This is a genomic window from Actinomadura flavalba DSM 45200 (assembly GCF_000374305.1).
In the GTDB taxonomy this organism is placed as follows: Bacteria; Actinomycetota; Actinomycetes; order Streptosporangiales; family Streptosporangiaceae; genus Spirillospora; species Spirillospora flavalba.
In genome coordinates this window covers 57,672-113,633 of sequence record NZ_KB894100.1, presented here as the reverse complement: position 1 = coordinate 113,633, position 55,962 = coordinate 57,672, and the positions used below count along the sequence as shown (strand labels likewise).

The window sequence follows — 55,962 nt, the reverse complement described above, 5'->3', positions numbered from 1 at the left end:
GAACGGGAAGATCATCCTGTCGCTGACCGGCGTGGTCGGAGACCGCGTCCCGACCGACCCGGAGGCTTTCACCGCCTACGCCCGGTCGCTGCCGGTGCCCGACGTCCACGACATCATCAGCGAGGGCGAGCCGATCGACGACCCGGTGCCGTTCCGCCACCCGACGAGCGTGTGGCGGCACTACGAGGACCTGGACCGCTTCCCCGAGGGGCTGCTGGTCGTCGGTGACGCCGTGTGCAGCCCCACGCCCGTGTACGCGCAGGGCATGACGATCGCCGCCGTGGAGGCGATCACGCTGCGCGACCACGCGCACGAGGGCGCCGACCCCCGGGCGGCGGCGTTCTTCACCGACATCGCCAAGACGGTCCGCGCGGCGTGGGAGAGCTCCACGACCGGCGACCTCGGCTTCGCCGGGGTGCCCGGCGACCGCCCGCTGAAGATCCGCGTCGGCAACGCCTACGTCCGGCGCCTGCACGCCGCCGCCGGGAAGGACGGGTCGCTGACCGCCGCGTTCATGCGCGTCGCCGGGATGGTCGACCCGCCCGAGGCGCTGATGCGCCCCGCCGTGATGCTGCGCGTGCTGCGCCACGGCCGCCGCTCCGCCGCCCCGTCCGACGCCCGCCGCTGAGAACCGCGAGGAGAACCATGCGCCCCTTCCGCATCGAGGTCCCCCAGGACGACCTGGACGATCTGAACCGGCGGCTCGCCGCGACCCGCTGGCCGGACGAGCTGCCCGGCGAGGGCTGGGCGCGCGGCGTCCCGGCCCGCCACCTGCGCGAGCTGGCCGACCACTGGCAGCACAAGTTCGACTGGCGGGCCGCCGAGGCCGAGCTGAACCGGTACCCGCAGTACCGCACCGAGATCGACGGCGCCACCGTGCACTTCCTGCACGTGCGCTCGGCCGAGCCGGGCGCGCTGCCGCTGCTGCTCACCCACGGCTGGCCCGGCTCGGTCGCCGAGTTCCTCGACGTCATCGGGCCGCTGACCGATCCGCGCGCGCACGGCGGCGACGCCGCCGACGCGTTCCACGTCGTGGTGCCGTCGATCCCCGGGTTCGGCTTCTCCACCCCGCTGCGCGACACCGGCTGGAACGCCCGCCGCGCCGGGCGGGCGTGGGCGGAGCTGATGCGGCGGCTCGGCTACGAGCGGTACGCGGCGCAGGGCACCGACGCGGGCGCCGTCGTGTCGCTGGAGCTGGGCCGGGCCGCGCCCGAGCAGGTCGCCGGCGTGCACGTGAACCTGCTGCTGACGTTCCCGTCCGGCGACCCGGCGGAGCTGGAGGGGCTGTCGGAGTCCGACCAGCGGGCGCTGGCGCGGCTGGGCCGGTTCGACGCCGAGCTGTCCGGCTACATGAAGCTCCAGTCGACCCGCCCGCACACGCTCGGCTACGCGCTCAACGACTCCCCCGTCGGCCAGCTCGCCTGGATCGTGGAGCGCTTCCACGACTGGACGGCGTCGCGGGACGAGCCCGGGCGGGACGAGACCGTCCGGCGCGACCGCGTCCTCACCACCGCCGCGCTCTACTGGTTCACCGGGACGGCCGCGTCGTCGGCGCAGCACTACTTCGAGGGCGCCGCCGACCTGAGCGCCGGGGCGGCGCCCGAGCCGCTGCGCGTCCCGGTCGGCGTGGCCGTGTTCCCCGACGACGCGATGCTGCCGCTGCGGCGGCTGGCCGAGCGCGACGTCCCGACGCTCGCCCGGTGGACCGAGTTCGACCGGGGCGGGCACTTCCCGGCCCTGGAACAGCCGGATCTGCTGGTGAACGATGTCCGTGCGTTCTTCCGTCCGCTGCGTGAGGAGACGAGCCCGTGAGAGCAGCCGTGATTCCCGAGGTCGGTGCCGCGTGGGAGCTGCGCGAGCTACCGACGCCCGAGCCCGCCCCCGGCGAGGTGCTGGTGCGCGTGCAGGCGTCCGGCGTCTGCCACAACGACGTGCTGGCGACGCGCGGCGTGATCCCGTTCCCGACGGCCGACCCGGCCGTGCCGGGGCACGAGCCGGTCGGTGAGGTCGTCGCCGTCGGCGAGGGGGTGACGTCGCGGCGCGTCGGCGACCGCGTCGGCGTGACGTGGGTGCGCGGCACCTGCGGGCGCTGCGACTACTGCTCGCTGGGGCTCCCGGTGACGGGCACCGCCGCGTTCCTGTGCGCGGCGCCCGTCACGACGGGGTTCAGCGTGCAGGGCGGGCACGCCGAGTACCTGACGGCCGCCGCCGACCAGACCGTGCCGATCCCGGCGGGCCTGGACCCGGAGGTCGCGGCGCCGCTGATGTGCGCCGGGTACACCGCCTGGTCCGCGCTGCGCGCCGCCGACCCCGCCCCGCACGCCCGCGTCGCGGTGCTCGGCATCGGCGGCGTCGGCCACCTGGCCCTCCAGTACGCCAAGGCGTGCGGGTTCGGCACCGTGGCGGTCACCCGGTCGGCCGACAAGCACGACGCGGCCCGCCGGCTGGGCGCCGACGAGGTCGTGTCCGACGGCGCCGGGCTGCGCGCCGCCGGGGGCGCGGACGTGCTGCTGGTCACCGGGCCGTCGCACGCCGCCGCCGGGGACGCGATGGCGGGGCTGCGGCCCGGCGGGACGATGGTGCTGTCGGGCATCGACGCCGCCGCGCCGCTCCAGCTCCCGCCCGCGGCGGTGTACCCGTTCTTCGGCCTCGGGCAGCGGATCGTCGGGTCGACGCACGACGGCCCGCACCTGCTGCGCGAGGCGCTGGCGGTGGCCGCGTCCGGCGCGGTGACCCCGGTGGTGGAGACCTTCCCGAAGGAGAAGGTCTCCGACGCGTTCACCCGGGTGGCGGACGGCGCGGCGCGCTTCCGCGCCGTCGTCACGTACTAGCGCTGCGATCCTTCGGGCCGGCCGCCCGCCGGGCGACACCGGCGGGCGGCCGGCGCACGGCGTGCCGGAGCACCCGCGCGACGGTCCGGGGCCGCATCAGCGCCGTGGGCGGGTCCATCAGCCCGGCGACGCGCATGAACGCCTCGGTCAGCCGGGCGTCCTTGGTCGCCGCGTACTGGAGCCGGGCCACGTAGGCGTTGCCGACGCGGATCTTGGTGGTGCGGTGGCCCTCGACGCCGGGGAAGTCCAGGTCGCCGCCCGCCGAGACCTCCCAGGGTGCGTCGATGACGCGGGCCACGTCGCTGAGGAACCCGGCGGGCTCGGCGTCGCCCTTGCGGAGCCGGTCGCGCAGCGCCGTCGCCTGGAGCGCGGCCACGCTCATGCCCTGCCCGTAGACGGGGTTGAAGCTGCACAGCGCGTCACCGATGACCAGCAGCCCCGAGGGGAAGCGGTCCAGGCGCTCGTAGCGGCGCCGCTGGCTGGCCGGGAAGGTGAAGCGGACCGGCTCGTCCAGCGCCTCGGCGTCGTGCATGGCCTCGTACACGTCCGGGACGGGCAGCGAGCGGGTGAACTCCAGGAACCCCTCGTGGTCGGTGGGCGGGTGGTCGCCGAGCAGGCCGGTGAGCGACAGGATGCAGGTGTCGGGGCCGACCTGGCCGAAGAACGCGCCGCGCGGGTGGTCGGGCGTGGCGACCGGGTTGATCGACTGGACGCCGTCGAACATGCCGGGCCGCGTCCGGTAGTGCCGCGTGGTGTAGGCCAGGCCGACGCGGACGCGCTCCTCCTCGGGCCGCTTGTACCCCATCGCCTCCAGCCACGCGGGGGTGCGCGAGCCGCGCCCGGTGGCGTCCACGACGACGTCGGCGTCGAGCGTGAACGCGTCGGCGCCCTCGGCGCGGGGCCGGACGGTCACGCCGCGCACGCTGCCGCCGCCGGGCGCGGCGACGGGGGCGAGCACGTCGTGCCGCTGGAGGACCTGGACGTTCGGCAGGTCCACGACCCGCGCCCGGACGTGCGCCTCCAGGACGGGGCGCGGCGCGGTGACCGAGAGCAGCCCGGTGTGGGCGGGCTGGATGCGGCGGGCGTTGAAGAACCAGCGCATCTCGCCGAGGTCGCCGGTGGGAATTCCGGCGTCCTGCAATTCCTTGGTGATCCCCGGAAAGAACTCCTCGACGGCCAGATGGCCGCGCGCGTGCAATCCGTGCGCGTGCACGGTGTGCGGTGCGCCCGAGCGCGGCCCGCGCACCCCGACGACCTCGTCGCGCTCCACGATGGTGACCTGGTCGTAGTGCTCGGCGAGCACGCGCGCGGCGAACAGTCCCGCCATGCTCCCGCCGAGCACGACCGCGTGCGCGCCATTCCTGCTGTTCACGATGGCTGCCTCCCGCGCCGACGACCGTCGCGTCGGCCTCACGCCAGCGTGGCGGCGGCGGTGCCCGTCGCGCATCTTTGCGCGTGCGTTTTCTCCGCGCTCGCGCAATCTGCGAGATGTCCCGTTCGCGTGGCGGCGGAAAAATGAATTCGGCAACCATCGAGGGAGGACGCGCGAAGTGGACGTCACCGAAAAGGCACCGGCCAGGTCCGAGCTTTCCCGGCGCGCCGCCGACATCGTCCCGCACCTGCGGGAGAAGTCGGCGTGGGCGGAGGAGAACCGGCGGCTGCACGACGAGACGATCGAGGCCCTTGCCGGAGCCGGCGTGTTCCGGCTGCGCGTTCCCCGCCGCTACGGCGGCTACGAGGCCGACACCCGCACGCTGGTCGAGGTGGCCGCGCAGCTCGGCCGGGGCGACGGCTCGGCCGCGTGGACCGCGTCGGTCTACTGGATTCCGACGTGGATGGCGTGCCAGTTCCCCGACGAGGTGCAGGACGAGGTCTTCTCCACCCCGGACGTGCGGATCTGCGGCACGCTCAGCCCGAGCGCCATGGCGGCCCCGGCCGACGGCGGCGTCGTGCTCAACGGCTCGTGGGGCTTCCAGAGCGGCGCGCACCACGCGCACTGGCAGGAGGTCATCGCGGTCATGCCGGGCGAGGACGGCTCGATGCAGCCGATCATGGCCCTGGTGCCGCTGTCGGACCTGACGATCGTCGACGACTGGCACACCGCCGGGATGCGCGGCAGCGGCAGCGTCACGACGGTCGCGCAGGACGTGTTCGTGCCCGGCATCCGGGTGCTGCCGCTCGGCGCCGTGCTCGCCCAGCAGGGCGCGTCGCGGGCGAACGCCGACACGCCGATCTACCGGCCGCCGCTGCTGCCGGTGGCGTCCGCGTCGTCGGTCGGCACCGTGCTGGGCCTGGCGGCGGCGGCCCGGGAGGCGTTCTTCGAGCGGCTGCCCGACCGCAAGATCACCTACACGGCGTACGAGAGCCAGCGGGAGGCGCCGGTCACGCACCTGGAGGCCGCCGAGGCCGTGCTGACGGCCGACGAGGCCGAGTTCCACGCCCACCGGCTCGCCGACCTGGTGGACGCCAAGGGCGTCTCCGGCGACCCGTGGACGCTGGAGGAGCGGGTGCGGGCGCGGGCGTCGCTCGGCCGCGTCGTGCAGCTCGGCAAGAAGTCCGTGGACATCCTCGCGGGCGCGAGCGGCGGCTCGTCCATCTACAACGCGCAGGTGATCCAGCGCGTCCAGCGGGACGCGCAGGCGATCAACCAGCACGCGCTCATGCACCCGAGCACGAACGCCGAGCTGTACGGCCGCGTGCTGTGCGGGCTCGACCCGAACACCCTCTACCTGTGACGGCCGGAGCGCAGGCGCCGGGGACCGGGACGCGTCCCGGCTACCCCGGCGAGCGCGCCTACGCCACGGCGACGCGCGTGTTCAACCTGGCCGCGCCCGCGCGGCCCGCCGCCGCGGTCACCGTCACGTCGGTGGCCGAGGTGCGGCGGGCGCTGGACCACGCGCGGGCCGAGGGGATGGGCGTGCGCGTGCACACCACCGGGCACGCGTCGGCGGCGGTCGCGCCGCCGACGGGCGCGCTGCTGCTGCGCACCCGGTTCGGCGATCCGGTGACGGTGGACGCCGCCGCCCGCGTCGCGCGCGTCCCGGCGGGCGCGACGTGGGGCGACGTGGTACCCGCCGCCGCCGAGCACGGTCTGGCGGCGGCGCACGGCTCCTCGGCCCTCGTCGGCGCCGTCGGCTACCTGCTCGGCGGCGGCGTCAGCTTCTACGGGCGCCGCGCCGGGCTGGCCGTGAACACGGTGCGGGCGGTGGAGCTGGTCACCGCCGACGGCGCGCACCGCCGCGTGGACGCGTCGAGCGAGCCGGAGCTGTTCTGGGCGCTGCGCGGCGGGGGCGGCGGCTTCGGCGTCGTCACCGCCGTGGAGATCGAGCTGTTCCCGGCGGCCGAGGTCGTCACCGGCGCGGCGTTCTGGCCCGCCGCGCAGGCCCCGGAGCTGCTGGCGCGCTGGCTCTCCTGGACGCGCGGCGCGCCGGAGGAGGCGGCCACGTCGCTGCGGATTCTGCACTTCCCGGCGGACGCGCCGCTGCCGCCGTCGCTGCGCGGCGGCCCGCTGGTGTGCGTGGACGGCGCGGTGCTGGCGGCGGAGAGCCGGGACGCGGGCCGCGCCCGGACGATCGCGGCCGACCTGCTGCGGCCGCTGCGCGCCGTCGCCGAACCGGTGCTCGACACCTGGCGTCCGGGCCCGGCGGCGGCCGTGCTGTCGGCGCACATGGACGCCCCGGAGCCGCTGCCGTTCCGGGGCGACCACCTGCTGCTGCGGGACGTGGACGGCGACGCCGCCGCCGCGTTCCTGCGGCTGGCGGGCGAGGGCTCGGGCTCGCCGCTGGTGCTGGCCGGGTTCCGCCAGCTCGGCGGCGCGTTCGCGCGCCCCGCCCCGGGCGGCGGCGCGCTCACCCACGTGGACGCCCGCTTCGCCTACCTCGGCTCGGGGGCGCCGTTCGGCGGCGTCACCGAGGACGACCTGCGCGACCACTGCACGGCGATGCGCGCGGCCCTCACGCCGTGGGACAGCGGCTGGACGATCCCGTCGCTGGTCGAGGACGCGGCCCGTCCCCAACGCCACCTGGACGTCCCGGCGGCCCGAGCGGTCCACCGCGTCCGCACGTCCACCGACCCCGACGGCCTCTTCACCGGAGACATCGCCAGAGGAGCCCGAACCCCCCTCTGACCCGGCACCCCGCCCGGCCCCTCGGCCCCCGCCGAGCGGGCCGCGCGGCATGCCCCCAGAACCCCGAACGACAATCTGACCCGAAAGCCGCCGGGTCCCCGCACCGGCCCCACCGCACTCCCGCCGAGCGGACCTGCGGCCCGCCGGGCCGTGAACGGCCCAGCGGCCTGTCCGCCGGGGACATTGCGAGAGGAGCCCGAACGGCGGTCTGCGCCGCAAGGCGCCGGGTTCTCGGCATTCCCGCTGGGCGGGCCGGGTGGTGGGTCGGAAAGGCGAACGGCCCCGGCGGCGGGCCGTCGGGGCCGTTCTCGGGTGGTCAGGGGGTGTGTTCGGGGGTCTGGGTCGGGCCCTGGCCTGCCAGCATGCGGGCGACGACCGAACGGACGACCTTGCAGTCCAGGACCAGGACGCCCCGGCGGCCGTCCGCGTGCCAGGCGCGGACGGGGGCCAGGTCCTCGACGGTGCGGACGGTCGCGGCGGTGGCGCCGAGGGCGCGGGCCGTCCCGGCGAAGTCGGTGTCGGTGAACACCGTCGTCGGGCTGGCCGCGCCCGCGTCGCCGTACATGTGGACCTCGGCTCCGTAGGCCGCGTCGTCGTAGATCACGACGAGCGCGGACGGGACGGTGCGGATCAGCGTCTCCAGCTCGGGCAGGCCCATCAGCGCGCCGCCGTCGCCGAGCGCGGCGACGACGGTGCGGTCCGGGCGCGCCACGGCGGCGCCGACGGCGCCCGCGAAGCCGAGCCCGATGGTCTGGAAGGCGGCGCCGGTGAAGACCAGCGCCGACGGGTCGGCGGACGGCCAGTACATCGCGGGCCAGGCGATGAAGTGCCCGCCGTCGGTGACGAGGGTGCGGTCGGCGGGCAGCAGGTCGGCGAGCGCGAGCGTCAGCGTGCGCGGGTCGATGCGGGTGCCTGTCCCGGCGTCGGTGTAGGGCTGGTCGCGCCAGCCGGAGCGGGCGACGAGCCCGGCGAGCCCGGCCCGCCGGCCGCTCGGCGCAACGCCGCGCGCCTCCACGCCCGCGAGGAGCGCGGCGGCGACACGCGCGGCGTCGCCCGGCACGGCGAGGTCCACCCGCCCCGTCGTCGGCGCGGCCAGATCGACCTGGACGAGCGTGGTCCCGGCCCCGAGCATGGCGCCGCCGTGCAGCGTCCAGTGCCCGAGCCCGGCCCCGAACGCGACGACGACGTCGGCTTCGGCGATCAGCTCGGCGGCCGGCGGCGCGGAGAACCCGCCGCAGATCCCGAGCGACCAGGGGTTGCCCGCGAAGATCCCGTCCGCCATGACGGTCGTCGCGAGCAACGCCCCGACCCGCTCCCCCAGCTTCTCCAGCAAGGCCCCGGCCCCGGCCCGCCACGCCCCCAGCCCCGCCAGCAGCAAGGGCCGCTCGGCCCTCACAAGAACCTCCACCACCGCGTCCACCGCGACGGCATCGACCTCCCCCGCCACCGCCGGAACGGAACCCGGCGTCGGCGGCGGGTGGGCGGTCCTGCGGGTGGAGGGCGTGGGAACGTCCCGGGGCGGGGTGGGGACGGGTTGTTCGAGGAGGTCGCCGGGGACGGCGAGGATGATCGGGCGGTTCTCCGCGCGGGCGCGGGTGAGGGCCGCGACGGCCGTCGTCGTGGCGGACGCCGGGTCCGTCACGACGACGGTCTCGGCGCCGAGGGCCGCCGCCAGAGCGGGCTGGTCGACGTCGATGCGGCGGCGGCCCGCCGTGGGCGCGTCGCCGCACACGACCAGGACGCCGCTGCCGTGCTTGGCGGCCTCGGCGAGCCCGGTCGCGGCGTTGGTGAACCCCGGCCCGTAGGTGGTGGTGCAGACCGCGACCTGACCGCTGACCCGGTGGTGGGCGTCCGCCATCGCGACGGCCCCGCCCTCGTGCCGCGCCGGGACGTACCGCGCCCCGGCGGCGGCCATGCCGTCGGCGATGTGGAAGTTGCCGTTGCCGACGACCCCGAAGACGTGCGACACCCCGTGCTCGACGAGCACGCGGGCAAGCTGCGTGGCCAGCACCGTCGTGTTCCCTTCTCAGCCCAGCTCGAAGATGGTCTCGCCGACGAGCATGTCGATGCGGTGGGTGCGCAGGTGCGTCCAGCCGCTGTCGGGGAACACCGACTCCCAGTCCGCGACGGTCGGGATGAAGGTGCCCATCAGGTCGTGGCCGACCTCGAAGCCGAGCGTGAAGACGGGCAGGTCGGTGTCGGGGCCGTCCGGCGTGCGGGTCGCGTCACCGATGACGAGCCTGCGCGCGGCGGGGAACGCCTCGCGCAGCCGGCGCAGGCTGCGCACGCACGACTCGCGGGGCCAGAAGTCGTGGCCCATCATGAAGCAGGTGACCAGTTCGACGTCCGCGAACTCGGGCCTCGGTTCGAGCCGGAGCGCGTCGTCGACGACGGCCGTCGCGCGGTTCCCGTGCCCGGCCTCGTCGAGGTTGGCCCGCGCCACCTCCACCGCCGGGGCGGCGATGTCCACGCCGATGCCGTGGGTGCCCGGGTAGCGGTCGAGCAGGCTCGCCAGCCGGGCGCCGCCGCCGCAGCCGAGGTCGGCCACCCCGGCGCCCGGGGCGACATCGATGCCGTCCAGGACGGCGCGGAACGCGGGCTCGTAGGTGATCTCGTTGATCTCGCGGCAGGCGTAGGCGATGGCGGCGGCGTCGCGGTGGTAGAACCGGCCGATCCGGTTCTCCAGCGGCATCACGTCGGCCATGGCGCGGAACAGGTCGGCGCTGCCCCGGCCGAGCCAGTGGAAGAACGACCGATAGTGCCGTACGTCGGTGAAGGCGGGCCCGACCGTGACGTCCAGGCCCTTGCGCTCGACGGCGCCGATGGCGGCGAGCGACCGGAACATGGCGAGGGTGGAGGTGCGGTCCAGGCCGCGCCGATCGGCGAATTCGTGCGCGTTGACCTTTCCGGTGTCGTGCAGTTCGTCCAGCGCTCCGAGTTCCCACGCGGCGCAGATCGCGAAGGCCGCGACGGCGGAATTGAACATGTCCTCGACGCGTAGCGGCGCGGTCGGCTGACGGGTTTCGATGACCATCGGTGGTGCCCCTTTCATCACCCCAATCGTCAGTTCGGCGCGGACGGGGGGGCATCTCCGGAATTGCCCTGCACGGGGTCGGCGGCGAGATCGGGAACCGTCCAGCCGTCCAGGTCGTACTCGCTCATGCACTGGTCGACCAGTGCTTTGTAACCGTCCATGCGGCCGTTGCCCAGTTGCGACATGAGCAGTTCGACGCGGGTGTTCTCATGGTTTCCCGCGTAGTTCCGCTCGTAGAGTTCGTGACGGCCGGCGAACTCGGTGCCGACCGCGTCCCAGAGCAGCTTCATGATTTTCACGCGATCGGTGGCGACGACGCCGTGCGATCCGCGCAGATACTGGTCGAGGTAGCCACGAATATCGGGATTGCGGAAGTCGGCGGCGCTGGAATTGACATAGATCAACCCGCTGGCCACGTCCTGCAACACGATTTCCCGCACGCGCGGATAACCGATCTGCATGAACCACCGGTAGGCCATTCCGTACCGGGCGTCGGGCAGCACGGCGCCGTCGCGCCACGGCACCGGGTTGCGGGCGGCGGCGTCCGACAGCGACTGGAACAGGTCGCGCCAGGCCAGCACCTCGCCCAGCCGCGCCTGGACGCCCCGGAAATCGGCGGTCCCGGTCACTTCGAGGGCCTTGGCGAGCAGCCCGGCGATGAACTCCAGCTTGACGACCAGGCGCGTGCAGCCCTGGAACGTGAACCGCTCCAGGAACCCCGACTGGCCGGTGAAGAGCTGCACCTTGCCGATGTCGCCGTAGATGAAGACGTTCTCCCACGGGATCAGCACTTCGTCCAGGACGAGGATGGAGTCGTTCTCGTCCAGCCGGGAGGACAGCGGATAGTCGAACGGGCTGCCGGTCGCCGCCGCCGTCGCCGTATAGGACGTGCGGCAGATCAGCTTCACGCCCCGCGCCCCGGTCGGGACGGTGGCGACCAGCGCGAACTCGCGCTTCTTGATCGGCAGCCCGTAGTGCGCGATGAAATTGTGGTGGGTGAGCGCCGATCCCGTCGCCACGACCTTCGCGCCGCTGACAATGAGCCCGGCGTCGGTCTCGCGCAGCACGCGGATGAAGACGTCACCGACCTCGTCCGGCGGCCGGTGCCGGTCGACGGGCGGGTGGACGATCGCGTGGTTCCAGTACAGGACCTTCTCCTGCGCCTCCCGGTACCAGCGGCGCGCGTTGTCCTGGAACGGCGCGTAGAACTCGGCGTTCGCGCCGAGGGTGCCGAGGAAGGACGCCTTGTAGTCCGGCCCGCGCCCCATCCAGCCGTAGCTCATCCGCGCCCACTCGGTGATCGCGCCCTGCGCGGCGACCAGGTCCTCGGCGCTGCGCGGCGTGGTGAAGAACCGGTGGGTGAACCCGGGTCCGCCGCCGGCGTCGGTGGGGGCGCACAGCACGTCCCGGCGGGCCGGGTCGTGCAGGGCGTCGTAGAGCCGCGCGGTCATCCGGACCGGGTTGCGGAAGGCGGCGTGCTCGGTGACGTCCTTGACGCGCTCGCCGTACAGATAGATCTCCCTGCCGTCCCGCAGGCTCTCGATGTACTCGTCGCCGGTGAGCGGCCGGGTCTCCGGGGCACTGTCTTCCACTGGTTCCTGCCTTCCTGCGTGGGCGGGCCGGTTCGTCACGCCTGGCCGAACCGCAGCCGGGCCAGGTCGCGGTTCGCGATGAGACTGAGGAAGACGCCGAGCCCGCCGTGCCCGTGCAGCATCGACAGGTCGCGCCAGACGCGGGCGAAGCGGGCGCCGTCGACGAGCGCGCTGGACCCGGCGGTCGGGACGAGCTGGCTCTCCACCGCCCGCCAGCACAGCCGGACGGCCTCGCGGGCGACCAGCGCCAGCCGCAGTTCCTCGTCCCGGGTGAAGGCGGCGGCGCCGCGCGCGCACGCCTCGTCCCACTCGCGCGCGGCGTGCAGGACGGCCGCCTCCGCGGTGTGGATCATCGCGGCGGCCTCGCCGTAGCGGAACTGGTAGTCGGGGTCCTCGGTGCGCGGCACGATCGGCGGGTACAGCGTGGTGCGGGTGCGCATCAGCTCGCTGTAGGCGTCCAGCGCGCCGTAGGCGATGCCGACGGCGAGCGCGCCCAGCTCCAGCAGCATGAAGCTCAGCGGGCCGCCGCCGTAGCCGGGGCCGTGCAGGCTGCGGCCGGGGGCGTCGTCGGTCACGCTGAGCTGGCTGAGGTGGCCGGGCAGCGTGTACCGGTCGGGGACGAACGCCCGTTCCAGCACGACGGTGTTCGAGCCGCTGCCGCGCAGGCCGAGCTGGCCGCCCCAGTCGTCCTCCAGCCGCCACCGGTCGCGCGGCGCGATGAACATCATCGGCACCGGCTCGTCGTCCGCGTCGCCGCCGGGCGGGGGGACGAGGACGTGCCCGAGGAAGTGCGTCGCGTACGGGGAGCCCGACGCGTACCGCCATGAACCGGTCAGCGTCCAGCCGCCGTCGGAGCGTTCGGCCGTGCCGCTCGGCGCGACCGTCGCGGGGCACAGGAAGTGCCCGTCACCGAACAGCTCGTCCTGCGCCTCGGGCGGGAACAGCGTGGCGACCGGCAGCGCGTGCGCGGAGGCGAACAGGTACATCCAGCCGGTCGACGGGCAGCCGCGCGCGATCGTCGCGGCGACCCGCAGGAAGGTGTGCGCGCCGAGCCCGTAGCCGCCGTACCGGGGCGGGACGAGGATGCGGTACAGGCCCGCCTCGGTGAACGCCTCGTGCACGTCGGGCGCGTACCGGGTGCGCCGCTCGGTCTCCGCCTGCCGCGCGACCAGCGCGTCCGCCAGCGTCCGCGCGCGCTCGATCACCTCGGCGGCGCCGGTGGCCTGCACCGTCCCCGTCATGACGCTCCCTCCAGGGCGGTCTCGATGACCGCGTCGAGTTCGGCGACCGTGGGGGCGTTGAACAGGTCCGCCACGGTCAGTTCCACGCCCAGTTCGGCCTCGATGCGGCTGACGAGCTTGAGCGCCAGCAGCGACTGGCCGTCCAGGTCGAAGAAGCTGTCGTCCAGGCCGACGGTGCCGATCTCCAGCACCTCGGCGAACAGTTCGCACAGCAGCGCCTGCCGTTCGGTGCCCGGCGCGCGGAACGGCGCCGCGCCGTCGTCGGCGGGGCTCGGCGGGTCGGGCAGGGCGCGGCGGTCCAGCTTGCCGTTGGCCGTCAGCGGCAGCGACGCCAGCGGGACGAGCGCGGACGGCACCGCGTAGCCGGGCAGCCGCGCCGCCGCGAGCCGCGCGACGGCGCCGAGGTCGGCGTCACCGACGACGTAGGCGACGAGCGACGGACCGGCCGCGCCCGCGTCGCGCACGACGACGGCGACGTCCACGACCCCCTCCCCCGCCGCGACGACGCTCTCCACCTCGCGCGGGTCCACCCGGTAGCCGCGGATCTTGACCTGGTCGCCGCGCCGCCCGCGCAGCTCCAGCGCGCCGCTCGCGTCGCGGCGGGCCAGGTCGCCGGTGCGGAACATGCGGGCGCCCGGCCCGCCGGACGGGTCGGGCAGGAAGCGGGCGGCGGTCTCGTCGGGGTCACCGAGGTAGCCGCGCGCGACGCGCGGGCCGCCGACGTACAGTTCGCCCTCGGCGCCGTCGGGCACCGGGCGCATCTGTTCGTCGAGCAGGTGGCAGCGCACGCCGTCCAGCGGGTGTCCGACCGGGACGACGGGGCCGTCCACCGGGGTGCGGATCGTGCCCATGGTGGCGAAGGCGGTCAGTTCCGTCGCGCCGTACAGGGTGCGGACGACGGTGCGGGGGCAGTGCTCCAGCACGCGCCGGACCGCGCCGGGCGCGATGACGTCGCCGCCGGTCAGCACCTCGGCGAGCGGGGCGAGCAGGTGCGGCGCGCTCTCGGCGACGACGCGGAACAGCCCGGCGGTCAGGTGCACGGCGGTGATGCGCTCGGCGGTGATGAGGCGGCCGAGCGCGGTGACGTCCACCGGACCGGGCGGCGCGATGACGATGTGCGCGCCCTGGAGCAGCGGCACCCAGTACTCGTAGGCCGAGACGCCGAACGCGTACGGCGCCAGCGACAGCACCCGCGTGTGCGACCCGTGCGCCCAGACGGGGTCCAGCGCGAAACTCAGCACCGACCCGTGCTCGACGGCCACCCCCTTGGGCCGCCCGGTAGACCCCGACGTGAACATCGCATACGCGAGATCGCTCGCCGCGACCTCCGGCCGCTCCCCGGCGTCGCGCGGCGGCGCCGACTCCGGCGGGGCGCTGTCGGCCGTCGCGTGCTCGGTGTCGGGCGGCGCTGACGCCGGGGTCGGTGCGGGGCTGGGCGACCCGCGCTCGGGGGCGCGGGGTGGCGTGGCCGGGTCCGGTCGGGCCGGGGGCGTGTCGGAGACGTCGATGATCGTGAGGCCGGGGACGTCGGGGAGGCCGCGGGCTCGCATCGTGGCGTCGGTGACCAGGACGGGGACGGCCGTGTCGGTGAGGATCGCGGCGTTGCGGTCGGGGGGCCAGGACTCGTGCAGCGGGACGTACCAGCCGCCCGTGCGCACGGCCGCGAGCAGCGCCACCGGGACGTCGGCCGAGCGGTCGAGCAGCAGCGCGACGGGGCGGCCCGGTCCGCCGCCTGCGGCCTCGATCCGGCGGGCGAGCCGGTCGGCGCGGCGGTCGAGTTCGGCGTAGGTCAGCCGTACCGCGCCGCAGGACACGGCGGGGGCCTGCGGGACGCGGTCGCGCTGCGCCCGGAAGGCCGCGTCCAGGGACGTGAAGGTCATGCGCTCGCCTCCGCACCGGCGGTGATGATCGTGGTCCGGTCCTCATCGTCGGCCGGTGCGGGGCCCCGCGCATCTCCCGGCGTGCCGCGCCCTGCGACCGTTCCATTGCGCAATATCGGAGATGCCGGATAACGGTGATCTCGTCATGCTGGCGCAAGTCCCCTGCGGCCGAAGGAGCCCGGTCATGACGTCCTCGCCTCTGGCGTCCCCTGTATCACCACCGAACCGGCACGGACGTCTCGGACGTCCGGTGCACGGGGCCGCCGTCGCGGGCATCGTCGTCGCGTGCGTCTGGTTCCTCAGCTATACGCTGCCGCTGTACATCCCGCGCATCTTCGACCCCGAGATCGCCGCGGTGCGCATCGCGCACGGCGGCAGCGGCATCCTGGCCCTGTTCACCGCCGTCGTCCAGATCCTCCCCGGCGTCCGGCGCCGCTTCCCGCGCGTCCACCGCTGGAACGGGCGCGTGTACGTGTTCGCGGGCGTCATCCCGAGCGGGCTGCTGCTGTTCGGGGCGCTGTTCGCCATCGGCAACCCCGCCGCGACGGCGTCGTTCTTCTGGGGCTCGGTCTGGATCTGGGTGACGGTCATCGCCTGGCGCGCCGTCCGCAACCGCGACTACGCCCGGCACCGCCGGTGGATGGCCTACAGCATCGCGATCACGCTCGTCGCCGCCACCAACGCGATCATCGCGGTGAACTCGGGACGGGTGCCGTTCGTCAGCCAGGCCGTCATGCTCGACACGCTCGACTGGCTTCCCTGGGTCGCGCACCTGGCCGTCGCGCACTGGTACGTCACGCGGTTCACCAGCGTCCCGTACCCGGCCAAGCGGCGCCGCGTCGTCGTGCCGCCGCCTCCGGAGGAGCCCCCCGCCGACGAACGCCGCCCGGAACTGAGCGGCGCGTGAAGGCCCTGGTCCTGGCGGGCGGTTCCGGTTCGCGGCTGCGGCCCTTCAGCCACTCCGCGCCCAAGCAGCTCCTGCCGATCGCGAACCGGCCGGTGCTGGAGTACGCGCTGGAGAACCTGCGGGCGGCCGGAATCCACGACGTGGGCGTCATCGTCGGTGACCGCGGCGACCAGATCCGGGACGCGCTCGGTGACGGGTCGCGGCTCGGGCTGCGCCTCACCTACCTGCGCCAGGACCGGCCGCTCGGCCTCGCCCACTGCGTGCGCGTCGCCCGCGACTTCCTCGCCGCGGACGACTTCGTCCTCTACCTCGGTGACGTCATGCTGCTCGACGGCGTCGGCGCGCTCGTCTCCGACTTCGGCGCGTCGCGCCCGGCGGCGCAGCTCGCGGTGCACCGCGTGGACGATCCACGGGCCTTCGGCGTCGTCGAACTCGACGCCGAGGGCCGCGTGGCCGCGCTGGTGGAGAAGCCCGAGGAGCCGCGCAGCGATCTGGTGCTCAGCGGCGCGTTCGCGTTCACGTCCGCGATCCACGCGGCCGTGGACGCGATCACCCCCAGCCGGCGCGGCGAGCTGGAGCTGACCGACGCCGTGCAGTGGCTCGTGACCGGGGGCGCGGCCGTGCGCGTCACCCGGCAGCCCGGGTTCGTCGCGGACACCGGCCGCCCCGAGGACGTCCTCGCCTGCCACCGGCGCGTGCTCGACGCGCTGCCCGTCGCGGCCGCGCCGGACGGCGCGGTGGAGGCGTCCGAGCTGACCGGCGCGGTGCGGATCGAGCCGGGCGCGCGCGTCACCGCGTCCCGCATCACCGGGCCCGTCGTCATCGGCGCGGGCGCGCGACTGCACGACTGCGTCGTCGGCCCGCACGTCTCGGTGGGCGGCGACTGCGCGCTGACCGGCGCCGGGATCACCGACTCGATCGTGCTGGACGGCGCGTCCGTCAGCGACGTGCGCGGCATCCGGGGTTCGATCATCGGCCGGTCGGTGCGGATCGCCGGCCGCGCCGACGCGGCCCATCGCCTGCTGGTGGGCGACCACGGCCACGTCGACGTCGGCTCGGGCGACGCGGTCTAGTCGGTCTCGGCGCCCGCCGTGATGTTGATCGAGGCGCCGGTGATCGAGCGGGCCAGGTCGGACGCGGCGAAGACCGCGACGTTGCCGACGTCGGTCAGGTCGGCGGCCCGGCCGAGCAGGGTGCCCTCGACGAGGCCCTCGGCTATCTCCTTCTCGTCGTCGGGCAGGCTCTCGGGCAGCCCGCCGCTGTGCAGCGTGACGACGCGGATGCCGTTCTTGCCGAGTTCGGCGGCGAGCTGGCGGCGCATCGCGTCCAGCGCGGCCATCGCCACGTAGAAGCCGCCGATGCTGTAGTCGTGGACGGGCTCGTTGTGCCCGCCGCCGCCGAACGTGAGGATGACGCCGGACCCCTGCGGGATCATGTGCCGGGACGCGGCGCGCGTGGTGAGGAACGTCGAGCGGGTGGCGTTGTGCACCGGCGCGAGGAAGTCCTCGACGTCCATCTCCGCGAGCGGGGTGCCCTGGATGTCACCGACCGAGATGACGTTGGCGGAGATGTCCAGGCTGCCGAACTCGCGCTGGACGGCGTCGGCGTGCGCGTCGACCTGCTCGGCGTCCAGCGCGTCGAGGACGACGGTCTCGGCGGCGCCACCGGCGGAGCGGATGTCCGAGGCGACCTTGTCGAGGGTGGCGGCCGTCCGTCCGGCCAGGTGGACGCGGGCGCCGGCGCCGGCGAAGCCACGGGCCATGGCGCCGCCGACGAGTCCGCCGCCTCCGTACACGATGGCGTTGCGACCTTGGAGAAGCACGGGTGACCTCCTGGGAGCGGTGGGGTTCCCAGCCAAGCGCACCCGTGCCCCTCCTGTCCGCTCACTCGCGCCGGAACTCCAGAAGTGTCAGGTCGAGGTGGAGGTTCCCGGCGTCGTCGGCGTGCGCGGCGAACGCGGGGTCGGTGCCCATCGCGGCGTGCGGCACCTCGGTGACGAGCTGTTCGGCGACCCGTCCGGCCAGTCCGGCGGCGTGCCCGAAGGACAGCAGCCGGTCCAGGTCGCCCACGGCGGTGCTGAAACCGAGGAACACGCGGCCGGTTTCGGTCAGCCGGGACGGGGCCTCGGCGAAGAACGCGCGGTGCATGGCGTAGCCGGGGTCGAAGACGGCGTACTCCTCGTACGACGCCGGCGTCCCCTCGGGGCCCTCGATGAACGGCGAGTTCCAGAAGATGAGGTCGAACGTCTCACCGGCCGGGACGGCGGCGAACAGGTCGCTCTCCAGCGCGCGGACGCGGTCACCGACGCCGTGCCGCTCGGCGTTGGCGGCGGCGTTGCGGGCCGCCGCCGGGTTGATGTCGCAGGCGGTCACCTCCGGCACGCCCGAGAGCGCCGCCATGACGGCGGTGACCCCGGCGCCGCAGCCCATCTCCAGGAAGCGGCGGCAGCCCTCGAAGGGCAGCAGCGAGGTGAACCAGCCGGTCGGCTCCAGGTAGTCGCCGCCGCCGAAGACCTCACCGAACTTCTCCCACTCGCGGTCGAGCAGGGTGAAGGTCTGCGGTTCGCGGTGGCCGAGCACGCCGAGGGTCTGGCGGCCGATCACGAGGCCGAGTTCGTTCATGACGGGCTCTCCTTCTCCAGTGCGGGTGCGGGTGCGGGGGCGTGCACGGGTTCGGCCGGAGGCCCGGCCTCCGGCGCGGACCCGACGGGCGGTTCGTGGCGCAGCCCGAGGGCCGCGACGGCGGCGCCCGCGAGGGCGAGCACGACGCAGATCACCGCGACGGCGGACAGGCTCGACGCCAGCGCCTCTCCGGCCCGCGCCATCAGGTCGGCGGCGGTCGCGGGGGGCAGCGTCGGCGCGGTCGTCGCCGCGCCCACGATGCCGTCGCGGGCCGCGGCGGCGGCCTCGGCGGGAACGCTCGCCGGCAGCACGTCCATGCCGCCACGGTAGACGGCCGTGCCGATCGTGCCGAGGACGGCGATCCCGGCGGCGATGCCGAGCTGCCCGGCGGTCTCGTTGAGCGAGGCGGCCGAGCCCGCCCGTTCGGCCGGGGCCGAGCGCAGCACCAGGTGCGCGGCCGACGCCGACAGCGGCCCGATGCCGAGGCCCGCGACGACGAGCCCGGCCATGAGCAGCGGCCGCTGCCCGGCGTCCTGGACCAGGACGATCAGCGCGTATCCGGCGGCCACGACGACCAGGCCCGCGCCGATCGTCGGCCCGGGCCGGAACCGGCGCGTCAGCGACGGGACGAACTGGAGCGCGATGACCGTCGCGAACGTGGACGGCAGCAGCCACACGGCCGTCCGGAACGGCGTCATGCCCTCGACGAGCTGGAGGTAGAGCTGCACGAAGATCTGGACGCCGACGAGCAGCCCGGCGACGGTCGTCAGCGAGATCGCGGCGCGCAGCGTCCGGTTCCGGAACAGCCGCAGGTCGAGCAGCGGCCGCTCCAGGCGCCGCTGGACGATCACGAACGCCGCCCCGCACGCCGCGCCCGCCACCAGGGCGAGCAGGGCGGGCGCCGTCGCGGCCTCCTCCCGGGCGATCTCCTTGAACCCGTAGACGAGCGGCAGCACGGTCGCCAGCGACAGCACGACGCTGGGCAGGTGCAGCCGCCGCGCGCCGTCCTCGCGCCGCTCGGGCAGCACGGTGAGGGCGAGCGGGACGAGCAGGGCGACGACCGGCACGTTGAGCAGGAACACCGATCCCCACCACAGGTGGTCCAGGACGGCGCCGCCCGCGACCGGGCCGAGGGAGGCGCCGAGCATGAAGCAGCCCATCCAGACCGCGATGGCGCGGGCGTGCCGCCGGGCGTCGGGGAACATGACGCGGATCAACCCCATGATCGACGGCAGCAGCGCCGCCGACGCCGCGCCGACCAGGGCGCGCGCGGCGATGAGCGTTTCGGGGCTGGGGGCGTAGGCGGCGAGCAGGGAGGCGCCCGCCAGGGCGATCGAGGCGCCGACGAGCAGGCGCCGCCGTCCGATGCGGTCCCCGAGCGCGCCCGCCGTGACGAGCAGGCCCGCCATGACGAACACGCTGATGTCGGCGATCCAGAGCTGCTGCACGCTCCCGGCGCGTAGGTCCACCGCGATGCGCGGCAGGGCGAGGTAGACGATGGAGCTGTCGAGTGCGATGAGCAGGGTGGGGAGTCCCAGCACCAGGAGTCCGGCGGTCTCGCGACGGCCGGAGCGGACGGGGGGTCCGCCGGTGCTCACTGCCTCCATGGAGGTTCCTTTCGCTGGCCGCGTGACGGCGGCAGTGAACGGTCAGTAGTCGACGGTGCGCCAGAAGTCGTACTGGTGGGCGCGGCCGATGTCGGCGGAGCGGATGCCGCCGTGGCCGGTGGCGAGGACCTGCGCGCGGTCGGGGTGCCGGTTGGCGGCGGGCCAGGCGGGCAGGCCGGGCGCGTTGGGGTTGCCGCGCGCGGCGAACCGGGTGAAGTAGCCGATCATCGACCGGGACAGCTTGAGCTGGGCCGGGTTCAGGACGCGGCCCTCGAAGAACTCGGTCGCGAAGAGGTACTGGAGTTCGGCGTCCTGGTAGGCGCCGGTGGAGAAGCTCGGCTCGTCGACGTTGGAGTACCAGGGCGCGGTGCGGTCGGCGAACTCGTACCCGTAGACGGGCAGGACCCGGGCGAGGGCGCGGGTGGTGTCGAGCATGGGCCGGACGAGCAGCGCGTCGGTCGTCAGCGCCGACCAGGCCACCGAGGGCGCCTCGTACTTGTCGAGCGGGTAGCGGCGCAGCACCTCGGCGGCGCGCTCGGGCCCGACGAAGTTGTGCACGCGCTCGACGTACTTCTCGGGGGTGAGCTTGCCGAAGCCCCACACCTCCAGGAACGCCTCGGAGGTGCGGTAGGCGTCGCGGTTGACGCCCATCAGCAGCGGGACGCGGTGGACGCGGCCCTCCCGGAACGCCTTGATCGGGTCGCCGGGCAGCACTCCCCCGCCGCCGTGCACCGGGTTGTACGTCAGCGGCTCGGCGGTGTCGAGGAGCAGCTTGGTCGGCTTGGCGCGCAGGCACGCGGCGACCTTGCGCGCGTCGGTGCAGCCGAGTTCGGCGGCCAGTTCCCTACCCTGCGCCTCGGCCTCGGCGCGGGGGCGCGGCATGCCGAGCGGGGTCGGGTCGTAGGAGCCGTCGGCCTCGGGCACCCGGTGCAGGAGGCACGGGTTGCTCATCGTGATGGCGCGCTGAAAGAGCCCGGCCGCCGACGGCGAGGTCATCTGCACGCAGACGCCCTTGCCGCCCGACCACTGCCCCGACAGCGTGACGTTCCCGGCGTCGCCGCCGAACGCGGCGGCGTTGCGGCGGACCCAGCGCAGCGCGTGCTGCTGGTCCTCCAGCCCGAAGTTGCCCGACCGCATCCGGGCGGCGCCGCCGTCCAGCGCGGGGTGGGCGAGGAAGCCGAAGACGCCGAGCCGGTAGTTGATCGTCACGACGACGGCCTGGCCGCGCGAGGCCAGCTCGGTCGCGCGGGTCTCGGTGCCCGCTCCGGCGCTGAACCCGCCGCCGTGCAGGAACACGATGACGGGCAGCTTGCGCGCGGCGGGCCTGCGCGGCGTGGTGACGTTGAGGAACAGGCAGTCCTCGGCCTCCCCCGCCACCGACGGCGGCAGTTCGAGCTGCGCGCAGATGGGGCCGGGGCGGGTGGCGTCGCGCGGAGCGCTCCACCGGGCGTGCTGAACGGGCGACGCCCAGCGCAGCGCGCCGACGGGCGGCGCCGCGTAGGGGATGCCGAGGAAGTCGCGGCGGTCGGCGGTGAGCAGGCCGCGGACGGGCCCGCGGTCGGTCCGCACGACGGCCTGCCCGGACGCGGGCGCCGCGGCGGCGGCCGGGACGGCGACCGCCCCGGCACCGAACGCGGCGAGCGGCAGACAGGCGGCCGAGATGGCCGTAACGGCGGCCGTCCGGGGTGATCGGCGACGTAGACGGGTGCGCAAGCGGCTGAACATGGCGTATCGCTCCCTGTAGACCGATCCGGACGGTCCCCTTCGGACACGCCGCCCGATCAACGAGCACCAGTGTCGTACGCCGCGCCGCGACCGGCTTCTTCGACCGTGCGCCGCTGCCGTCCGCGCGGTCCTCAGCCCGGCCGCACGACCTCCTCGGCGGCGCGGGCGGGCGGCGTGAACGGCCCCCAGGTCAGGGCGGGCAGCCACGGCGCGGGATCGGTACTCCAGGCGAGCCGGGCGACCTGGTCGAAGGTGCGGCGGCCGGTGAGCGTCCGGAACAGGTCGTGCGGCGCGGCGGACAGCGTCGCGGCGGCCTGGCCGCGCCCGGCCGTCCAGTCCCGGCCGTCGGTGACGACGTGCAGCGGCGGCAGGTCGCGGGCGGCGACCTCGGCGGAGAACCCGCCCATGACGACCTCGATCATCGGCAGGTAGGCGGGGTGCTCGGCGGGCGGGAGCAGCCCGAAGCACTGCCGCAGGTCGAGCCAGTGCGTGAACGCGTCCATCACCAGGATGCGGCTGAGCCGCGTCTCGCCGGTGGCGAGCAGCCGGTCGAGCAGCGCGCCGTCGCGGCGCCACTTGGCGAGCAGGTCGGCGACGGGCGCGCCCCCGGCCGGGACGGCGGCGGGCTCGGGGCCGCCGGTGAGCCGCCGGGTCGCCCGCGCGCAGATGTCGACGACGTGGCCGAGCACGTCGCGCACGTCCCACTCGGGGCAGGCGGGCACCGTCCGGTCGGCGTCGGTGGTGCGGCGGGCGAGCATCTCGATCGTCTCGTCGCGGATGCGCCGGTAGAGGGCCTCGGGTTCCATGCGCGTTCCTCTCAGCGTTTCGTGGTCCGTCCGGCCGCGGTGCCCGCCTGCCGGTCCGTCAGCAGCCCGGCGCCGTGCAGCCAGCCGACGGTGTCGGCGACGGTCTCGGCGAGGGGCCGCCGTCCGTCGGCGGCGGGGGTGCGCACGTCGCGGGCGCACACGTACAGCGCCCCGTACTCGACGGGGATGTGCCACGGCCACCAGCGCTGGGCCGTGTCGGCGAGGACTCCGGCGGGCAGCAGCGCCCGCGCGGGCAGCCGCAGCGCGGGCAGCGCCCGGCCGGTGGCCGCGCGGACCGCCGCCAGGTAGGCGTGGGTCGGCACGTACCGGCCGGGGGTGAGGTGGCGGGCACCCGGCTGCGGCCCCCCGGTGAGCAGGTCCGCGTGCGTCTCGGCGGCGTCCCGCACGTCCCCGAGGGGGAAGCCGCCGGTGGGCCACAGCGGCGTCAGTCCTCGCAGGACCGCCCGCAGCCGGGTGGTCTGGTCGCCGAGCGCCGGGTCGGCGGGGCCGAGCAGCGCGGGCGGATAGGTGATCGTGACGGGCGCGCCCGCGTCCTGGTGGCGGCGGGCGACCCGGTCGGCGGCGGCCTTGGACGCCAGGTACGCCTCGCGCGGCCGGGCGACCGGCGAGCCCGGCGTGACGCGCCGCGCGGCGTCGGGTTCCAGCACGCCGAACGTGGAGACGTGGACGATCGGCCCGGCGACGGCGCCCACGGCGGCGTCGAGCACCCGCCGCGTCCCGGCCTCGTTGACGCGCCGTACCTCGGCCCGGCGCCGGGGGTGGAAGGAGTAGACGCCCGCCGCGTGCAGGACGGCGTCGGCGCCGCGCACGAGCCGGTCGGCGGCGCCGGGGTCGGTGACGTCGCCGGTCACCCGCTCGACCTCGTCGTCCTTGACGCCGAGGACGGCGAGCGCGCGGGCGGCGCGGTGCTCGTCGCGGACGAGCAGCCGGACGCGGTGCCCGCGCCGGAGCAGTGCGGCGACGGTGTGGCCGCCGAGCAGGCCGGTTCCGCCGGTGACGCTGACGAGCATGCGAGTGACCCTTTCCCCGGAGGCGGGACGCGGCGGGCGGGCGCCCGCCGCGCGCCCGGCCTCATCCCACGTGCAGCGGGCTGTTGTGGTAGGCGGTGATCAGCCAGTCGTCGCCGTCCTTGGCGAGCACCCACGTCGCCCGGATCGCCTGCGGCGCCGAGACCTCGGTCTCGCCGGGGAGCAGCACGCCGCCCTCGGTGACCATGATCGCGGTGCCCGGGACGGGGAACCGCAGGCTGAGCGGGGTGCCGGTCACGCGGGTGCCCTTGAGCTTGCCGGCGTACTCGCCCGCCATGTACTCGCGGATCTCGTCCCGGCCGCGCAGGCAGACGTCACCGGGCAGGATCATCGTGGCGTCCTCGGTGCAGGCGGCACCGAACGCGGTCGCGTCGTTGGCCTCCCACGCGGCGATGATGCGCATCGGGGCCTGGACGACGGCGGCCTGGTCGGCGGCCGTTCCGCTCGTGTCGGTGGTCATGGGGACTCCTCCTACGGAAATCGGTGATCGGTCCGCGCTCTGGCATCGTGGCCCGCCGGGGAAGTCCGCGGCATCTTTCGTCGTGCCACACCGTGCCATTTCCGGATCAGCACATCGCGAGATGCCGGGCCGTGGAATTTCGCCCAGCATTCTCGGCAGGAATGCACTCTGGAAAGGAGAGGGTCGTGACCGATCTCCAAGAGGTCTACGCCGATCTGGCCGCCGAGGGGGAGGAACTCGACCGGGTCCTGTCCGGGCTGGACGACGCCGCCTGGGCCACGCCCACCCCGGCGCCGGGCTGGACGATCGCGCACCAGGTCGCCCACATGGCCGCGACCTTCCGGATGGCGGCGATGTCGGCCGCCGAGCCGGAGGCGTTCACGGCGATGGTGGACGGGCTCGGGCCCGACTTCGACGCCAACGTGGCCGGCGCGATGGCGCCGTACCTGGCCGAGCCGCCCGCGCGGCTGCTGGAGCGGTGGCGGGCGGAGCTGGCGGCGTCGGTGAAGGCGCTCGGCGCCGTCCCGCAGGACCAGGTGGTGCCGTGGCTGGTGCGCCCGCTTCCGCCCGCGATCCTCGCCTGCGCGGGGATCATGGAGCTGATCGGGCACGGCCAGGACGTGCTGGACGCGCTCGGCGTGCAGCGCACCTGGACCGACCGGGTCAAGCACCTGGTGGGCTTCGCCGTCGTCGTCAAGGACTTCGGCTACGAGGCGCACGGGCTGACGCCCCCGGCGGAGGAGTTCCGCTGGGAGATCATGCTGCCGTCCGGGACGCCGTGGGAGTTCGGGCCGCAGGACGCCGCGAACCGCGTGAGCGGACCGGCCGCCGACTTCTGCCTGCTGGTGCTGCGCCGCCGCCACCGCGCCGACGTCGCCGTCCGTGCCGAGGGCGCCGAGGCCGACCGCTGGCTGGACATCGCCCAGGCGTACCGGGGACCGGCCGGGCCGGGCCGCGCCGCCGGGCAGTTCGCCCCGCTGGGCGGCTGACCGAGGACCCGCCGCCCGGTGCCGCCGGAGGGGACGGCACCGGGCGGCCGCCAGAAACGGTGCCCCCGGCCGAGATTCGGCCGGGGGCACCGTTTCGTCGTCGGTCAGACCGCCGCGCCGACCCGGCACGCGGCGGTGAACGCCGACCAGGCGACGGCCTCGACGAGCGTCGCGTCGTCCGGCGCGGTCGCGCGGAAGTCCGCGACGACGCGGTCGTCCACCCGGTAGGCGGCCAGGGCCGTCAGCAGCGCGAGGCGGCCCGCCGGGCGGTCCGCCTCGGGCAGCGCGTCCAGGGCGCCGCCGAGGGGGTCTCCGGCGAGCGGGGGCGCCTTGCCGTCCCAGGCCGCGACGCGCTCGGTGACCAGGGCGCGCACGGTGCCGGGCAGCGACCGTTCCCCGGCCGCCGCAAGGACGGCCGCGACGCGCGCGAACGTCTCGGTGATGACCGGGTCGCCCGCCGCCCAGACCGCCCCGGAACCCGCCGGGGCGGCCGTGTCGGCGGGGAGCAGCGGCAGCGCCGCGCCCGGCGGGTACGCCCGCCGGGCGCTGCTCCGCATCGTCCGGCCCACGACGCGGCTGAGCCCGCCCCGCACGCGCGGTGAGGCGCCCGGCGGGAACGGCGAGCCGGGCAGGAAGACGCTCACCATCCGGTTGTAGTAGTGGAAGGCCAGGGCGACCCCGGTGGTCTCGGCCCGGTGGGCGTCCTCCACCGGGGCGGGGGCGCGCGGGTCGGTGCCGGTGCGGGCCGCCCAGGTGACGGCCTCGCGCAGCCGCCGGTCACCGACGGCGTCGAACCGGCCCGCCGCCACGGCGGCGGCGTCGGCGTCGCGGGCGAGCCCGAACAGCATGGCGCCGTGCACGTCGACGCAGTACGGGCAGGTGTTGGCGCGGGACACGCCCGCCGCGACGGCCTCCTTGACGGCGCGGCGGGCCGGGTCTCCGGCGACGAGCGTCTCCCGCAGCAGCGCCCACGCGGCGGCCAGGACGTCCGGCGCGGGCGCGTGCAGGATGACGGGCGGCGCCAGCAGCCCGAAGTCCCGTTCCACCTGCGCGTACACGTCCGCGACGAGGCCGTGTGCCGCTTCGTAGCGGATCGGTGCCACATACGAGATCTGGCCGGGCGCCTGACGGCGCGTGGCGTGGGCGAACAGTCGCGTCACCGGGTCTCTCCCGTGGTCAGCGCCGGGCGGCGGGGACGAGGGGCAGGACGGCGTCGCGCCCGGACGTCTCGCCGCCGGGCCCGGGGGCGCCGTAGACGACGTCGACGCCGCGTTCGCGCGCCGCCGCGACGATACCGGGCATCGCCCGCTCCGCGAGGGCCGCGATGGTCATCGCCGGGTTGACGGTGAGCCCGGCCGGGACGGCCGATCCGTCGGTGACGAAGATCCCGGGGTGGCCGCGCAGCTCGTGCCCGTCGTCCAGCGCGGAGGTGGCCGGGTCGTCGCCGATGCGGCAGGACGCGAGCGGGTGCACGGTGTAGGCGCCGACGACGTCGTTGGTCCACGGCATGACCTTGCCGATGCCGTCGCGTTCGATGATGCGGCGGACCTCGGCGTCGGACTCGGCCCAGCCGCGCAGGGTGTTGACGGTCGGGTCGTAGCGCAGGTTGCCGCGGCCGAGCATCTGCTGGGAGAGCCGGAGGGCGTTGCCGGTGGCGGGCGGCGGGCCGAACACGCCCTCGTTGTCGTCCTCGGACATGGTGAAGATGGTGAGCCAGGACTGCCAGCGGCTCAGCATCTCCTTCTTCTGCGGCCCGAACCAGCTCGGGCCGACCGCGTCGGGGACCTGGGCGAGGATCGTGCCGAGGCCGGGCGGGAAGTAGAGCTGCTCCAGCGAGAACCGGGAGTGCTCGGGCAGCGAGCCGTCCAGCTTGTCCCAGTTGGCCACGACGGGGCCGCGCCCGATCTGGTTGGCGGCGTAGCCGATGCCGTCGCCGCGGTCCAGGCCGAGGACGGACCGGACGCGCTCCTCGTCGATCACGGCGGTGTTGAGCCGTTCGCCGTTGCCGGAGAAGTAGCGGCCGACGGCGTGCGGCATCCGGCCGAGCGCCGCCTCGGAGCGCTGGAGGATGACGGGCGTCGCGCCGGCCCCGGCGGCGAGGATGACGATCTTGGCGTCGATGACGCCGGTGCCGACGTGGACGCGGTAGTCCTCGTCGTCCACGACGTTGTAGTGGACGGTGTAGCCGCCGTCGTCGGTGCGGGTGAGGTGCTGGACCTCGTGCAGCGGGCGGATCTCGGCGCCGTGCGCGACGGCGGCGGGCAGGTAGTTGAACAGCAGCGAGCGCTTGGCGTCGAACTTGCAGCCCGCCATCATCCAGTTGCAGTTGACGCACTTGGCGTTGTCGACGGCGACGGGGACGGGGTTGGCGGTGCCGCCCGAGTGCGCGCACGCCGCCGCCCACAGGCCGCCCGCGTAGGTGATCTCGTCCCAGTCCTGGCGGACGACCGGCAGGGCCTCCTCGACGCGGTCGTACCAGGGCTCCAGCGCGTCGCGCGACAGCGAGCGCGGCCACATGCGGCGGCCGATGCTGCCGTGCCGGTCGAAGACGAAGCGCGGGGCGCGCGGCATCGCGGCGAAGTACACGACGCTGCCGCCGCCGACGCAGTTGCCGCCGAGCAGGCTCATGCCGTCGCCGACGACGAAGTCGAAGATGCGGGTGTAGGAGGAGCCGAGCTTGAAGTCGTGGTCGAAGTCGTCCCCGGCCAGCCAGGGGCCGCGCTCCAGCATGGTGACGCGGGCACCGCCGGCCGCCAGGTGGTAGGCGGCGATGGCACCGCCGAAGCCGGTGCCGATCACCAGGACGTCGGTGCTTTCGCGGCTCGTCGTCATTCGGGGCTCCCTGAGGGCGTGGTCCGGGGGTGGACGGAGGCGAGAGGACGGCCGTAGGAGAACTCGGGGAAGCGGTGGAGCCCGTCGGCGTCTGGGGGGAACAGGCCCATCGTGCGCAGGCCGGGGTGACCGGCGTCGAGGGCGTCGGTGGTGTGCAGGTGCGGGGCGGTGTCGAACGCCATGTTGCTGAACAGCGCGAGCGACACCCACATGTCCTTCTCGGGGTGGCCGGGGGCGACCAGCGCCCGGACGAGGGCGGTGCGCTCGGCGAAGTCCAGCGCGACGAACGGGGGCACGTCCCGGTCGAGGACCAGGTCGTTGATCCGCGCGTGCAGCTCGGCGTGCTCGTTCAGCAGCCCGGCGAGCACGCCGAGGTCGTCCACGATGCCGACGGCCGGGGTCTCCAGCAGTTCCACGGCGCCCGCCGCGACGGCGCCGGGGCCGGGCGCGGCACCGGCGACGCTGCGGTCGTCCGGACCTCGCCGCTCGCCGGGAATGATCGTGTCAGCGAACGCCTCCAGGGTCGTTCGTCGCCTGTCGTCTTCCGCGTCCGGCGTCATGGGCGCGCCTCCTGTCCTTGACATCGGAAGGGCCGCCGCGCCGGCGGCCCATTTCCGGGGTAAAGCTGATGAAAAAAGCGCAGTGAAGAAACGGCTCCATAATCGAACCGGGCAAAGCGGCGACGCATCTCCGAGCGTGCGACGCGGAAAACACAAAGGGTCAGCAGCTCGATTGCCGCACATTTCGACATAGCCGGTGAAAAACCAACACCGGGCCACGCGTGCGCGTGACCCGGTGCCGGGGGCGGGACGGAGCCCGCCGGTCTCAGGCGGCGTGGACCGTCATCGGAAGCCCGCCGCGCACGCGCAGCGACAGCATCGGCTCGGCGACGACGCGGTGCTCGGGCACCTTGGTCAGCCGCAGGTCCCGGAGGACCATCGCCAGCACGAAGGCGGCCTCCATCATGCCGAGCTGGTTGCCGACGCAGAAGCGCGGCCCGGCGCCGAACGGCAGGTAGGCGTACTTGGGCCGCTGCGCCGCCCCCGACCCCTCGAACCGGGACGGGTCGAAGCTCTCGGCGTCCGGCCCCCAGAACTCCTGGTTCCGGTGCATCGCGTACGGCGACACCAGCACGTCGCGGCCCGCCGGGACGTGGTAGCCGCCGACGACGTCGTCCTCCTGGGAGATCCGCGACAGCAGCCACACCGGCGGATAGAGCCGCATGACCTCCTGGAGGACGGCGTGCGTGTACGGCATCCGGTGCAGGTCCTCGAAGGTGGGCGTGCGGTCCCCCAGGACCTCGCGCACCTCCGCGCGCAGCCGCCGCTGCACCTCCGGATGCCGGTCCAGCAGGTAGAACGACCAGCCGAGCGTGCTGGCGGTCGTCTCGTGCCCGGCCAGCAGCAGCGTGACGAGCTCGTCGCGCAGCCGCCGCGCGGCCAGCTTGCGGTCGCTCTCCTTGCGGACCGACACCAGCAGCCGCGACAGCGCGTCGTCGCCGCCCTCGACGGTCCGCTCCGCCGCCAGCAGCCCGACGACGCGGTCCAGCTCCCGGCGGGCGCGGCGGAACCGCACCTGCTTGGGCAGCGGCGACCACAGCGGCACCACGCCCTGCGTGACCATCTCGAACATGGCCTGGTCCTGGACGGCCTCGAACGCCCCGGCCAGGGAGCTGTGCGCGCCGAGGTCGGCGTCGAGCAGGGTGCGGCCGAGGACGCCGAGCGTGAGCCCGGTCATCTCGTGCACGACGTCCACCGGGCCGCGCCCGGTCTGCGCCCGCAGGCGCTCGACGAGGTGCGCGGCCTCCTGCGCGACGACGTCCGCCTGCGCGTTGATCCGCCGGGACTGGAACGCGGGGCGGACGACCGAGCGCTGCTCGCGCCACAGCGCGCCCTCGCTCGTCAGCAGCCCGTCGCCGAGCGCGCGCCGCGCCTGCCGCAGCCCGACGCCCTTGTGGTAGTTGCCGGGGTTGTCGGCGAGGACGTGCTTGGCGTGGTCGGGATGGTTGAAGAAGTACATCGTGCGCGGCCCGATGACGAGCCGGACGGCGTCGCCGCGCCGGGCCGCGTCGGTCATCATGCCGAGCCGGTCGAAGACGAGCTGCCGCAGCAGCTTGGGCGCCTCGGACACCGAGGTCCCCGGCGGCGTCTTCCCGATCCCGCTCGCGCGGGGCGGCGCGGTGGCCGTCATGCCGTCACCTCCTTGGTGGCGCCGAGGCGGCGGAAGCGGCCCCGGTAGAACAGCAGCGGATCGCCGTCCGCGAGCGGTGCCATGCCGAGCAGCCGCGCCACGAAGATCGTGTGGTCGCCGCCGTCGCAGGTCTTCCACAGTTCGCACTCGAAGTGGGCGAGCGCGCCGTCGATGAGCGGCGCGCCGGTCAGCTCGCCGGGGGTGTGGTCCACCCCGTCGAACTGGGCGGCGCCGAGCGGGCGCCAGCGGTCGGCGAACCGCCGCGCCACCTCCTCCTGCCCGGCGCCGAGCACCGAGACGCCGAACGGCCCGTCCAGCCGGTCGTGCATGACCGCGTCGCGGCGCACGCAGATCAGCACCAGCGGCGGGTCGAGCGAGACGGAGGTGAACGCGTTGGCCGTCATCGCGTGCGGGGAACGCCCGCCCACGGTCACGACGGTCACGCCGGTGGCGAAGGCGCCGAAGGTGCGGCGCAGCTCGCGCTGGTCCTCGACCGAGGGACGCGGGTCGCTCATGCCGGGCTCCTCGCCGGCGCGGCCGGCCGGTAGGGTTCCAGCGCGCGGACGAGCGCGTCGGGCACCCGCGCCGGGACGGTGCGCGTGTTGGGGCCGCGCATGCACGCGACGCGCTGCCGGCCCCGGGCGATGAGCAGTTCGGTCCCGCCGGTCACCCGGACGTAGTCGAAGCCGAACTCCAGTTGCGTCTGCCCGAGTTCCAGCAGCCGCATCCGGATCGACAGCTCGTCGAACGCGGTGATCTCGGCGAAGAACTCACAGTCGACCTTGAGCGTGAACAGCTTCAGGTCGTCGGCGATGTCGGCCAGCACCTCCGGCGCCTGGTCGCGCAGGAACATCTCCCGGCAGCGGCCCTGCCAGCGCAGGTAGTTGACGTAGTAGACGTTCCCCACGATGTTGGTCTCTTCGAAACCCACCACGTGGTGGATCTCGTAGTAGCGGTCCATGTCTCACGACCTTCCTTCCACGAGGACGGCGACGACGACCGGGTCGGGACGGTCCCGCACGGTCGTGACGCACGTCGCGACGCGCAGCGCGCCGGAGGCGAACACCGTCCAGGCGCCCTGCCGGGCGCCCGCCAGGGTGAGCGGCGCGTCGTCGGGCAGGCCCGCCTTGCGCAGGCACTCCCACGCCGACCAGGTCCGCGTCGCGGCGGCGTCGAACGGTTCGCCGGAGTCGTCGGCGACGGCCCGCGCGACCCGGTGGTGCCGGCCCAGCAGCCCCTCCCAGTCGGTCCCGTCCCGCCCGACGACGCTCTCCACGTCGCAGGCGAGCGGTCCCGGTGCCGCCGTGCCGAGGGTCAGGCCCGCGCCGTGCGACGCGGACACGGTCGGCCCGTCCGGCAGTTCGGGCCGTCCGTCGGGCCGGTGCCGGACCCCGGCGGGACGTCCCAGCGCCCGCGTCAGGGTCAGCTCCGTCGCCGCCCGGCGCTCCCCCGCCGGTTCGGTGTCGGGTTCGGCGGCGACCGCGACGCGGGCGCCGGTCACGTCCTCCAGGACGCGTTCGACGTAGCCGCCGAGCAGCGGGACGGGCCACGGCCCGGCGCCGTCGCCCTTGCGCACGGCGTGCAGGCGCAGCCCCTCCCACCGCTCGACGAGGTCGCCGTCCTCGGTCCGGACGGCGATGTCGTACACGTAGACGTCGCCGTCGCGGCTGCGCTCGGTGGCGCTGTAGCGCAGCGGCCCGTACGGGGTGCCGTCCGGGCGCAGCCAGACCCGCTCGATCCCCGAGGGGAGCAGCGTGGCGTGCGGGACGCACACCTGGTTGCCGTGCATGAGCGCGTCGCGGGCGCCGGGGTCGCCGAGCAGCAGCCCGGCGGGCAGGTAGGCCGCGAACCAGTCGGCGGCCTGCTCGGCGGCGACCTCGGCGTCCACGTGCCGGGCGGCGGCGCGGTGGTAGCGGCGCAGCCGCTGGAACCGCGCGCCCTGGAACAGCAGCCCCCCGTACAGGTCCCGCGCGGGGTCGAGCGGGACGGGCGGGACGCCGGGCCCCACCTGGTCGGGCGCGCCCTCGGGGATGGCCGCGTCCCCGTAGCGGAGCCGGGCGCGGAAGTGCTCCACCGCGTATCCGGTCTCGGCGCTGCGGATGACGGCCTCGACGGTGTCGTCGGCGGTGGCGACGGCCGCGATCCGCACGGTCGTGCCGCCTTCGGGCGGGACGAGGATGGGCCGGGAGAACTCGACGTCCTCGAACACCGGCGCGGTCATCTCGCCGCGCAGCGACGCGGCGACCTGCGCCAGCGCCTCCAGTCCGAGCACCGCCGGGAACAGCAGGTTGCCGTCCAGGAGGTGGTCGGCCAGGTAGGGGTCGGTGCCCGCGTTCAGCTCGACCTCCGCGACCATCTCGACGCCGTGGTAGCGGACGAGCGGACGTTCCGCGAACCGCAGCAGCGGCAGCGCCGGGCGGTCGTGCCGGACGGTGTCGATCGTCCCGGTCCGGCCGCTGATGACGACGACCGGCGGCGTCTCCGGGTCGGCCAGCAGCCGGTGCAGGATCTCGATGCCCTGGTCGGGGGTGACGGCCGTGATGCCCTCGCGGGCCAGGCCCTCCACCACCGACAGCCGCTCGCCCATCCCGACGCCCGACCACACCGACCATTCCAGGCACAGCGCCCGGCAGCCGGGGTGCTGTTCACCGAACTCGGTGGTGAGGTCCGCGAGCCATTCGTTGGCGGTCGCGTAGTGCGCCTCGCCGCGCAGCCCGGCGCGGCCGATGATGCTGCCGAACGTGACCAGCAGCTTCAGGTCGCCGGGGTCCACGGCGTCCAGCACCGCGCGCAGCCCGTCGATCTTGGGGGCGAAGGTGGCGCGGACGTCCTCGGGCGTCAGCGCCGCCAGCGCGGCGGGCTCGTTCCGGCCCGCGCCGTGCAGGACGGCGGTGACCGGCCCGGTGGCGGCCGTCAGTTCGGCGACGGCCGCGCGGACGCGGTCGGGGTCGGTGACGTCGGCGCGCGCGTACGCGACGCGGGCGCCCGCGTCGCGCATCCGGCGCAGGTTGGCGGCCAGTTCCTCGTCCTGGTCGGGGTCGGAGCGGCCGAGCAGCGCCAGCGCCGCGCCGGTGGAGGTGGCGAGGGCCAGCGCGCATTCGGCGGTGATGCCCTTGCCGCCGCCGCTGACGAGCAGCACGTCGGTGCCGTCCAGCGGCGGTTCGGTGCGCCCGGCGGCGACGGGCATGGCCCGCAGCACCGGGACGCGGCGGACGCCGTCGGCGCCGTGGTGCGCCTCGGAGAACTCGGTGGTCGCGGCGACCTCCGCGAGCACGAGCGCGGTCACCGCGTCGGGCTCGGGCGCCTCGTCGGGCAGGCCGACGATCGTCACCCGCAGGTGCGGCGCCTCCTGCCGCAGGGTCCGCGCGAGCCCGGCCGCGCCCCGGCCGCCGTGCTGCACGAGCACGAACCGGGTTCCGGCTTCGCCGCCGAGCGTGCCGCGCGCGGCCTGGAGCGCGGCGAGCACGTCGCCCTCGCCGCAGCCGGGCGGCAGGCACAGCAGCGTGCCGGTGCCGCCCTGGGCGCGTTCCAAGGCCCGTCGCAGGGGTTCCGCGAACGCGACGCCCCCCGGGTCGTGCAGCGACCACCGCCCGGCCGCCGCCGCGCCGGACGTCCCGGTGTGCGGGGCGAGCGGTTCCTCGTCGAGGTCGACGCGGAACGCCCGCGCCCACGCCGCCGCGCCCACGACCACCTCGGTCGCGCCCGCGTCGCCGCCCGCCGCCGCGGCGGCGTCGAGCGCCTCCGCGAGCTGGCGGAGCGTGGCGGTGGCGAAGTTCATCGGCGTCTGGGCGACGGGCAGGCCGAGCTTCTGCGTCGTCCGGTTGACGATCTCACCGACGGTGATGGAGCTGAGGTGCAGTTCGTCCAGCAGCCCGGTGTCGTCCCCGATCAGCTCGGGCGGCAGCTCCACCCGCTGGGAGACCATCCGGCGCAGCAGCTCCAGCGTGGATTCGCCGTCGCCGCCGTCCTCGTCGGCGTCGGCGCCGCCCGTGCGGGCGGGCGCCGGAGCCGACGCGGCGATCTCGGCGGGCGGCCGGGGCAGCGTCTCGCACGGGTTGGTGAGGAACGCGAACTCCTGCCCGACCTCCAGCGGGCGCAGCAGCCGCCCGTGGAACAGCGCCTCGGCCCGGACGGGGGCGCCGAGCACGTAGGCGGCCCCGGCGACGCCGAGCAGCCCGGCCAGGGACTCCTGGTCGGTGTCGAGCGCGAGCGCGGGCACGTCGGAGACGGCCGTCGCGAGCCCGGTCAGGACGCGTCCGGGCCCGGCCTCCACGAACAGGTCGACGTCCTTGGCGGCCAGCGCCACGGCGGGCGCGAACAGCACCGGGTCGGTGATCTGGCGGCGCAGCAGCGCCGCCAGGTCCTCGGTGGCGCGCAGCGTCTCGCCGGTGACGGTCGAGATGACGCGCCGTCCGACCCGGCCGAACCGCTCCTCGTCCAGCCGGGCGCCGAACACCTCGGCGGCCGGGGCGACGAGCGGCGAGTGGAACGCGTGCGAGACCGGGAGCCGCGTCCAGGTGATCCCGGCGCGCTCGGCGTTGGCACCGGCCGCCGTGACGGCCTCCTCGGTCCCGGCGATGACCGTCTGCTCCGGGCCGTTGTGCCCGGCGATGACCACGTCGAGCCCGGCGATGACGCCGTCCACGGCGGCGGGCGGCGCGGCCAGGCCCGCCATGGTGCCGGGCAGCCCGTGCTCGGTCATGGCGCGGCCCCGCTCGGTCGCCAGCCGCAGCAGCGCGGACTCCTCCACGGCCCCGGCCCAGTGCAGGGCCGACAGTTCACCGAGGCTGTGCCCGACGGCCGCCTCGCCCTCGATGCCGAGCACCGCCAGCGCCGCGAGCGCCGCCAGCGAGCCGGTGACGATCCGGGGCTGCGCGACCGCCGTGGCGACCATGTCCCCGGCGTCCGGCAGCTCGGCGTTCGCGTAGACGTCCTCGACCTCGGGCAGGCGGCGCCGCAGCGCGCCGCCGCTGGTGCCGGTCCCCGATCCCTGCCCGGGGAAGAGCAGCCCGATCCGGGCCCGCCCGGCGCGGGCCAGGTGGGAGCGTCCGTCGGCGCTGTGGTGGCGGGTCTCGCCTCCGGCCAGCACGTCGGCCAGCGCGCGCAGCCGCCGCTCGGCGTCCTCCGGGGAGGACACCACGACGGCCGCCCGGTGCGGGCGGTCGCGCAGCTCGCGGTGCAGGGTCGCGGCCAGGTCACCGATCTGCGCGTACGACAGCGTGAGCGCGAAGTCCGCGACCGACGCCAGCCGGTCGCGCAGCTCGGCCGGGGAGTCGCCGTCCACGAGCAGCAGTTCGGTGTCCTGGAGCGCGGACGTCAGCGTCCGCGTCCGCGAGTCCATGGCCACCCGGCGGCGCGGGCCCGCGCCCTCCACGACGATGTGGGTGTTGATGCCGCCGAAGCCCATCGCGGTGACGCCCGCGCGCGGCGCGGCGTCCTTGGGCCACGCCTCGGCCCGGCGCAGCGCGCGCAGCGCCGGGTCGTCGTCGGTGAGGACGGGGTGCGGGTCCACGCAGCCGAGCGTCGGCGGCAGGAGCTGGTCGTGCACCGCCATGACGGCCTTGATGAGCCCGGCGACGCCCGCCGCCGCCTTGGTGTGCCCGATCATCGCCTTGATCGAGCTGATCGCGGCCGGCGGCGCCGCGCCGTCGGCGGCGCGGCGCGCCTCCGACAGCGCGGTCAGCTCGGTGCGGTCACCGACCTCGGTGCCGGTGCCGTGCCCCTCGAACATCGGCACCGACGCGATGTCGAACCCGGCGCGCTCGTAGGCGCGGTCGAGGGCGAGCCGGTAGCCGCTCACCTCGGGACGGGTGATGCCGCCGTGCCCGTCGGAGGAGATGCCCCACCCGGCGATCGTCGCGTAGACGCGGTGGTCGGCGGCGCGGGCCTCCTCCTCCCGCATCAGCACGATCATGCCCGCGCCCTCGCCCGGCCAGAAGCCGTTGGAGCGCCGGTCGTACAGCTTCATCTCGCCACGGGCGAGCGCGCCGGTCTTGGCGAATCCGATGATCTCGAACGGGTCGATGGACAGGTCCACGCCGCCCGCGACGGCGACGTCGATGTCGCCCTCCAGCAGCGCCTTGCACGCGGTGGCGACCGACAGCAGGGACGAGGAGCAGGCCCCGTCCACGGTGTAGCCGCCGCCCTTGAGGTCGAAGAAGTTGCAGACGCGCCCGGCGATGGTGTTGGACAGCCCGCCCGCCAGCGAGTCCTCGTCGATCTCGGGGAACGGGTCCTTGTAGACGGCCTCCAGCTCGGCCAGGTACTCACCGAGCCGGGCGTCGTCCCAGCCGTCCCGGCCCGACAGCGTGGCGGCGACGGCGCGTCGCACGTACGGCCAGCGCAGCCGCAGCACGTTGGCGCGGGTGAACTCGCCGGTCAGCGTGTTGCCGACGACGACGCCGGTGCGCTCGCGCGGCAGCCCGTCCCCGGCCGGGAACCCGGCGTCGGCGAGCGCGCGGCCCGCCACGTCGAGCGCGAGCCAGTGCGTGAGGTCGGTGGAGCGGTACGTGCTGCCCGCCACCTTGTGGGCGACGCGGTCGAACGTCCAGTCCGTGATGACGGCGGCGTTGCGCGCGTAGAACTTGTCGGGGGCGGCCGGGTCGGCGTCCCAGTAGTCGTCGGGGTTCATCCGCTCGGCGGGGAGGCGGCGGAACGCGCGCCTGCCCGCCAGGGCGTTCTCCCACAGTTCGCGGGGCGACGTGGCGTCGGGGTACCGGCACGCCATCCCGACGACGGCGAGCTTGCTCATGCGGAGACGACCTCCTTGTTGGGAAGGGTCGCGATCTCGTTCGCGGTGGTGGCGCGGGTGGCGCCGTCCTGGACGGCGCGGCGTTCGGCCGCGCGCTGGGAGAAGTGCAGCGCCCACAGGTAGGCGCCGCGGATGAGGCAGACGGCGGCCGTGGCGAAGAACAGGCCGTAGGCGATGCCGGTGCCGGTGAAGTAGCCGTAGAGGATGGCGATCCCGGCGCCGAACGCGAACTGCGAGGCGGGCGCCGACGGCGAGGTCCCCGGGTCGGTGACCATGTAGTTGGTGTAGAGGACGAACGCGACGCCCGACATCATGACCAGCGCCGCCGAGATCGACGTGCCGTACACCAGGCCGCGGAACACCGCCTGGAGGATGTAGAACGACACCCAGCCCATGATCAGCCAGGTGCGGCCGGTCAGCTTGGCGTTGAGCATCGTGCCCGCCATGAGGATGCCGGCCGGGATCAGCCAGTCCCACGCGCTGTCGATCGTCTCGGTGAAGTGGTATGGCGGGGCGATGCTCGCCCACGGGAACACCAGCAGGATGACCGCGATGCCGAGGTTGGACGGGTTCATGAAGTGACGCATCCGGCCGCGCACCGGGGCCCGCAGCACCCACTTGGCGCCGACCGCGACGACGACACCGAAGATCATCACGCCGATCTTGTCGTTGACGTAGGTCAGCATGTTCACGGCCAGGGCCGTGATGTGCGCCGGGTACAGGAACTCGACGACGCCGCGCACGCCGCGTCCCCGGAACCGCTCGGTGCGCCGCTCGACGCGGGCCGAAATGACCTCCAGCCCCATCTCCAAGCTGTAGGCGGTGGCCAGCGCCGCGAACGGCCAGGACCACGGCTGCTCGAACCCGAGGATCAGGTAGCCGAGGATGTTGAAGACGGTCATCGACATCGCGAAGTTGCGCAGCGCCATGACGACCTTGGGGTCGTGCCTCGGCGGGGCCGCTTTCTCGGTGGTCGTCATGTCGGTCACTTCTCCTTCGCCTGGGCCCCGAGGCGCAGCGTGTGCCACCCGGGTGCGAGCGTCATCTTCTGTTCGCGGAAGGCTCCGGTCCTGCGGTCGCGCCAACACACCATGACCGCGACGGGCTTGGCGCTGTCACCGAGGCCGATGTGCACCTCGCTGCTGCGCTTGCCGCCGTGGCCGCTGCCGCCGTCGACACGGCCGAGGTGCTTGCGTCCGTCGGCGGTGGTCACCATGACCTGGGCGCCGACGGCGGGCGATCCGGCCGCGCCGAGCGCGCCGCCCTTGCCCGGCTCGGCCGGTGCGTCGTCGTGCTGGAGGCGCAGGCCGAGGAAGTTCCCCGCGCCGGGGCTGTCGTTCTTGTAGAAGACGGGCGCGTCCCACTGCCGGGCCACGGCCATCTCCAGCCGTCCGTCGCCGTCCACGTCGCCCACGGCGATGCCGCGCGTGGGGACGGGGATGTTGATGCCGAGCCGTCCGGCCAGGTCGGAGTAGCGGCCCTTGCTGTTCTTGACGAAGAAGTGCAGCCGCTGGCTGCCCGCGATGTCGTCGCCGGCGTTGATGTTCGGCCACAGGCCGGGGTGCTCCACGATGAGGTCGTTGGAGGCGGCCAGCTCCTGGAGCTGCGGCCAACGGTTGTGGCGGCCCTTGACGAAGCCGGTCGTCTGCGCGATGGCGGGTTCGCCGCTGTTCACGAAGTCAGCGATCTTGACGTCCCAGCCCCAGCCGGACCAGGCGGTGCCGAGCGCGCTGCTGCGGTCGGTCCACGGCGCCTCGCCGTCGTGCAGCCGCCGGGTCAGCTCCCGGTTGCTGCGGGTGTCGTTCACGAACTGGTAGTTGCTCTCCTGGATGCCGAACGACGTGGTGATGTTGCTGACGAACATGTCGTACATGCCGTCGTGGTTGAAGTCACCGAAGTCGATGCCCATGCCCTTGAAGGAGTCGACGCCGAGCCGCTTGGACTTGGGCAGGCCGGGCGTGCGGTTCGCCTTCACCGGGCTGAAGCTGATCCGGCCCGGCACCGAGGTGTTGAACAGCAGGGCGTCCTTGCCGTGGTCCTGCGCGAGGTACAGCTCGGGCAGCCCGTCGCCGTTCAGGTCGTTGGCGGCGGCGGCCAGCACCCAGCCCTTGGAGAGCTTCTCGGGGATGACCTTCGGCACCGGCTCGTACTTGACGGTCGGGTTCGCGCCCTTGGTCGCGCCGGTCCAGCGGAAAACGTGGTCCTCGCCGCCGTTGGAGGCGTTGGACAGCGACCGGTTCATCTTCACGCCGCCGCGGACCCGGTCGTCGAGGACGGGACCGTCGGGGAAGTAGTTGCCCAGGTAGATGTCCAGGTGCCCGTCGCCGTCGAAGTCGTCCAGCGCGACCGCGTTGGAGTTCCACTGGGGCCCGGCGTAGCCGCGGGTGCCGACGCCCGGCACCAGCTCGGTCGGGACGTAGGCGTTCTTGTCGAGCTTCGTCGCGCCCGGCTTGGCCAGGTACAGGATCGGGCTGCGGCCCCAGAAGTAGACGAGCAGGTCCATCCGCCCGTCCTCGTTGAAGTCGGCCGGGGCGCAGCCCATCGGGGCGATGGCGTAGCCCATCGGCAGCGGCGCCGGGTCGAGCGCGAACGGCTCGTACCGTCCGGGCTTGGCGCCCGGCGCGGGCGTGACCGCCACCTGGTCGATGCGCGGGTCGGTGACGCACAGGTCGTTGGGCAGGCCGTCGCCGTCCAGGTCGTTCATGGCGATGCCGGCGCCGACGGAGGAGATCCAGGCGTCGATCTTGGAGTAGGACTTGTTGACGCGCCGGATCGTCTGCTGCTTGAACCCGCTCGGCAGCGCGATGGCCAGCGGGGTGAAGCGGTGCTTGTCCGCGAGTTCGTCGCTCTCGGCGGCCGGTTCACCCGGCAGCCGGACCACGACGAACAGTGCGGCCACCAGCAGGACGGCGACGACTCCCGGCAACTGCCTGCGCAGCCACCCGAACATGCTCGGCATCGCTAGTTCCTCCCAAGGGAAACGAACGTGTCGGCGATGCGGCGCCGCCACGCCTCATAAGCCGGGACCTCGGCGGTCTCCGGTCCGGTGTCCCGGTCGCGGGTCCGCACGCACACGGCGGCGGCCTCGGCCGGGGTCATGCCGCAGAACACCTCGGTCGCGACCTCGGTGTGCTCGGTGACCAGCCCCGCGCGGTGCCGGGCCTCGGCGGCGAACGCCGAGCCCTGGGCCACCTGGGGCCGGTACTCGCCCGCGCGCTTGTAGAAGCCGCGCAGCTCGCTCTCCTCCGCGCCCGCCGCGTACGTGGCGGCCAGTCCCGCGCCGCTGTACAGGTCGGGGCGCCGGGCCGGTTCGAGCGACTCGATCAGGCCCGCGACCACGTCGGGGTCGGTGCCGCCGACGAACCACAGCGCCCGGCCGATGCCCTGGTCCAGGGCGTTTGGCCCGTACGGGTGCGGCCGGCCGTCCGGCCAGCGCAGCGCGGTGTCGCGGCGTCCGCCGCGCACGTACGCGGCGGTCTTGAAGTACGCCTGGTGGAAGCCGTAGCCGTCCAGCACCAGCCACCGCAGCAGCGGGTCGAGCTCGTTCTTCGGCCAGAGCATCCGGGGCAGCCGCGCCATCGCCCAGCCGATGCCGACGTAGGCCATGTACAGGTGCGGCTCACCCTCCTCTGCGAGGAACGTGTCGAGGTTCCGGCGACCGGAGAATGGCATCGAGCCGACGACGGCGTAGCCCATGGCGGCGCCCTCGAAGGCAAAGCCGCGGAACCTTTCCGGCAGTTGGTCCAACTGGGCCGCCGCGGCGGCGGTCGTGGGCTGCTCCACCGCTGCGGCATAACCCGTCAGGAAGGACTTGCCGACCGTCTCCAGCAATTCCTTGGAGGCTTCGTTCTTGACGTGGAATCCTCGGGTATCCATCCGCGTTGCGGAGATGTCGGGGGTGATGATGCGGCGCTGAAGTGCGCGCAGTGCGTGCACCGGGGCTCCTCCGTTCACGAGCGGGCTGCCGTCGTGAAGTACGCGACCTCACGCGGGCGGACACGGCGCCAGACAGTTCAATTTTCATCGAATCGTCTTACTACCGCCGCCCACACTGTAATTCCAATACCAGATACCGCACCTACTCCACGCTTGCTCTATATGCACCGAAAGCGCGCAGCACGGAATCCCGCGACACATAACTGTGTCTCGGGATTGCCGTGCGTAAATCAATCGGCGTTATTGAATAGGCGGGCCTTCTTCGGTGGGAGCCGTCATCGGTGGAGTGCTGCGGGCAGGCCGGCGGCGACCGCCCGGCGCCAGCCCTCGTAGGCGGGGAGCCCGTCCTTGGGACGGTCGGTCGCGCTCGCGTCGGCGAGGGCGAGCGCGGCGGGCACCGACAGCCCGGTGAGCGCCGCGACGGCGGCCTCGGTGCCGTCGGGCAGGGGCCCGGCGTGGTCCCGCGCGCGGAGGGCGAACACCGAGCCCTGCGCCAGGCCCGGCGCGTGCTCGCCCGCCTCGTCCGGCAGCGCGGCGAGGGCGTCCGGCGCGGCGCCCCCGGCGAACGTCGCCGCCAGCCCGACGCCGCTCCACAGATCGGCGTGCCGGTGCGCGGCGTAGGCCCGCACGGCGGCGGCGACGGCGGGCACCCGCGCCCCGCACAGGAACCACAGCGCGCGCCCGACGCCCTGGTCGGCGGCGCGCGGGAAGTAGTCCGGGTGGCCCTGCCACGGATAGGGCGCGAAGACCTTCTGCGCCTTGACCGTGCGGTCGGTGTCGAAGTAGGCGCGGTCGAACGCGTACCCGTCCACGGCGAGCCACGACATCGTCGGGTGGTACGGCGACGGGTCCAGGTCGGGCAGCACCTTGCGCCACAGCGGGCGCGGCAGCCGCGCCATCGCGAAGCCGATGCCGATGTAGGCGAGCAGCAGGTGCGGGCGGCCGGGGCCGTTGAGCAGTTCGCGCGTCCGGTCCGAGCGCCGTCCGGGCATGACGTCGAGGATCGTGCACGCCATCGTGGCGCCCTCGTAGGCGAACCCGCGCAGTTCCGGCGCGACCAGCGCCAGGCGGCGGACCAGCTCGGGCTGGGCGCAGCCCTCGATCGCCCACTCGAACCCGGCGACGACGCTCTCGGGGATGGCCTCCAGCGCGGGCGCCGCCGGGCTGGACGCGCCCTCGAAGCCGCGCACGGAGAACTTCACGTCGGCGAGGGAGGGCGCGAAGACCAGCCGGCGCATCGATCCGATGACTGTGGGCATCGTCTGACTCCCTGGTTCTCGATCTTCACCGGTGCTGTCATCGTCACATGCACGCCTTGCCCGGACACCTCCCCGAATGCCCTGCGAAGCCGCACACCGGGAAAAGCGCGCCCGGACGGAGCGCGGGAGCATCGCGGGAGGTCCACGTCTATTGACGAACTGTCTAATTCGTCGCTACCGTCGGGGCGTGATCGATCACGAGGTGGTGGTCGTCGGCGCCGGATTCTCCGGCATCGGCATGGGCATCGCGCTGCGCCGCCACGGGCTGCGCGACTTCGTCCTGCTGGACGCCCGCGCCGACGTCGGCGGCGTCTGGCTCGTCAACACCTATCCGGGCGTCGCGGTGGACATCCCGTCGGCGTCCTACAGCTTCTCGTTCGAGCCGAACCCGGACTGGTCGCGGGTGTTCGCGCCCGGGGCGGAGCTGAAGGCGTACGCGGACCGCTGCGTCGCCAAGTACGGGCTGCGCCCGCACCTGCGGCTGGGCACCCGGGTCGAGCGGGCGGACTGGGACGAGGACGCCCGGCTGTGGCGCCTCACCACGTCGTCCGGCCCCCTGACGGCACGGTTCCTGATCACCGCGAACGGCGTCCTGCACCAGCCCAAGCGCCCCGACATCCCCGGACTGGACACGTTCGCGGGACGGGTCGTCCACACGGCCGAATGGGACGACTCCCTCGACCTCACCGGCCGCCGCGTCGCCGTCATCGGCACCGGCGCGTCCGCGCTCCAGGCCGTGCCCCGCATCGCCCGCCGGGCCGGGCACCTGCACGTGTTCCAGCGGACGCCGATCTGGGTGGCGCCCAAGCCCGACTTCCGGATGCCCGCGTGGGCGCGGACGCTGTTCCGGCGCGTCCCGGTGACGCAGCGGCTCGTCCGGGCGGTGACGAACGCGGTCGTGGAACTGTTCCTCGTCACCGGCGTGACGCAGTACCGGCGGTTCCCGTTCCTGGTGGGGGTCATCGAGGGCGTGTGCCGGCGGCATCTGCGCCGCCAGGTGCCCGAGCCGGAGCTGCGGGCGGCGCTGACGCCGTCGTACGGGTTCGGGTGCAAGCGGCCGTCGATGTCGAACTCCTACTTTCCGGCGTTCCGGCGGCCGAACGTCACGCTGGTGACGTCGGGGATCGCGCGCGTCACCCCGTCCGGCGTCGAGACCGTGGACGGCGCCTCGCACGCCTTCGACACGCTGGTCCTCGGCACCGGCTTCAAGGTGATCGAACCGGACAACCTGCCCCCGTATCCGGTGCGCGGCGCGGACGGCGTGGACCTGGGCGAGCACTGGGCCCGGCACCGCTACCAGGCGTACGAGGGCACGTCGGTGCCCCAGGCGCCGAACCTGTGGATGCTGATGGGCCCCTACGCGTTCACGGGCTACTCGTGGTTCGGCATGATCGAGTACCAGAGCACGCACATCCTGCGCTGCCTGACCGAGGCCCGCCGCCGTGGCGCGACCCGCGTCCAGATCAGCCCGGAGGCCAACGCCCGCTTCTTCCGCTCGATGCTCCGCCGCTCGTCCCGGACGGCCCTGAACCGTCCGGCCTGCGCGGGCTCGAACTCCTACTACGTGGACGCCGCCGGGGACACCCCGCTGCTGCGCCCGACCTCGACGCTCCAGGCGCTGCGCCGTTCCCGGCGCTTCGACCTGGACGACTACCGTTTCTCCGCTTGAAAGGTCGCCTCACCATGGCCCTCGCCCGCACCGCCGGAATCGCCCTCGCCGCCACCGGAGCAGCCCACTTCGCGGCGCCGCAGGCGTTCGTCCCGATCACCAAGATGGCCTTCCCTCACGACACGAACGCGTGGATCCAGCGCAACGGCGCCACGGAAGTCGCCTTGGGCGTGGCGTTGACGTTCGCGAAGACCCGCAAGCTGGGCCTCATCGGCGCGGCGGCCTACACGGCCTGGCTCGGCGCCCGCACGGTCTCGAACGCCCGCTGACCGCATCCGGCTAGAGCGGGCGATTCCCCGGACGACGACGGCCCGGCTTGGGATACTTCGGTCTCCCCCGACCGGTAGGTGACCGTTGGATCCCGTCGCGTTCAAGGTGGCGTCGCCCGCCGCCGGACAACTGATCAAGGCCCTCTTCTTCAAAGAGCCCGTCCCCGGGGCGGGACTGGTCGACAAGCCGGTGCGGCTGGCCGGATGGGTGAAGTGGCGCGGCGGCAAGAAGGAACTGGCCGAGAAGGAGATCCGCAAACTCGTCCGCCAACTCGAACGCGACGTCACGGACGAGGACCCGGCTCTCCGCATGATCGGAGTGCCGGAGGGCGAGGCCGTCGGACGAGCCGTCACCGCCGCACTGCTCGCCTTCGACAGGCTCGCCATGGACGACGTCCAGAACGCCGGGCTCGATCCGACCCGGCTCATGGAAACCCTGCTCGACACGGCGGGCGACACCGGCCGCGACGCGCTGACCGAGCCCGGCCGCACGGCCCACGACCGCGTCCTCGCTCTCGCCTGCCTGCACGTCCTGGAGTTCTTCACCCGTCGCCCCGAGTTCTCGGCACGTACGGCCGTCGACCACACGCACCGGTTGGAGGCCCTGCACGCGGCCGTCGAGGAGCTGAACCGCAAGGCGGACAAGGACGAGAGCTTCCGCGCGGAGTATCTGGACGCTGTGGCGACGCAGGTGGATCAACTGCGCCTGTTCGGGCTACAGCTCCCGGTTACCGAGCAGAGCTACGCGATGAGCACCGCGTACGTGACGCTCTCGGTGCACGCCGACAAGCGACCCGGCGAAGCGGACCGGCACCGGGCGTCCGCCGAGTTCGAGGACCTGCTGCGCGACTCCGACCGGGTTGTGCTGGAAGGTCCGGCGGGCGCGGGGAAGACGACGCTGCTGCAACGGCTCGTCCTGCACATCTGCCGGGGCGACCTCCCCTCCGGTCTGTCCGACTGGCAGACGCGCGTGCCGTTCCTGCTGCGGCTGCGCGAGTTCGTCAGATCCAACGAGCTGAGTCTGCCGTCGGTGGAGAAGTTCGTCGGGCTGACCACGCCGCTCCTGGACGCGACACAGCAGCCGGGCTGGACGCTGCGGATGCTGCGGCGCGGCCGGGCGGTGGTCCTGCTGGACGGGGTGGACGAAGTCCCCCAGGCGCACCGCCAGCACGTTCTCCGCTGGCTCACCGACCTCACCCGCATGTTCCCGACCGCGAAGTTCGTGGTGACCTCCCGCCCCCGCGTGATCGGTGACGAGTGGCACGCCGTCCTCGAACGGGACGGCTTCGCCCGAGCCCGGCTGGAGCCGATGACGCGCGACCAGGTCCACGACTTCGTGGACCGCTGGCACGCGACCGTCCTGCCCGACCGGGAGGACGACCGCGACCGCCTCGCCGCCTCACTGCGCGACGCGCTCGTCGCCCGCCGCGACCTCGCCCGCCTGGCGACGAACCCGCTCCTGTGCGCGATGCTGTGCGCCCTGAACCGCAACAACAACGCCTACCTCCCACACGGCCGCACGGCCTTGTACGAGGACGCGCTGACGATGCTCCTCGAACGTCGCGACAGGGAACGGCGGATGGAGGCCGCCCCGATCCACCTCTCCCGCAGCCAGGCTCAGTTGTTCCTGGCCGCGCTCGCGGAGTGGATGATGCTGAACGGCCAGCGCGTCATGGACCGGAAGACCGCGCTCGATCGGATCGGTGACCTGACGCCACTCCTTCGAGGCGTCGATTCCGTCGCGCCGGAGGACCTGCCGGAAACGGTTTTCACCCATCTGACGCAACGCTCCGGCCTGCTCCAGCTCCCGGCGATGGACCAGCTCGAATTCTGCCATCCGAGCTTCCAGGACTACCTGGCCGCCGGAGAAGTGATCCGTAAGAACAACATCTCCCACGTCCTGCGAAGAGCCCACGATCCGCTCTATCACGACGTCATCATCATGAGCGTCGCCCAAGCGCAGAACGATCCCGGCCGACAGCGCGAACTGTTGAGCGGCCTCATCGAACAAGCCGAGGCGGGCGGCGAGGACGCACGTCGGCTCTGGCTGCTCGCGGCGGCGTGCGTCGCGGACGTCGACGTGGTGGACCCGGAGATCGCCGGACGCGTTCACGCCGAGACCGCTTCACTGCTGCCGCCGCGGGGCCGCGACGAGATCGGCGCGGTGACGGCGTGCGGCCCCTTCGTACTGGACCTGCTCGCTGACGCGGCACGACGTCCCGGCCTCACCCATGGACAGGTGGAGGGCATCGTCCGGGTCGCGGGCGCATTCGGGGACGAATCCGCGCTCGCCTTGATCAGACGCTTTTGCGAGTACCCGGTTCGCCGGGTACAGCGCGCACTCACCGATGCCTGGGAACAGGCTCAGGACCCGGAGCGGTACACGCGCGAAATCCTCGCCCATTCGAAGGTGACGGCGATCACCGTCCGGCAGCCGCATCTCGTGCCGCTGCTCCGACAGGTCCCCGAACTCACCGAGGTGGACGTCTGGTGTCAGCCCTCGTCCGTCTCCCGTGAAAGCTGGGAGACACTGCGTGGAATCACGGTGGAGCGCTTCGGGATGCGGGTTCCGTCGTCCATCGACTGGTCCATGCTCACCGAGTGGGCCGGACTTCGCCGCCTGACACTCGACGGTGACGGGGGGATCGACTGGCGCTGTCTCGCCACGTTGCGCGGACTGAACTCCCTGGTATTGCGGGATATTCAGGACGTGGATTGGGAAGCGCTCGCCTCCCTGCCTCATCTGGTCAGCTTGCAGGTGATCTTCCCCCCGGACAGCCCAGGCCGGGTGAAACTGGCGCCGCTCACCCGACGTAACGGCCTCACCAGCCTGGCCCTGAGGCGCTTCGACGCGGCGTCGTTCCCCGGCCACGAGCTGGCCCGGCTGACCGAGCTACAAGACCTGCGCCTGGAGAATGTCGAGACGATCGACCTGACCCCGGTGGCAACATTGCCGAAACTGCACGCGCTTGGCCTGATGGCCGCCGGAGTCCGGGACGTCACACCGCTGGGAGCCCTGCGCGACCTCCGCTACTTGAACCTGTCGAGCAATCCGATCACTGACCTACGGCCGCTTCGGGGCTTTCCCTCGGAAGGGTATGTGAACGTGACTCATACCGAGGTGGCCGACCTCTCTCCGATCCGCCACATCAGCCTGATCACCGACCCGAACGGCCGCCGCATTTACGGCCGCCAATAGATCCCGAAGGGTGAACCCCGGCGCTCTCCCCTCCAGAGCGCCGGGGTTCGGTCATCGGGGTCGGGTCAGCGGTCGTCCTGCACCGACTTCCACAGCTCCATGACCTCGGCGCGGTCGAAGATGAAGCGGCCGGTGGGGGTGTGGCCCCTACGGAGAAGGCCCCTGTTGGTCCAGCGGATGACGGTGTAGGGGGTGACGCCGAAGAGGCGGGCTACTTCGGCGGTCTTCATGGGGATCATGCTCGTCATAGGGGTCACGCTCCTGTTCCGAGGGCGGGGGCCAGGTCGGCCGCGACGGGCGTCGCGGCGGTGCGGGGGTCGTGCGCGCGGCACGCGGCTCTCGTTCGGTTCGGTCTCGTGTGGTTCATGAGTGCTCTCCGATCGCGGCCCAGACGGCCTTGCCGCCGTTGGACAGGGGGTTGACGTCCCACTGGAGCGCGAGCGCGTCGACGATGGCGAGGCCCCGGCCGTGCTCGTGGTCGGGGTTCGGGGCGCGGAGTTCGGGGCGGCGGTCGCCGGCCGCGTCCCAGACCTCCACGACCGCGCCCGCGTCGCCCCGGTAGAGGCGGAGCAGGACGCCTTCCGTTCCCGCCGCGTGCTGGACGGCATTGGTGACGAGTTCCGAGACGATCAGCCGAACGTTGTCGATCACCTCGGCCGCGAAACCTTCGTTCCTCGCCCACTTCTCGGCGATCTCCCGCGCCTCGGCCACCCACGCCGTCCCCGAGCCCGCCCCGCCATTGGGCGGTTCGCACTCGGTGATTCCGTTCGTGATCATCGTCCGGTCCTTCGATTCGCTCGTCCGCCGTGCGCCTTCCCGCGCTTTTTTCTGTCGTTCGCATCACATTTAGCCAGTCGACGGCCTACAGTGACAGCAAGACCACGGAGTGCAAGAACCGCAGTCAATCGGTCACACCGACCGGGTTCAAGGTGGTTCAAACGCACGCGGACGCAACGGGAGGTGCACATGGGAAAGATCGACCCCACTCCGGGAACCCTGCGCTTCGGCGTGATCCTCGGAGACGCGATGGAGGTCGCCGGATTCAACAACTCGGCCCTGGCCCGCAAGATCCCCATCAGCAACACCTGGGTCGGCCAGGTCCTCAAGGGCACCACCCGCTGCACGCTGGAGCGCGCCACGCGAATCGACGAGGTCCTGGAGGCGGACGGCCGGATCCTCGAAGAGTGGGAGAAGTACGTCAAGGACAGCGACCGCCCCCGCCCCTTCGTGGACTACGAGGTCCGCGAGCCGGACGCGGACGTGATCCAGATGTACGAGACGATGTACATCTCCGGCCTGCTCCAGACCCCCGCGTACGCCGCCGCTCAGCTCAACAGCGAGAGGGACTTGGCAAAGCGGCTCGCCCGGCAGAAGGTGCTCGACAGGGAGAGCCCGCCGACACTATGCATGATTCTCGACGAGAGCGTGCTGTACCGCCAGGTCGGAACCAGAGAGGTCATGCGCGAGCAGTTGGAATACCTACTGGAGATCTGCGAGCGGTTCAACATCACGATCCAGATCGCCAGGTACAACGCGGACACCAGAACCAGCAGCTCGTTCAACCTCGCCACCCTGCCGGACACGACGATGGTCGCGTTCATCGACACCTTGCTGGACGGCGAGACCGTACACGCCACGAAGCGTCTGACCCACCTCAGCGCAGTGTTCACTAGGCTCCAGGGGCAAGCACTCAACGCCGAGGACACTCGCGCGTATATCCGGAAGGTGATCGAGGAAGTATGGAGCTGAGCGACAACCTCACTTGGCGCAAGTCACGGCGCAGCGGTCCGGAAGGTAACGCCTGCATCGAACTCGCCAGCGCCCCCGGTACCGTCGCCCTACGAGACAGCAAGGACCCCGACGGCCCGAAGCTGCTCGTTGACCGCGCCGACTACCACCGCTTCACAGACGCCATCCGCGCGCTCTGACCCAGTCCAACCACCCCGCCCACGCGCACAGCCGCCCCTCCCCGACCTCCACCCGGGACGAGAGGCGGCTTTCCGCTTATCTTGGCCAGGTCACCCAAAGGAGGACGCCCCCATGAACAACCTCAAATGGCGCAAGTCATCCCACAGCGACCCCCAAGGTAACAACTGCATCGAACTCGCCAGCGCACCCGGCACCATCGCCGTACGCGACAGCAAAAACCCCGAAGGCCCGAAACTCCTCGTCAACCGAAACGACTTCCGCCGCTTCACGGAAACCCTCCAAGCCCTCTGACCCGCCGGACTACCACCGCCTCACCACCGCCATCCGCAACCTCTGACCCGCCCCACACCCCACCCCGAGGCCGCTCCCCGCTCCGCAACCTCTGACCCGCCGGACCCTCCACGCCGAGGCCGCTCCCCGCTCCGCAACCTCTGACTCGCCCCACCCTCCACGCCGAGGCCGCTCCCCGCTCCGCTACCGGTCGATCCGCTGTTCCTCGACGTCGAGCCAGACGAACTGCCCCTCCGGAGTCACGGTCAGCCCCCACCGGTCCGCCGCCGGTCGCCCCAGCCCCTCCCACCACCCGTGCGCGGCCTCCACCTCGGTCCACAGATCCCGGCCGCCCCACTGACGCACCGAGAATTTCTCCACACCAGGCGCGCACTCCAGGCCAGCCCACGCCCCCGACCACGGGTCGACCAGCCACACCGTGTACCCACCGTCGTCCTGATGGCTGACGATCAGCTTGCACCGCGGCACCCGGAGCCCGACCGCCAACGAGGCGTCGTACTCCCCGATCGCCTGGGAGGGATGCAGATCGGTGGACGACAGGCGGGCCTGATCGACCCCCTGAACGTGACGGCCCAGCGAAGCCCGCCTACCCCGCTGCGCACGCAACGGCATGAAAGCCACGTTCCCCACGACCCGCCCTCTCATCATGGGAACGCCGCCTTCCCTCTCCACGACGAACGCGACCAGCGCACCGTTGTGAAAGTCGGTCGTCCACGGCACCAGCACCCGACCCCCGGGCCGCGTCTGCTCAGCCCACGCATACGGCACCCGATCCGCGGCGACCGTGGCGATGACCCGGTCGAACGGCGCGCGCGACGGGCACCCGAGCACCCCGTCCCCGTCCAAGACGGTGACGGCATGCCCTTCACCCAGCAGCGTCCGGCGAGCACGGCCGGCCACGTCCGGGTCGACCTCCACCGACGTCACCCGCCCGGCGCCGAGCCGTTCGGCGAGCAGGGCCGCGTTCCACCCCGTCCCCGTGCCGATCTCCAGCACGTTCATCCCGGCCTCGACCTCCAACGCCGCCAGCATCATCGCCACGACATCGGGACGACTGGCCGAACTGGTGATCTGACGCCCAACCCGCCCCGGCCCGACAGGAGCACCGTCGTCAACCTGCGTGATGACGAAGTCGTTGGCGTAGCACCTCTCCAGCCACGCCCCCTCGTCGTCGTCGCGGTCCAGGGGAACGAGCCGTCCGCCGTCCTCGACCCACACCGTGCGGGGAATGAAGCGGTGCCGTGCCACCCTCTCGAACGCCCCGCGCCACTCCGACCGAAGTTCCCCCGCGCCGACCAACTCAGCGACCATCCGAGCCGACAACTCACCAGGACCGGCCACCGCTACTTACCCTTCTCGTGCTTACCGCCGCCCGGCGGATTAGCAGGAGGGATCGGCTTGTCCCACTTGCCGTCGCCTTCCTTCTTGTCGTCGTCATCGTGCTTACCCACTCCGGACTCCCCTCCCTGGTCTACCGCTTCCGCGCACTGCGTTACCCGACACGCTAGGTTCACGGCGCCCTCAAGTCCCACAGGTGTGCACGAACTTGTACGTCAGTCCTGACCCAGCGCCGAGATCGCTCCGGTGACGAGACCCCGGGCGGCCCTTCCGTAGACCGCCGAACGGGCGAGATCGTCGAAACACTTCGCGTACAAGGCGATCTCACGCGGCTGGGTAACGCTGACAAGAGCGGAGACAAGCTCTATCGAGACGTTGTGTTCGTCGTAGATGTGAAACGTCTCAGTGGGTTCTTGCTCCCGCCGCGCCCCGAGCGGGATCACCCCCAGGGAGACGTTCGGCCGATCCATCATCGACAGCAGATGGTGGAGCTGTCCCGCGATGATCTCGTCATCGAAGACGCGACCGCGCATCACCGCCTCTTCCATGATCAGCGCGCAGCGCCGGGCCGGGTCGTTGAGAAGCCGGAGCCGGTCGACCCGAGCCGCGACCGCAGCGTCGATATCGGGCGCCCCGGCCGAACGGAACGCATCGAACCGGGTGATGACGGCCCGCATGTAATCCGGCGTTTGAAGAGGCCATAGAACGGACGCCGCCACTCGACGTAGGCGTTCTCGGCGTTACGGCTCGCGGCGATCAGGTTCGGGATCTCATCAGGCACTCCGCAGACCGTGCACCACGTGCGAATGTCATCGTCCGAGGGCGGGGTCCGGCCATGGATCAGGCGCGAGCACTTCGACTCGTCCCAACCCGCTTGACGCGCGACGGCCCGCGAGGTCAGCCCGGAGTCCCGCAGGATCTCCCGGAGACGATCGGCGATGACCTGGCGAGCCGCCGCTACAGACGACGATGGATGCGTGGCCATGACACTGAGCGCTGTTCTAGGCGGGCCGGTACTCCGCGTGCTCGATCCCGCGATCCCACACCGCTTCGAACGCCATGCTGCACAGTTTCACCACGGAAAGATTCTCGGTCAGTTCGTAGCCCGCTGGTTCACCGTCACCACTCTGGAAGACGAAGCAGACCGTGCCGTCATCGATCTGCCAGAAATCCGCACCGGGCAACGCCAGATCGGCTGCCTGCCGCCGAGAAAGCCAGCGGACCTGCTCACCTGCCGCGAGATTGGAGTAGCCGGTCACGGCGTGCTCGAAGCGAATGTAGTCACTGACGGGCTCGGAAACGACCCGCGCTCGGCGGAAGGTCACGCCGCGCGCAACGACGCTCCCGACCAGTTCCACCCAGGGCACGACCGACCCTGAACGAGCTAGCTGATCAACACTCGCGCCCTCGCACCACGCCCGGTAATCGGGCTCGCTCACGCCGTACCCGTCCCGCATCTCCAGATGGGTCACCGAGCGCTCCGCCCTGGCGAACAGCTCACTCAAAATCTGGATCATGACCCCCGCACGCCTCCCAGATCGCCTTCCGCAGCTCACCCGGCACCCGGAACACCCGCTCCCCGGGGTCGATGTGGCTGTACTGCTCGATTTCAGCGATCACGCTCGGATCGTCCTCGGGGTACCCCACGAAGACGAAACTGCCGTCAGCCTCATCCACCGACACCGACGGGCAACTCCCGGTCTGACTTCCGCCTTTGCCGTGAAACCGTAGCGCCACGAAGACTCCCCGCCAAGAAGACGTGTACGTACCTACACTCTTCACCTTCGCGCGAACGGCGCTCATAGCCAAGGGGTCCAGCGGGGCTGGCCAGATTCCCACATGATCTGAGGAGCCTTACCCCAGCGGGCTCCTCGTACCGGTCAGCGACAAGCCGCTATCGGCGTTCGCTGGAACGCCGCCTCCCGTACAAGGCATCAGCGCTGCGCGGACGCGGCGGTGTTCAGGAGTAGTTCCGCCAGGCGGGTACCGGCGTCGGGACGGCCGTGTTCGCGGGCGCGGTGGGCCATCTGGGCGCGGTGGGCGGCGTCGGCGAGCAGCGGGCCGAGCGCCGAGCCGAGGTGGTCAGGGGTGATGTCTCCGGTGAGCGCGACGGCGGCGCCGAGCCGTTCGAGGTGTCGGGCGTTGGCCGCCTGTTCACCGCTGGTGACGTCGACTGTGGGCGGGACCGGGGCGAAGTCCGGCAACCTCGGTGTCTCGACGGCTCGGGCCGCCCGCCCGTTGATGACGTCCGACCGAACCGGGTGGCCCGTGACGGTCTCGGTGGCGCGAAAGGCCCCAGGCAGAAGGCGCCACGTGCCGACTGTTCCGTGTGGCCTGGGGCGCACCGGCCGACCGAGCCGATGAAGGTGACGCCGAGCGGTGACGCTGACTGTGGATCTTCCCTGAGCACATGGGTGGTGAGAAGACGATCGTTGCGCGATCTTGTAGTTTGTGGCGATGTCGGTTGATTCGTACAGCCTGCCCAATCCCGTGGTCTGGTTGATCCTTATCGTGATCGGTTTGGGGTCGCTGGCTTTCTTCGCCGGGTGCCTTTTCTGGCTGGGGGTGCGGCGCCTGCGGAAGCGGCAGCGGCCGGGGGACGGGTTGTGGGCGTTGGCGGTGCTCGCGTGGTCGGCCGCCGTCTGCGTGTACGGATGGGGGCTGCTGCATCTGATGATGGACGAGACCGCCGCCGCCGAGACGTGTGGAGCGGCCGTCGGCGCCGCGCAGGTGACGGCCTATTCGTCCTCTTTTGTGCCGTTGCGGTTCACCTGCCACACCGTCGGCGGCGGTGCGGACGTCGCCGTGCCGCCCTACGTCAACCGGATGGCGCTCGTGGCGGTGCTCGTCGCCGTTCCGTTGAGCGTTCTCGCTCCGATGGAGAAGGGGCCGCACGCGCGGAACGCCTGACGGGGCAACCGCCTGGTCGTGGGTGGCGGTAGGAGTTAGGGTGAGCGCGTGAGCGCCGTGTCGGACGTTGAGCGGGATCGGGTCGTGCGCCGGGTGCAGGAGGCGTACGCGGCGGGAGCCATCTCGCATGAGGAGATGGACGCGCGGCTGGGGCAGGTGTTCGCGGCCGGGACGCCCGGCGAGCTCGAACCGGTGCTGGCCGCGCTGCCCGCCGAGGACGAGCCCGCGACCGCGACGATCGCCGCCGTGAGCGGACGGATCAGACGGCGCGGCGCGTGGCGGGTGCCCCGGATTCTCGCGGTCGAGTCGGCGCTCGGGTCGGTGCGCCTGAACTTCGCGCGGGCGGTGATCGAGCATCCCGAGGTGGACGTCCGCCTCGCGCTCGGCACCGGCGGCGGCACGATCATCCTGCCCCGGGACGCCACCGTCGAGTTCGACGACCTCCAGACCCCGTGGAAGCCCACGATCTACACGCCTCCGCGCCGCCCCGCGTCCGGCGGGCCGACCATCCGCGTCTCGGGGACGCTCGGCTTCGGCCGCCTCAGAATCCGCCACGCCCGACGCTGACCCCCGGCCACCGCCGCTGGCCTGCGTGTCGGTGTGCTGTGGCAGGGTGGAGGGGTGGATCTGGAAGATCTCGCCCGCCTGCGGCGAGCGAAGGACGCGATGGACCGCGACTACGCCGAGCCCCTCGACGTCGAGGCGCTGGCGCGCGTCGCGTTCATGTCGTCGGGTCACTTCTCGCGCAGCTTCCGGGCCGCCTACGGCGAGACGCCCTACAGCTACCTGATGACGCGCCGCATCGAACGCGCCAAGGCGCTGCTGCGGCGCGGCGACCTGTCCGTCACCGACGTCTGCTTCGAGGTGGGCTGTACGTCGCTCGGCTCGTTCAGCTCACGGTTCACCGAACTGGTCGGTGAGACGCCCAGCGCCTACCGGGCTCGCGACCACGGCGACGGCGCGGCGATCCCGGCGTGTGTTGCCAAGGTCTTCACCCGGCCGATCAGGAACGGAGAAGCGAAGCCCGACCGGCGCGCGTAGCGTGACCTGCATGGACATCAAACTCTCAGATTGCTTCATCGCCGTCGACGACCACGACAAGGCCCTCGCGTTCTACCGGGACGTGCTCGGGCTGGAGGTCCGCAACGACGTCGGCTTCGAGGGGATGCGCTGGGTGACCGTCGGCTCGCCCGCGCAGCCCGACGTGAACATCGTGCTCGAACCGCCGCTGGCCGACCCGAACGCGTCGGAGGCCGACAAGCAGACCATGGCGGAACTTCTCGCCAAGGGCCTGCTGCGCGGCATCCTCTTCGCCACCGACGACTGCGACGCCACGTTCGAGCGCATCAGCGCGGCGGGCGCCGACGTCGTCCAGGAGCCGACCGACCAGCCCTACGGCGTCCGCGACTGCGCCTTCCGCGACCCGGCCGGCAACATGCTGCGCTTCAACCAGCGGAAGAAGTGACCGCCATGACGCGGCCGGGGTCGGCGTGCGTCACCTCGCCCGCGTAGCGGGACGCGGCGAGGGCGACGGCCCGTTCCGGCGGCAGCGCGCGGGACACGTGCGTCACGACGAGACGGGCCGCGCCGGCGGCGTGCGCGGTGGAGCCCGCGTCCTCGGGGGTGTGGTGGACGCGGGCGCCGCCGGACGGGCCGTCGGCCTCGCACAGCAGCAGGTCGGTGCCCTTGGCCAGCTCCACGAGGTTCGCGCAGGGGGCGGTGTCCCCCGAATAGGTCAGCGTGCCCGAACCGTCCTCGAAACGGACGGCGAAGGCGGGCATTCCGTGCTGGACTTCGCGCGACGTCAACGTCAGATCACCGATTTCCGCTCGATGACCTTCATACAGCTCATGGATGTCGAAAGCGTCCTCGACCGGGCTACGAACGGACGTGTTGGTGAGAAAAGCTGCAAGACGGTCGGCAACCCCGGGAGGCGCATAGAGAGGTAGCGGCGCCTCACGACGGACGTCCGCATACAGAAGCGCGTAATACGCCGTCAACAGGTCGGCGCAGTGATCGGCGTGCAGGTGCGAGATCCACACGGCCGACAGCTCGGCCAGCGGGACGTGCCATTGTAGCGGGCCGAGGGTGCCGGTGCCCGCGTCCGTCCAGACGGTGGTCGCGCCGGACGAGACCAGATAGCCCGAGCAGGGATTGTCGGGGCTCGGATAGGGCGTCGCGCTGCCGAGGACGGCCAGCCGCATCAGTCGCGGTCCTCGTGCCGGTCCCACCAGGTGTGCGCCGACTTGCGCCTGGAGCCGTGGTGCTCGTCGTCGAGGATCTTGATGTCACCGAGGACGGCCTGCGCCCGGATGCGCACGACGGGCGCGGGGCCGTCGTGGTCGGGCTGGCGGACCTTGACCCTGCGGTCACCGAGGACGGCGTAACCGGTCATCTCGACGCGGACGCCGTCCGGCACGATGATCTTCACGTCACCGAGGACGGCGGTCGCGGTGATGGCGACCTCGCACCCGGGCACCTGCGCGCCGCGCAGGTCGAGGACGACGTCACCGAGGACCGA

At 73.1% G+C, this 55,962-nt stretch carries 51 protein-coding genes and 1 pseudogene (2 of these 52 running past the window's edge); 18 read left to right on the top strand and 34 right to left on the bottom strand.

The genetic code is table 11. The annotated features are described in order from the left end of the window. The 3 genes in view from C229_RS0124150 to C229_RS0124140 are tightly spaced (at most 17 nt apart) and all read left to right on the top strand, a layout consistent with a single transcriptional unit that may run on beyond the window. Positions 1–628: the 3' end of an FAD-dependent monooxygenase gene (locus C229_RS0124150; RefSeq protein WP_018657692.1), read on the top strand. It extends 722 nt beyond the left edge of the window; the window shows 628 of its 1,350 coding nt (coding positions 723–1,350); its start codon lies off the left edge, out of view; the stop codon is at positions 626–628. A gap of 17 nt (positions 629–645) precedes the next feature. Continuing rightward, the gene (locus tag C229_RS0124145; RefSeq protein WP_018657691.1) at positions 646–1,812 is read left to right on the top strand and encodes an epoxide hydrolase family protein; all 1,167 of its coding nucleotides are present in this window, start codon (positions 646–648) and stop codon (positions 1,810–1,812) included. Continuing rightward, on the top strand, positions 1,809–2,831 hold the full coding sequence (locus C229_RS0124140; protein WP_026314121.1) for an alcohol dehydrogenase catalytic domain-containing protein: 1,023 nt from the start codon (positions 1,809–1,811) through the stop codon (positions 2,829–2,831). Before C229_RS0124145 ends, C229_RS0124140 begins: the two co-directional genes overlap by 4 nt. Here the strand turns inward: C229_RS0124140 and C229_RS0124135 are convergent. Continuing rightward, positions 2,821–4,203: an FAD-dependent oxidoreductase gene (locus tag C229_RS0124135; RefSeq protein WP_026314120.1), complete on the bottom strand. Its 1,383-nt coding sequence runs from the start codon at positions 4,201–4,203 to the stop codon at positions 2,821–2,823. The two genes, C229_RS0124140 and C229_RS0124135, sit on opposite strands and share 11 nt — an antisense overlap. Before the next feature lie 178 nt (positions 4,204–4,381). Here C229_RS0124135 and C229_RS0124130 point away from each other — a divergent pair, with 178 nt between their 5' ends. Together C229_RS0124130 and C229_RS0124125 are read left to right on the top strand one after the other, a co-directional pair. Continuing rightward, complete coding sequence (locus tag C229_RS0124130; protein WP_018657688.1) at positions 4,382–5,566, top strand: acyl-CoA dehydrogenase family protein; 1,185 nt, start codon at positions 4,382–4,384, stop codon at positions 5,564–5,566. Continuing rightward, complete coding sequence (locus C229_RS0124125) at positions 5,563–6,957, top strand: FAD-binding protein (protein ID WP_018657687.1); 1,395 nt, start codon at positions 5,563–5,565, stop codon at positions 6,955–6,957. The genes C229_RS0124130 and C229_RS0124125 overlap by 4 nt, the downstream gene beginning before the upstream one ends. Before the next feature lie 316 nt (positions 6,958–7,273). Here the strand turns inward: C229_RS0124125 and C229_RS0124120 are convergent, their stop codons facing one another. From C229_RS0124120 to C229_RS0124100, 5 genes are read right to left on the bottom strand one after another with little or no spacing between them, the layout of a single operon-like run. Then, positions 7,274–8,968: a thiamine pyrophosphate-binding protein gene (locus C229_RS0124120; RefSeq protein ID WP_018657686.1), complete on the bottom strand. Its 1,695-nt coding sequence runs from the start codon at positions 8,966–8,968 to the stop codon at positions 7,274–7,276. 15 nt (positions 8,969–8,983) lie between these two features. Then, positions 8,984–9,991 carry a class I SAM-dependent methyltransferase gene (locus C229_RS0124115; protein ID WP_018657685.1) on the bottom strand — a complete coding sequence of 336 codons (1,008 nt, stop codon included), beginning with the start codon at positions 9,989–9,991 and terminating at the stop codon, positions 8,984–8,986. A gap of 29 nt (positions 9,992–10,020) precedes the next feature. Beyond that, positions 10,021–11,583 carry a 4-hydroxyphenylacetate 3-hydroxylase family protein gene (locus C229_RS31680; RefSeq protein WP_018657684.1) on the bottom strand — a complete coding sequence of 521 codons (1,563 nt, stop codon included), beginning with the start codon at positions 11,581–11,583 and terminating at the stop codon, positions 10,021–10,023. 35 nt (positions 11,584–11,618) lie between these two features. Continuing rightward, a complete protein-coding gene (locus C229_RS0124105) occupies positions 11,619–12,824 on the bottom strand; it encodes an acyl-CoA dehydrogenase family protein (protein ID WP_018657683.1) in 1,206 nt (401 codons plus the stop codon). Beyond that, a complete protein-coding gene (locus C229_RS0124100) occupies positions 12,821–14,704 on the bottom strand; it encodes a non-ribosomal peptide synthetase (RefSeq protein ID WP_018657682.1) in 1,884 nt (627 codons plus the stop codon). Before C229_RS0124100 ends, C229_RS0124105 begins: the two co-directional genes overlap by 4 nt. A gap of 184 nt (positions 14,705–14,888) precedes the next feature. On the opposite strand from C229_RS0124100, the gene C229_RS0124095 reads away from it, so the two are divergent. Together C229_RS0124095 and C229_RS0124090 are read left to right on the top strand one after the other, a co-directional pair. Beyond that, the gene (locus tag C229_RS0124095) at positions 14,889–15,611 is read left to right on the top strand and encodes a DUF2306 domain-containing protein (RefSeq protein ID WP_205624543.1); all 723 of its coding nucleotides are present in this window, start codon (positions 14,889–14,891) and stop codon (positions 15,609–15,611) included. Further along, positions 15,608–16,684, top strand: a complete 1,077-nt coding sequence (locus C229_RS0124090; protein ID WP_018657680.1) for a glucose-1-phosphate thymidylyltransferase — start codon at positions 15,608–15,610, stop codon at positions 16,682–16,684. Before C229_RS0124095 ends, C229_RS0124090 begins: the two co-directional genes overlap by 4 nt. Here the strand turns inward: C229_RS0124090 and C229_RS0124085 are convergent. The 7 genes from C229_RS0124085 to C229_RS0124055 all read right to left on the bottom strand — a co-directional run bounded on the left by C229_RS0124085 (position 16,681) and on the right by C229_RS0124055 (position 23,879). Continuing rightward, on the bottom strand, positions 16,681–17,433 hold the full coding sequence (locus tag C229_RS0124085; RefSeq protein ID WP_026314118.1) for an SDR family NAD(P)-dependent oxidoreductase: 753 nt from the start codon (positions 17,431–17,433) through the stop codon (positions 16,681–16,683). The genes C229_RS0124090 and C229_RS0124085 overlap by 4 nt on opposite strands. Before the next feature lie 61 nt (positions 17,434–17,494). Beyond that, on the bottom strand, positions 17,495–18,232 hold the full coding sequence (locus C229_RS0124080) for a methyltransferase (protein WP_018657678.1): 738 nt from the start codon (positions 18,230–18,232) through the stop codon (positions 17,495–17,497). After that, positions 18,229–19,839, bottom strand: a complete 1,611-nt coding sequence (locus C229_RS31675; RefSeq protein ID WP_033424741.1) for an MFS transporter — start codon at positions 19,837–19,839, stop codon at positions 18,229–18,231. Before C229_RS31675 ends, C229_RS0124080 begins: the two co-directional genes overlap by 4 nt. Positions 19,840–19,881: 42 nt before the next feature. Continuing rightward, positions 19,882–21,564: a carboxylesterase/lipase family protein gene (locus C229_RS0124070; RefSeq protein ID WP_018657676.1), complete on the bottom strand. Its 1,683-nt coding sequence runs from the start codon at positions 21,562–21,564 to the stop codon at positions 19,882–19,884. A gap of 131 nt (positions 21,565–21,695) precedes the next feature. Then, a complete protein-coding gene (locus tag C229_RS0124065; RefSeq protein ID WP_018657675.1) occupies positions 21,696–22,370 on the bottom strand; it encodes a maleylpyruvate isomerase family mycothiol-dependent enzyme in 675 nt (224 codons plus the stop codon). 11 nt (positions 22,371–22,381) lie between these two features. After that, positions 22,382–23,401 carry an SDR family NAD(P)-dependent oxidoreductase gene (locus tag C229_RS0124060; RefSeq protein WP_018657674.1) on the bottom strand — a complete coding sequence of 340 codons (1,020 nt, stop codon included), beginning with the start codon at positions 23,399–23,401 and terminating at the stop codon, positions 22,382–22,384. A gap of 61 nt (positions 23,402–23,462) precedes the next feature. After that, a complete protein-coding gene (locus tag C229_RS0124055; protein ID WP_018657673.1) occupies positions 23,463–23,879 on the bottom strand; it encodes an SgcJ/EcaC family oxidoreductase in 417 nt (138 codons plus the stop codon). Between the two features lie 185 nt (positions 23,880–24,064). Here C229_RS0124055 and C229_RS0124050 point away from each other — a divergent pair, with 185 nt between their 5' ends. Next, positions 24,065–24,868 carry a TIGR03084 family metal-binding protein gene (locus C229_RS0124050; RefSeq protein ID WP_018657672.1) on the top strand — a complete coding sequence of 268 codons (804 nt, stop codon included), beginning with the start codon at positions 24,065–24,067 and terminating at the stop codon, positions 24,866–24,868. Positions 24,869–24,972: 104 nt separating this feature from the next. Here the strand turns inward: C229_RS0124050 and C229_RS31670 are convergent, their stop codons facing one another. The 11 genes from C229_RS31670 to C229_RS0123995 all read right to left on the bottom strand — a co-directional run bounded on the left by C229_RS31670 (position 24,973) and on the right by C229_RS0123995 (position 41,836). Beyond that, positions 24,973–26,028 carry a carboxymuconolactone decarboxylase family protein gene (locus tag C229_RS31670; protein ID WP_018657671.1) on the bottom strand — a complete coding sequence of 352 codons (1,056 nt, stop codon included), beginning with the start codon at positions 26,026–26,028 and terminating at the stop codon, positions 24,973–24,975. A gap of 16 nt (positions 26,029–26,044) precedes the next feature. Next, positions 26,045–27,700 (bottom strand): GMC family oxidoreductase N-terminal domain-containing protein, encoded by a 1,656-nt coding sequence (locus C229_RS0124040; RefSeq protein ID WP_018657670.1) that lies wholly within the window; start codon positions 27,698–27,700, stop codon positions 26,045–26,047. Further along, on the bottom strand, positions 27,697–28,260 hold the full coding sequence (locus tag C229_RS0124035) for a DUF5987 family protein (RefSeq protein WP_018657669.1): 564 nt from the start codon (positions 28,258–28,260) through the stop codon (positions 27,697–27,699). The genes C229_RS0124040 and C229_RS0124035 overlap by 4 nt, the downstream gene beginning before the upstream one ends. A 265-nt stretch (positions 28,261–28,525) precedes the next feature. Then, complete coding sequence (locus C229_RS0124030) at positions 28,526–29,890, bottom strand: cytochrome P450 (protein WP_018657668.1); 1,365 nt, start codon at positions 29,888–29,890, stop codon at positions 28,526–28,528. Next, positions 29,887–30,405, bottom strand: coding sequence for a flavin reductase family protein (locus tag C229_RS0124025; RefSeq protein ID WP_018657667.1), 519 nt, complete (start codon positions 30,403–30,405; stop codon positions 29,887–29,889). Before C229_RS0124025 ends, C229_RS0124030 begins: the two co-directional genes overlap by 4 nt. Then, positions 30,402–30,851 (bottom strand): acyl-CoA thioesterase, encoded by a 450-nt coding sequence (locus C229_RS0124020; RefSeq protein ID WP_018657666.1) that lies wholly within the window; start codon positions 30,849–30,851, stop codon positions 30,402–30,404. The genes C229_RS0124025 and C229_RS0124020 overlap by 4 nt, the downstream gene beginning before the upstream one ends. Before the next feature lie 3 nt (positions 30,852–30,854). Then, positions 30,855–36,641, bottom strand: a complete 5,787-nt coding sequence (locus C229_RS0124015) for a type I polyketide synthase (RefSeq protein WP_018657665.1) — start codon at positions 36,639–36,641, stop codon at positions 30,855–30,857. After that, on the bottom strand, positions 36,638–37,621 hold the full coding sequence (locus C229_RS0124010; protein ID WP_026314117.1) for an enediyne biosynthesis protein: 984 nt from the start codon (positions 37,619–37,621) through the stop codon (positions 36,638–36,640). Before C229_RS0124010 ends, C229_RS0124015 begins: the two co-directional genes overlap by 4 nt. A 5-nt stretch (positions 37,622–37,626) precedes the next feature. Then, the gene (locus C229_RS0124005; protein WP_018657663.1) at positions 37,627–39,600 is read right to left on the bottom strand and encodes a CRTAC1 family protein; all 1,974 of its coding nucleotides are present in this window, start codon (positions 39,598–39,600) and stop codon (positions 37,627–37,629) included. A gap of 2 nt (positions 39,601–39,602) precedes the next feature. Next, positions 39,603–40,577: a DUF1702 family protein gene (locus C229_RS0124000; RefSeq protein WP_026314116.1), complete on the bottom strand. Its 975-nt coding sequence runs from the start codon at positions 40,575–40,577 to the stop codon at positions 39,603–39,605. A 275-nt stretch (positions 40,578–40,852) separates the two neighbouring features. After that, positions 40,853–41,836 (bottom strand): DUF1702 family protein, encoded by a 984-nt coding sequence (locus C229_RS0123995; RefSeq protein ID WP_026314115.1) that lies wholly within the window; start codon positions 41,834–41,836, stop codon positions 40,853–40,855. A gap of 187 nt (positions 41,837–42,023) precedes the next feature. On the opposite strand from C229_RS0123995, the gene C229_RS0123990 reads away from it, so the two are divergent. From C229_RS0123990 to C229_RS0123980, 3 genes are all read left to right on the top strand, one after another. Further along, the gene (locus C229_RS0123990; protein WP_018657660.1) at positions 42,024–43,505 is read left to right on the top strand and encodes a flavin-containing monooxygenase; all 1,482 of its coding nucleotides are present in this window, start codon (positions 42,024–42,026) and stop codon (positions 43,503–43,505) included. A gap of 14 nt (positions 43,506–43,519) precedes the next feature. Beyond that, entirely contained in the window at positions 43,520–43,774 is a 255-nt protein-coding gene (locus C229_RS0123985) for a hypothetical protein (RefSeq protein ID WP_018657659.1), read from the top strand. Positions 43,775–43,859: 85 nt separating this feature from the next. After that, a complete protein-coding gene (locus C229_RS0123980) occupies positions 43,860–46,973 on the top strand; it encodes an NACHT N-terminal Helical domain 1-containing protein (RefSeq protein WP_018657658.1) in 3,114 nt (1,037 codons plus the stop codon). Positions 46,974–47,038: 65 nt separating this feature from the next. On the opposite strand, the gene C229_RS31665 is transcribed toward C229_RS0123980, so the two are convergent. Beyond that, positions 47,039–47,221 carry a helix-turn-helix domain-containing protein gene (locus tag C229_RS31665; RefSeq protein ID WP_018657657.1) on the bottom strand — a complete coding sequence of 61 codons (183 nt, stop codon included), beginning with the start codon at positions 47,219–47,221 and terminating at the stop codon, positions 47,039–47,041. 115 nt (positions 47,222–47,336) lie between these two features. Beyond that, on the bottom strand, positions 47,337–47,750 hold the full coding sequence (locus C229_RS31660; RefSeq protein ID WP_018657656.1) for an ATP-binding protein: 414 nt from the start codon (positions 47,748–47,750) through the stop codon (positions 47,337–47,339). 189 nt (positions 47,751–47,939) lie between these two features. On the opposite strand from C229_RS31660, the gene C229_RS0123965 reads away from it, so the two are divergent. The 3 genes from C229_RS0123965 to C229_RS33815 all read left to right on the top strand — a co-directional run bounded on the left by C229_RS0123965 (position 47,940) and on the right by C229_RS33815 (position 49,193). Beyond that, positions 47,940–48,722: a DUF5753 domain-containing protein gene (locus C229_RS0123965; protein WP_018657655.1), complete on the top strand. Its 783-nt coding sequence runs from the start codon at positions 47,940–47,942 to the stop codon at positions 48,720–48,722. Next, positions 48,713–48,901 carry a DUF397 domain-containing protein gene (locus C229_RS0123960; protein WP_018657654.1) on the top strand — a complete coding sequence of 63 codons (189 nt, stop codon included), beginning with the start codon at positions 48,713–48,715 and terminating at the stop codon, positions 48,899–48,901. Before C229_RS0123965 ends, C229_RS0123960 begins: the two co-directional genes overlap by 10 nt. A 112-nt stretch (positions 48,902–49,013) precedes the next feature. Beyond that, positions 49,014–49,193 carry a DUF397 domain-containing protein gene (locus tag C229_RS33815; RefSeq protein WP_026314114.1) on the top strand — a complete coding sequence of 60 codons (180 nt, stop codon included), beginning with the start codon at positions 49,014–49,016 and terminating at the stop codon, positions 49,191–49,193. Positions 49,194–49,376: 183 nt separating this feature from the next. Here the strand turns inward: C229_RS33815 and C229_RS0123950 are convergent, their stop codons facing one another. The 6 genes and pseudogenes from C229_RS0123950 to C229_RS0123930 all read right to left on the bottom strand — a co-directional run bounded on the left by C229_RS0123950 (position 49,377) and on the right by C229_RS0123930 (position 52,735). Beyond that, positions 49,377–50,504 (bottom strand): methyltransferase domain-containing protein, encoded by a 1,128-nt coding sequence (locus C229_RS0123950; protein WP_018657653.1) that lies wholly within the window; start codon positions 50,502–50,504, stop codon positions 49,377–49,379. A gap of 242 nt (positions 50,505–50,746) precedes the next feature. Beyond that, complete coding sequence (locus tag C229_RS35575; RefSeq protein ID WP_051109086.1) at positions 50,747–51,250, bottom strand: DUF5753 domain-containing protein; 504 nt, start codon at positions 51,248–51,250, stop codon at positions 50,747–50,749. 62 nt (positions 51,251–51,312) lie between these two features. Continuing rightward, a pseudogene (locus C229_RS36105) lies at positions 51,313–51,516 on the bottom strand (helix-turn-helix domain-containing protein); the annotation flags it as partial. Between the two features lie 16 nt (positions 51,517–51,532). Continuing rightward, the gene (locus tag C229_RS0123940; protein ID WP_026314113.1) at positions 51,533–52,048 is read right to left on the bottom strand and encodes a DUF6879 family protein; all 516 of its coding nucleotides are present in this window, start codon (positions 52,046–52,048) and stop codon (positions 51,533–51,535) included. Then, the gene (locus C229_RS35880) at positions 52,029–52,151 is read right to left on the bottom strand and encodes a hypothetical protein (RefSeq protein ID WP_276203314.1); all 123 of its coding nucleotides are present in this window, start codon (positions 52,149–52,151) and stop codon (positions 52,029–52,031) included. The genes C229_RS0123940 and C229_RS35880 overlap by 20 nt, the downstream gene beginning before the upstream one ends. Before the next feature lie 314 nt (positions 52,152–52,465). Then, positions 52,466–52,735 carry a glycosyltransferase family 28 protein gene (locus C229_RS0123930; RefSeq protein ID WP_018657649.1) on the bottom strand — a complete coding sequence of 90 codons (270 nt, stop codon included), beginning with the start codon at positions 52,733–52,735 and terminating at the stop codon, positions 52,466–52,468. 253 nt (positions 52,736–52,988) lie between these two features. Between C229_RS0123930 and C229_RS33180 the strand changes: the two genes are divergently transcribed. The 4 genes from C229_RS33180 (at position 52,989) to C229_RS0123910 (ending at position 54,906) form a co-directional block, all read left to right on the top strand. Next, positions 52,989–53,441: a hypothetical protein gene (locus C229_RS33180; protein ID WP_155885019.1), complete on the top strand. Its 453-nt coding sequence runs from the start codon at positions 52,989–52,991 to the stop codon at positions 53,439–53,441. Between the two features lie 48 nt (positions 53,442–53,489). Beyond that, a complete protein-coding gene (locus C229_RS0123920) occupies positions 53,490–54,008 on the top strand; it encodes a DUF1707 SHOCT-like domain-containing protein (protein ID WP_033424739.1) in 519 nt (172 codons plus the stop codon). Between the two features lie 99 nt (positions 54,009–54,107). Then, entirely contained in the window at positions 54,108–54,482 is a 375-nt protein-coding gene (locus tag C229_RS0123915) for a helix-turn-helix transcriptional regulator (RefSeq protein ID WP_018657646.1), read from the top strand. Between the two features lie 10 nt (positions 54,483–54,492). Next, entirely contained in the window at positions 54,493–54,906 is a 414-nt protein-coding gene (locus C229_RS0123910) for a VOC family protein (protein ID WP_018657645.1), read from the top strand. Here C229_RS0123910 and C229_RS0123905 read toward each other — a convergent pair. Both C229_RS0123905 and C229_RS31640 read right to left on the bottom strand, forming a co-directional pair. Continuing rightward, complete coding sequence (locus C229_RS0123905) at positions 54,887–55,645, bottom strand: MBL fold metallo-hydrolase (RefSeq protein ID WP_018657644.1); 759 nt, start codon at positions 55,643–55,645, stop codon at positions 54,887–54,889. The genes C229_RS0123910 and C229_RS0123905 overlap by 20 nt on opposite strands. Next, on the bottom strand, positions 55,645–55,962 hold the final stretch of the coding sequence (locus tag C229_RS31640) for a DUF1707 SHOCT-like domain-containing protein (protein ID WP_240487379.1). The gene runs 342 nt beyond the window's last position; 318 of the gene's 660 nt are visible here — the last part of the coding sequence; the start codon falls outside the window, past its right edge — the gene reads right to left on this strand; it ends in the stop codon at positions 55,645–55,647. The genes C229_RS0123905 and C229_RS31640 overlap by 1 nt, the downstream gene beginning before the upstream one ends.

Excerpts from the sequence above, each read along its gene's own strand:
- C229_RS0124040 (WP_018657670.1), bottom strand. The coding sequence starts at position 27,700 with ATGACGACGAGCCGCGAAAGCACCGACGTCCTGGTGATCGGCACCGGC.
- C229_RS0123985 (WP_018657659.1), top strand. The coding sequence starts at position 43,520 with ATGGCCCTCGCCCGCACCGCCGGAATCGCCCTCGCCGCCACCGGAGCA.
- C229_RS0124035 (WP_018657669.1), bottom strand. The coding sequence starts at position 28,260 with ATGACGCCGGACGCGGAAGACGACAGGCGACGAACGACCCTGGAGGCG.
- C229_RS0124055 (WP_018657673.1), bottom strand. The coding sequence starts at position 23,879 with ATGACCACCGACACGAGCGGAACGGCCGCCGACCAGGCCGCCGTCGTC.
- C229_RS0124015 (WP_018657665.1), bottom strand. The coding sequence starts at position 36,641 with ATGAGCAAGCTCGCCGTCGTCGGGATGGCGTGCCGGTACCCCGACGCC.
- C229_RS0123905 (WP_018657644.1), bottom strand. The coding sequence starts at position 55,645 with ATGCGGCTGGCCGTCCTCGGCAGCGCGACGCCCTATCCGAGCCCCGAC.
- C229_RS31675 (WP_033424741.1), bottom strand. The coding sequence starts at position 19,839 with ATGGAGGCAGTGAGCACCGGCGGACCCCCCGTCCGCTCCGGCCGTCGC.
- C229_RS0123910 (WP_018657645.1), top strand. The coding sequence starts at position 54,493 with ATGGACATCAAACTCTCAGATTGCTTCATCGCCGTCGACGACCACGAC.
- C229_RS0124025 (WP_018657667.1), bottom strand. The coding sequence starts at position 30,405 with ATGAGCGACCCGCGTCCCTCGGTCGAGGACCAGCGCGAGCTGCGCCGC.
- C229_RS33815 (WP_026314114.1), top strand. The coding sequence starts at position 49,014 with ATGAACAACCTCAAATGGCGCAAGTCATCCCACAGCGACCCCCAAGGT.
- C229_RS0124105 (WP_018657683.1), bottom strand. The coding sequence starts at position 12,824 with ATGACGGGGACGGTGCAGGCCACCGGCGCCGCCGAGGTGATCGAGCGC.
- C229_RS0124115 (WP_018657685.1), bottom strand. The coding sequence starts at position 9,991 with ATGGTCATCGAAACCCGTCAGCCGACCGCGCCGCTACGCGTCGAGGAC.
- C229_RS0124100 (WP_018657682.1), bottom strand. The coding sequence starts at position 14,704 with ATGACCTTCACGTCCCTGGACGCGGCCTTCCGGGCGCAGCGCGACCGC.
- C229_RS31665 (WP_018657657.1), bottom strand. The coding sequence starts at position 47,221 with ATGACGAGCATGATCCCCATGAAGACCGCCGAAGTAGCCCGCCTCTTC.
- C229_RS0123950 (WP_018657653.1), bottom strand. The coding sequence starts at position 50,504 with ATGGTCGCTGAGTTGGTCGGCGCGGGGGAACTTCGGTCGGAGTGGCGC.
- C229_RS0124095 (WP_205624543.1), top strand. The coding sequence starts at position 14,889 with ATGACGTCCTCGCCTCTGGCGTCCCCTGTATCACCACCGAACCGGCAC.
- C229_RS0123915 (WP_018657646.1), top strand. The coding sequence starts at position 54,108 with ATGGACCGCGACTACGCCGAGCCCCTCGACGTCGAGGCGCTGGCGCGC.
- C229_RS0124010 (WP_026314117.1), bottom strand. The coding sequence starts at position 37,621 with ATGACGACCACCGAGAAAGCGGCCCCGCCGAGGCACGACCCCAAGGTC.
- C229_RS0124070 (WP_018657676.1), bottom strand. The coding sequence starts at position 21,564 with ATGTTCAGCCGCTTGCGCACCCGTCTACGTCGCCGATCACCCCGGACG.
- C229_RS0124005 (WP_018657663.1), bottom strand. The coding sequence starts at position 39,600 with ATGCCGAGCATGTTCGGGTGGCTGCGCAGGCAGTTGCCGGGAGTCGTC.
- C229_RS0124080 (WP_018657678.1), bottom strand. The coding sequence starts at position 18,232 with ATGAACGAACTCGGCCTCGTGATCGGCCGCCAGACCCTCGGCGTGCTC.
- C229_RS0124030 (WP_018657668.1), bottom strand. The coding sequence starts at position 29,890 with ATGACGGCCACCGCGCCGCCCCGCGCGAGCGGGATCGGGAAGACGCCG.
- C229_RS0123995 (WP_026314115.1), bottom strand. The coding sequence starts at position 41,836 with ATGCCCACAGTCATCGGATCGATGCGCCGGCTGGTCTTCGCGCCCTCC.
- C229_RS0123940 (WP_026314113.1), bottom strand. The coding sequence starts at position 52,048 with ATGATCCAGATTTTGAGTGAGCTGTTCGCCAGGGCGGAGCGCTCGGTG.
- C229_RS0124145 (WP_018657691.1), top strand. The coding sequence starts at position 646 with ATGCGCCCCTTCCGCATCGAGGTCCCCCAGGACGACCTGGACGATCTG.
- C229_RS33180 (WP_155885019.1), top strand. The coding sequence starts at position 52,989 with ATGTCGGTTGATTCGTACAGCCTGCCCAATCCCGTGGTCTGGTTGATC.
- C229_RS0123960 (WP_018657654.1), top strand. The coding sequence starts at position 48,713 with ATGGAGCTGAGCGACAACCTCACTTGGCGCAAGTCACGGCGCAGCGGT.
- C229_RS0124060 (WP_018657674.1), bottom strand. The coding sequence starts at position 23,401 with ATGCTCGTCAGCGTCACCGGCGGAACCGGCCTGCTCGGCGGCCACACC.
- C229_RS0123965 (WP_018657655.1), top strand. The coding sequence starts at position 47,940 with ATGGGAAAGATCGACCCCACTCCGGGAACCCTGCGCTTCGGCGTGATC.
- C229_RS0124065 (WP_018657675.1), bottom strand. The coding sequence starts at position 22,370 with ATGGAACCCGAGGCCCTCTACCGGCGCATCCGCGACGAGACGATCGAG.
- C229_RS31660 (WP_018657656.1), bottom strand. The coding sequence starts at position 47,750 with ATGATCACGAACGGAATCACCGAGTGCGAACCGCCCAATGGCGGGGCG.
- C229_RS0124020 (WP_018657666.1), bottom strand. The coding sequence starts at position 30,851 with ATGGACCGCTACTACGAGATCCACCACGTGGTGGGTTTCGAAGAGACC.